General features: G+C 35.3%; 57 protein-coding genes, 4 tRNA genes, 1 rRNA gene and 3 pseudogenes (2 of these 65 only partly in view). 26 read left to right on the forward strand and 39 right to left on the reverse strand.

What is annotated here, in order from left to right; translation table 11 throughout:
* Positions 1-1192: the 3' portion of a monovalent cation:proton antiporter-2 (CPA2) family protein gene (locus R0F62_RS01155; protein ID WP_010963130.1), read on the forward strand. 527 nt of this gene lie to the left of the window's left edge; the window shows 1192 of its 1719 coding nt (coding positions 528-1719); its start codon lies off the left edge, out of view; the stop codon is at positions 1190-1192.
* A gap of 30 nt (positions 1193-1222) precedes the next feature.
* On the opposite strand, the gene R0F62_RS01160 is transcribed toward R0F62_RS01155, so the two are convergent.
* The 4 genes from R0F62_RS01160 to R0F62_RS01175 are packed head-to-tail and all read right to left on the reverse strand — an operon-like array spanning position 1223 to position 3513.
* Positions 1223-1840, reverse strand: a complete 618-nt coding sequence (locus R0F62_RS01160; protein WP_070357010.1) for an SURF1 family protein — start codon at positions 1838-1840, stop codon at positions 1223-1225.
* 1 nt (position 1841) lies between these two features.
* A complete protein-coding gene (gene bfr / locus R0F62_RS01165; protein ID WP_010081932.1) occupies positions 1842-2318 on the reverse strand; it encodes a bacterioferritin in 477 nt (158 codons plus the stop codon).
* Positions 2319-2377: 59 nt separating this feature from the next.
* Positions 2378-2875, reverse strand: coding sequence for an RDD family protein (locus R0F62_RS01170; protein WP_010081931.1), 498 nt, complete (start codon positions 2873-2875; stop codon positions 2378-2380).
* Complete coding sequence (locus tag R0F62_RS01175; RefSeq protein WP_274979210.1) at positions 2875-3513, reverse strand: HAD family hydrolase; 639 nt, start codon at positions 3511-3513, stop codon at positions 2875-2877. Before R0F62_RS01175 ends, R0F62_RS01170 begins: the two co-directional genes overlap by 1 nt.
* Before the next feature lie 167 nt (positions 3514-3680).
* Between R0F62_RS01175 and R0F62_RS01180 the strand changes: the two genes are divergently transcribed.
* Together R0F62_RS01180 and R0F62_RS01185 are read left to right on the forward strand one after the other, a co-directional pair.
* Positions 3681-4139 (forward strand): hypothetical protein, encoded by a 459-nt coding sequence (locus R0F62_RS01180; RefSeq protein ID WP_316659838.1) that lies wholly within the window; start codon positions 3681-3683, stop codon positions 4137-4139.
* Positions 4091-4504 (forward strand): hypothetical protein, encoded by a 414-nt coding sequence (locus R0F62_RS01185; RefSeq protein WP_264339682.1) that lies wholly within the window; start codon positions 4091-4093, stop codon positions 4502-4504. The genes R0F62_RS01180 and R0F62_RS01185 overlap by 49 nt, the downstream gene beginning before the upstream one ends.
* A 185-nt stretch (positions 4505-4689) precedes the next feature.
* Here the strand turns inward: R0F62_RS01185 and R0F62_RS01190 are convergent, their stop codons facing one another.
* Positions 4690-4815 carry a hypothetical protein gene (locus R0F62_RS01190; RefSeq protein ID WP_255511221.1) on the reverse strand — a complete coding sequence of 42 codons (126 nt, stop codon included), beginning with the start codon at positions 4813-4815 and terminating at the stop codon, positions 4690-4692.
* 546 nt (positions 4816-5361) lie between these two features.
* Here R0F62_RS01190 and R0F62_RS01195 point away from each other — a divergent pair.
* Together R0F62_RS01195 and R0F62_RS01200 are read left to right on the forward strand one after the other, a co-directional pair.
* Complete coding sequence (locus R0F62_RS01195; protein ID WP_010963125.1) at positions 5362-5892, forward strand: phospholipase D family nuclease; 531 nt, start codon at positions 5362-5364, stop codon at positions 5890-5892.
* Positions 5893-6001: 109 nt separating this feature from the next.
* Positions 6002-6544: a hypothetical protein gene (locus R0F62_RS01200; RefSeq protein ID WP_274978983.1), complete on the forward strand. Its 543-nt coding sequence runs from the start codon at positions 6002-6004 to the stop codon at positions 6542-6544.
* A gap of 338 nt (positions 6545-6882) precedes the next feature.
* Here R0F62_RS01200 and rnc read toward each other — a convergent pair whose 3' ends face one another.
* From rnc to R0F62_RS01300, 19 genes and pseudogenes are all read right to left on the reverse strand, one after another.
* Positions 6883-7581, reverse strand: coding sequence for a ribonuclease III (gene rnc, locus R0F62_RS01210; RefSeq protein WP_264373631.1), 699 nt, complete (start codon positions 7579-7581; stop codon positions 6883-6885).
* Between the two features lie 90 nt (positions 7582-7671).
* Positions 7672-8739: a quinone-dependent dihydroorotate dehydrogenase gene (locus R0F62_RS01215; protein WP_010082053.1), complete on the reverse strand. Its 1068-nt coding sequence runs from the start codon at positions 8737-8739 to the stop codon at positions 7672-7674.
* Positions 8740-8860: 121 nt separating this feature from the next.
* Positions 8861-8932, reverse strand: a tRNA-Cys gene (locus tag R0F62_RS01220).
* Between the two features lie 5 nt (positions 8933-8937).
* On the reverse strand, positions 8938-9834 hold the full coding sequence (locus R0F62_RS01225) for a class I fructose-bisphosphate aldolase (protein WP_038228077.1): 897 nt from the start codon (positions 9832-9834) through the stop codon (positions 8938-8940).
* Between the two features lie 64 nt (positions 9835-9898).
* Positions 9899-12205, reverse strand: coding sequence for an AAA family ATPase (locus R0F62_RS01230; RefSeq protein ID WP_070357007.1), 2307 nt, complete (start codon positions 12203-12205; stop codon positions 9899-9901).
* Between the two features lie 203 nt (positions 12206-12408).
* On the reverse strand, positions 12409-13635 hold the full coding sequence (locus tag R0F62_RS01235) for a DEAD/DEAH box helicase (protein ID WP_274978984.1): 1227 nt from the start codon (positions 13633-13635) through the stop codon (positions 12409-12411).
* Between the two features lie 35 nt (positions 13636-13670).
* On the reverse strand, positions 13671-13922 hold the full coding sequence (locus R0F62_RS01240) for a cold-shock protein (protein ID WP_006279919.1): 252 nt from the start codon (positions 13920-13922) through the stop codon (positions 13671-13673).
* A gap of 174 nt (positions 13923-14096) precedes the next feature.
* Positions 14097-15431, reverse strand: coding sequence for a TldD/PmbA family protein (locus R0F62_RS01245; RefSeq protein ID WP_317051389.1), 1335 nt, complete (start codon positions 15429-15431; stop codon positions 14097-14099).
* Positions 15432-15449: 18 nt separating this feature from the next.
* Positions 15450-16322, reverse strand: coding sequence for an ATP synthase F1 subunit gamma (atpG, locus tag R0F62_RS01250; protein WP_010081973.1), 873 nt, complete (start codon positions 16320-16322; stop codon positions 15450-15452).
* A 198-nt stretch (positions 16323-16520) separates the two neighbouring features.
* A complete protein-coding gene (locus tag R0F62_RS01255; RefSeq protein WP_007548692.1) occupies positions 16521-17741 on the reverse strand; it encodes a hypothetical protein in 1221 nt (406 codons plus the stop codon).
* Complete coding sequence (locus R0F62_RS01260) at positions 17738-18469, reverse strand: hypothetical protein (RefSeq protein ID WP_038199598.1); 732 nt, start codon at positions 18467-18469, stop codon at positions 17738-17740. The genes R0F62_RS01255 and R0F62_RS01260 overlap by 4 nt, the downstream gene beginning before the upstream one ends.
* A complete protein-coding gene (locus R0F62_RS01265; RefSeq protein WP_070357005.1) occupies positions 18462-19691 on the reverse strand; it encodes a lipoprotein-releasing ABC transporter permease subunit in 1230 nt (409 codons plus the stop codon). The genes R0F62_RS01260 and R0F62_RS01265 overlap by 8 nt, the downstream gene beginning before the upstream one ends.
* Positions 19692-19971: 280 nt before the next feature.
* Entirely contained in the window at positions 19972-20328 is a 357-nt protein-coding gene (locus R0F62_RS01270; RefSeq protein ID WP_274978985.1) for a hypothetical protein, read from the reverse strand.
* A 150-nt stretch (positions 20329-20478) separates the two neighbouring features.
* A protein-coding gene (locus tag R0F62_RS01275) for an IS5-like element ISWpi1 family transposase (protein WP_317051390.1) occupies positions 20479-21311 on the reverse strand; the annotation gives its coding sequence in 2 pieces (ribosomal slippage) (positions 20479-20942 and positions 20942-21311; 834 coding nt in all).
* Between the two features lie 57 nt (positions 21312-21368).
* A pseudogene (locus R0F62_RS01280) lies at positions 21369-21920 on the reverse strand (sugar phosphate nucleotidyltransferase); the annotation flags it as partial.
* A 112-nt stretch (positions 21921-22032) separates the two neighbouring features.
* The gene (locus tag R0F62_RS01285) at positions 22033-23271 is read right to left on the reverse strand and encodes a hypothetical protein (RefSeq protein ID WP_010082038.1); all 1239 of its coding nucleotides are present in this window, start codon (positions 23269-23271) and stop codon (positions 22033-22035) included.
* A gap of 84 nt (positions 23272-23355) precedes the next feature.
* A complete protein-coding gene (gene sdhD, locus R0F62_RS01290) occupies positions 23356-23712 on the reverse strand; it encodes a succinate dehydrogenase, hydrophobic membrane anchor protein (protein WP_010963113.1) in 357 nt (118 codons plus the stop codon).
* On the reverse strand, positions 23709-24086 hold the full coding sequence (gene sdhC / locus R0F62_RS01295; protein WP_010963112.1) for a succinate dehydrogenase, cytochrome b556 subunit: 378 nt from the start codon (positions 24084-24086) through the stop codon (positions 23709-23711). Before sdhC ends, sdhD begins: the two co-directional genes overlap by 4 nt.
* A 100-nt stretch (positions 24087-24186) precedes the next feature.
* Positions 24187-25693: ribosomal RNA gene (locus tag R0F62_RS01300) — 16S ribosomal RNA — on the reverse strand.
* Between the two features lie 153 nt (positions 25694-25846).
* Here R0F62_RS01300 and R0F62_RS01305 point away from each other — a divergent pair.
* Positions 25847-26461, forward strand: coding sequence for a hypothetical protein (locus tag R0F62_RS01305; protein WP_010963111.1), 615 nt, complete (start codon positions 25847-25849; stop codon positions 26459-26461).
* A 560-nt stretch (positions 26462-27021) separates the two neighbouring features.
* Here R0F62_RS01305 and R0F62_RS06720 read toward each other — a convergent pair.
* From R0F62_RS06720 to R0F62_RS01325, 4 genes and pseudogenes are all read right to left on the reverse strand, one after another.
* A pseudogene (locus tag R0F62_RS06720) lies at positions 27022-27105 on the reverse strand (WPE palindromic element domain-containing protein); the annotation flags it as partial.
* A 235-nt stretch (positions 27106-27340) separates the two neighbouring features.
* Positions 27341-28192 (reverse strand): ParB/RepB/Spo0J family partition protein, encoded by an 852-nt coding sequence (locus R0F62_RS01315; RefSeq protein ID WP_006279814.1) that lies wholly within the window; start codon positions 28190-28192, stop codon positions 27341-27343.
* A complete protein-coding gene (locus R0F62_RS01320) occupies positions 28189-29031 on the reverse strand; it encodes a ParA family protein (RefSeq protein ID WP_006280226.1) in 843 nt (280 codons plus the stop codon). The genes R0F62_RS01315 and R0F62_RS01320 overlap by 4 nt, the downstream gene beginning before the upstream one ends.
* 90 nt (positions 29032-29121) lie before the next feature.
* Entirely contained in the window at positions 29122-31602 is a 2481-nt protein-coding gene (locus R0F62_RS01325) for an ATP-binding protein (RefSeq protein ID WP_274979053.1), read from the reverse strand.
* Positions 31603-31762: 160 nt separating this feature from the next.
* On the opposite strand from R0F62_RS01325, the gene hemF reads away from it, so the two are divergent.
* From hemF to sucD, 9 genes are all read left to right on the forward strand, one after another.
* A complete protein-coding gene (gene hemF, locus R0F62_RS01330) occupies positions 31763-32587 on the forward strand; it encodes an oxygen-dependent coproporphyrinogen oxidase (RefSeq protein ID WP_022626154.1) in 825 nt (274 codons plus the stop codon).
* Between the two features lie 81 nt (positions 32588-32668).
* The gene (locus R0F62_RS01335; protein ID WP_274979052.1) at positions 32669-33466 is read left to right on the forward strand and encodes a hypothetical protein; all 798 of its coding nucleotides are present in this window, start codon (positions 32669-32671) and stop codon (positions 33464-33466) included.
* 50 nt (positions 33467-33516) lie between these two features.
* Entirely contained in the window at positions 33517-33879 is a 363-nt protein-coding gene (locus R0F62_RS01340; RefSeq protein WP_223823129.1) for a hypothetical protein, read from the forward strand.
* A 68-nt stretch (positions 33880-33947) separates the two neighbouring features.
* Positions 33948-34019 (forward strand) — tRNA-Glu (locus R0F62_RS01345).
* Positions 34020-34047: 28 nt separating this feature from the next.
* On the forward strand, positions 34048-34734 hold the full coding sequence (locus tag R0F62_RS01350; protein WP_006279818.1) for a 16S rRNA (uracil(1498)-N(3))-methyltransferase: 687 nt from the start codon (positions 34048-34050) through the stop codon (positions 34732-34734).
* Between the two features lie 218 nt (positions 34735-34952).
* A tRNA-Pro gene (locus R0F62_RS01355) sits at positions 34953-35026 on the forward strand.
* Between the two features lie 199 nt (positions 35027-35225).
* The gene (gene rpsU / locus R0F62_RS01360; RefSeq protein ID WP_006279819.1) at positions 35226-35426 is read left to right on the forward strand and encodes a 30S ribosomal protein S21; all 201 of its coding nucleotides are present in this window, start codon (positions 35226-35228) and stop codon (positions 35424-35426) included.
* Positions 35427-35463: 37 nt separating this feature from the next.
* The gene (gene sucC, locus R0F62_RS01365) at positions 35464-36615 is read left to right on the forward strand and encodes an ADP-forming succinate--CoA ligase subunit beta (RefSeq protein ID WP_006279820.1); all 1152 of its coding nucleotides are present in this window, start codon (positions 35464-35466) and stop codon (positions 36613-36615) included.
* Positions 36616-36618: 3 nt separating this feature from the next.
* Positions 36619-37494, forward strand: coding sequence for a succinate--CoA ligase subunit alpha (gene sucD / locus R0F62_RS01370; protein ID WP_010963102.1), 876 nt, complete (start codon positions 36619-36621; stop codon positions 37492-37494).
* 8 nt (positions 37495-37502) lie between these two features.
* On the opposite strand, the gene dapF is transcribed toward sucD, so the two are convergent.
* Together dapF and R0F62_RS01380 are read right to left on the reverse strand one after the other, a co-directional pair.
* Positions 37503-38291, reverse strand: a complete 789-nt coding sequence (gene dapF / locus R0F62_RS01375; RefSeq protein WP_006279822.1) for a diaminopimelate epimerase — start codon at positions 38289-38291, stop codon at positions 37503-37505.
* Complete coding sequence (locus R0F62_RS01380) at positions 38272-38859, reverse strand: nitroreductase family protein (protein ID WP_095742826.1); 588 nt, start codon at positions 38857-38859, stop codon at positions 38272-38274. The genes dapF and R0F62_RS01380 overlap by 20 nt, the downstream gene beginning before the upstream one ends.
* 85 nt (positions 38860-38944) lie before the next feature.
* Between R0F62_RS01380 and R0F62_RS01385 the strand changes: the two genes are divergently transcribed.
* From R0F62_RS01385 to R0F62_RS01395, 3 genes are all read left to right on the forward strand, one after another.
* A complete protein-coding gene (locus tag R0F62_RS01385; protein WP_317051392.1) occupies positions 38945-39472 on the forward strand; it encodes a biotin transporter BioY in 528 nt (175 codons plus the stop codon).
* On the forward strand, positions 39469-39858 hold the full coding sequence (locus R0F62_RS01390; RefSeq protein WP_010082044.1) for a DUF1284 domain-containing protein: 390 nt from the start codon (positions 39469-39471) through the stop codon (positions 39856-39858). The genes R0F62_RS01385 and R0F62_RS01390 overlap by 4 nt, the downstream gene beginning before the upstream one ends.
* Positions 39859-40026: 168 nt before the next feature.
* Entirely contained in the window at positions 40027-40902 is an 876-nt protein-coding gene (locus R0F62_RS01395) for a tetratricopeptide repeat protein (RefSeq protein WP_010082043.1), read from the forward strand.
* 4 nt (positions 40903-40906) lie between these two features.
* Here R0F62_RS01395 and R0F62_RS01400 read toward each other — a convergent pair whose 3' ends face one another.
* The gene (locus tag R0F62_RS01400) at positions 40907-41131 is read right to left on the reverse strand and encodes a hypothetical protein (protein WP_152550491.1); all 225 of its coding nucleotides are present in this window, start codon (positions 41129-41131) and stop codon (positions 40907-40909) included.
* A gap of 61 nt (positions 41132-41192) precedes the next feature.
* On the opposite strand from R0F62_RS01400, the gene R0F62_RS01405 reads away from it, so the two are divergent.
* The 4 genes from R0F62_RS01405 (at position 41193) to petA (ending at position 44927) form a co-directional block, all read left to right on the forward strand.
* Positions 41193-41393 (forward strand): hypothetical protein, encoded by a 201-nt coding sequence (locus R0F62_RS01405; RefSeq protein ID WP_152550490.1) that lies wholly within the window; start codon positions 41193-41195, stop codon positions 41391-41393.
* Positions 41394-41407: 14 nt separating this feature from the next.
* Positions 41408-41480, forward strand: a tRNA-Val gene (locus R0F62_RS01410).
* A 52-nt stretch (positions 41481-41532) separates the two neighbouring features.
* On the forward strand, positions 41533-44235 hold the full coding sequence (gene gyrA / locus R0F62_RS01415) for a DNA topoisomerase (ATP-hydrolyzing) subunit A (protein ID WP_274979051.1): 2703 nt from the start codon (positions 41533-41535) through the stop codon (positions 44233-44235).
* Positions 44236-44327: 92 nt separating this feature from the next.
* Positions 44328-44927 (forward strand): ubiquinol-cytochrome c reductase iron-sulfur subunit, encoded by a 600-nt coding sequence (petA, locus tag R0F62_RS01420; RefSeq protein ID WP_010963095.1) that lies wholly within the window; start codon positions 44328-44330, stop codon positions 44925-44927.
* Positions 44928-44945: 18 nt separating this feature from the next.
* Here the strand turns inward: petA and priA are convergent, their stop codons facing one another.
* The gene (gene priA / locus R0F62_RS01425; RefSeq protein ID WP_274979050.1) at positions 44946-47288 is read right to left on the reverse strand and encodes a replication restart helicase PriA; all 2343 of its coding nucleotides are present in this window, start codon (positions 47286-47288) and stop codon (positions 44946-44948) included.
* A 144-nt stretch (positions 47289-47432) separates the two neighbouring features.
* Here priA and R0F62_RS01430 point away from each other — a divergent pair, with 144 nt between their 5' ends.
* The gene (locus tag R0F62_RS01430) at positions 47433-49217 is read left to right on the forward strand and encodes a hypothetical protein (RefSeq protein ID WP_010963093.1); all 1785 of its coding nucleotides are present in this window, start codon (positions 47433-47435) and stop codon (positions 49215-49217) included.
* Positions 49218-49289: 72 nt separating this feature from the next.
* Here R0F62_RS01430 and thyX read toward each other — a convergent pair whose 3' ends face one another.
* From thyX to R0F62_RS06725, 3 genes and pseudogenes are all read right to left on the reverse strand, one after another.
* Positions 49290-50144: an FAD-dependent thymidylate synthase gene (gene thyX / locus R0F62_RS01435; RefSeq protein ID WP_274979049.1), complete on the reverse strand. Its 855-nt coding sequence runs from the start codon at positions 50142-50144 to the stop codon at positions 49290-49292.
* Positions 50145-50153: 9 nt separating this feature from the next.
* A complete protein-coding gene (gene murA / locus R0F62_RS01440) occupies positions 50154-51431 on the reverse strand; it encodes a UDP-N-acetylglucosamine 1-carboxyvinyltransferase (protein WP_006279833.1) in 1278 nt (425 codons plus the stop codon).
* A 155-nt stretch (positions 51432-51586) separates the two neighbouring features.
* Positions 51587-52360: pseudogene (locus R0F62_RS06725) on the reverse strand (lysostaphin resistance A-like protein).
* On the opposite strand from R0F62_RS06725, the gene R0F62_RS01450 reads away from it, so the two are divergent.
* A complete protein-coding gene (locus tag R0F62_RS01450) occupies positions 52269-52493 on the forward strand; it encodes a hypothetical protein (protein ID WP_010082031.1) in 225 nt (74 codons plus the stop codon). The pseudogene R0F62_RS06725 and the gene R0F62_RS01450 sit on opposite strands and share 92 nt — an antisense overlap.
* A 40-nt stretch (positions 52494-52533) precedes the next feature.
* Here the strand turns inward: R0F62_RS01450 and R0F62_RS01455 are convergent, their stop codons facing one another.
* The 3 genes from R0F62_RS01455 to acpP are packed head-to-tail and all read right to left on the reverse strand — an operon-like array spanning position 52534 to position 54208.
* On the reverse strand, positions 52534-52659 hold the full coding sequence (locus R0F62_RS01455; RefSeq protein ID WP_255322260.1) for a hypothetical protein: 126 nt from the start codon (positions 52657-52659) through the stop codon (positions 52534-52536).
* Between the two features lie 3 nt (positions 52660-52662).
* A complete protein-coding gene (fabF, locus tag R0F62_RS01460; protein ID WP_010082030.1) occupies positions 52663-53934 on the reverse strand; it encodes a beta-ketoacyl-ACP synthase II in 1272 nt (423 codons plus the stop codon).
* A 13-nt stretch (positions 53935-53947) separates the two neighbouring features.
* Entirely contained in the window at positions 53948-54208 is a 261-nt protein-coding gene (gene acpP / locus R0F62_RS01465) for an acyl carrier protein (RefSeq protein ID WP_006279836.1), read from the reverse strand.
* A 145-nt stretch (positions 54209-54353) separates the two neighbouring features.
* On the opposite strand from acpP, the gene R0F62_RS06670 reads away from it, so the two are divergent.
* Together R0F62_RS06670 and R0F62_RS01475 are read left to right on the forward strand one after the other, a co-directional pair.
* Positions 54354-55361 (forward strand): polyprenyl synthetase family protein, encoded by a 1008-nt coding sequence (locus R0F62_RS06670; protein WP_010082029.1) that lies wholly within the window; start codon positions 54354-54356, stop codon positions 55359-55361.
* Positions 55354-56295: an FKBP-type peptidyl-prolyl cis-trans isomerase gene (locus tag R0F62_RS01475; RefSeq protein WP_274979048.1), complete on the forward strand. Its 942-nt coding sequence runs from the start codon at positions 55354-55356 to the stop codon at positions 56293-56295. The genes R0F62_RS06670 and R0F62_RS01475 overlap by 8 nt, the downstream gene beginning before the upstream one ends.
* Before the next feature lie 68 nt (positions 56296-56363).
* On the opposite strand, the gene hslU is transcribed toward R0F62_RS01475, so the two are convergent.
* A protein-coding gene (gene hslU, locus R0F62_RS01480) for an ATP-dependent protease ATPase subunit HslU (RefSeq protein WP_006280200.1) crosses the window boundary here: on the reverse strand, positions 56364-57671 show its 3' portion. Its footprint extends 183 nt past the window's final position; only the last 1308 of its 1491 coding nucleotides appear in the window; its start codon lies off the right edge, out of view — the gene reads right to left on this strand; it ends in the stop codon at positions 56364-56366.

Below are 57671 nucleotides of genomic sequence, written 5' to 3' on the forward strand. Positions count from 1 at the left end.
GCACAGCCTGATAAGCTCATTGGCAGGTTCATTGGTGCAAGCAGCTATTGCATTAGTGCTGATATTTATAACTGGTAGATTATTGCTTAGACCTTTATTTTCGGTTATTGCTAAAATGGAAAGTAATGAGATCTTTATATCAACAACGCTTTTAATAGTATTAGGAGCAGCATTTATTACTGAGCAATTCCATTTATCGTTAGCATTAGGTGCATTTGTTGCTGGATTGTTAGTTGCAGAAACAGAATATAGACACTCAGTAGAACACGCAGTATTGCCATTTAAAGATTTGTTTCTTGGCTTATTTTTCATGACTGTTGGTATGTCCATCAATACCGAACTTTTACTCAATAAGTTACCACTAATTACTTTATTATCGATTATCCTTATCGTTTTAAAAACATCTATTATATATATATTGTGTAGATTTTTTGGGTTTAAGAGTGCACCTGCTATACAAGCTGGGTTACTGCTTTCACAAGGCGGTGAATTTGCGTTTATTTTGTTTCGCTTAGCAGATGAGCTAAATGTGCTACCAAGTGAAATCGCTCAAGTACTTATGATGGTAACTACAGTAACCATGGCTTTCACTCCTCTTTTATCGGGGCTTGGAGATTGGATAGCAAACTCATTTAGCACTGAGAAAACAATATTAGATGATGAAGCTGTTGAAACAGATACACAAGATCTTTATAACCATGTGATAGTTGCTGGATTTGGTAGAGTGGGATATATGGTAACAAAAATGCTTACGGCAGAGCATTTAAGTTACGTTGTTGTAGATATTCAATCGAAAATAGTCAAAGAAGGAAAAAGTGATAGTTTTCCTATATATCTTGGAGATGTTACAAGATGTGAAATTTTAAAATCGGTAGGAATAGAAAGAGCTCAAGCTCTCGTTATTTCAATAAAGAATGAAGTTACTATAAAAAAAGTTGTTTCTTTAGTTGCAGCAAATTTTCCGCATGTAAATATTGTAATACGCTTACCAGATCTGAGTAATGTGGAGGTTTATAGAGATCTAGGAGCTAGTAAAATTATTCCTGAAACATCTGAGATAGGATTGCAGCTAGGTGGAGCTGCACTGAGCCTTAGTGGTATTAGCGAAAGTGGAGTTACGTCTTTAAAAAGTAGATTCAGAAAAGGCAATTACAGTATGTTAAAAGACCTTGGTAGTGATAAAGATGAATAACTACTTCTCTAATTTTATGTACAGAAAGCTTCAAGCTTTATTGAGGTTTTGCCTATAGTAAATTACGCACATAATCAACCAAATTAAGGAAAGTGCAAACCAAGTGATTGCATATTCCAAATGCTTCATTGGCTGTATAGCTACTTTGCTGCCAAAATTGTTCGGCCACAATACACACTTCTCTAGCTTAATACCTAACTCATTGGAAATTTCTTCTGTACTCAGGGTAAACCATGTATTCGAAGCAGTATCGTTCTTGATAAACCAATTTTTACTTTTATTGCTATCGCAATATAAAATTCCATCTGCAACTACTTTTTCAATTTTTACTTTTTTCTCCTTTTTTTCTCCGACTATTCCTTTATTCACCAACATGTAACGTCCAGTGGTGAGCAACATAGGAGACAGCACGTGATAGCCGTGTTGCCCTGCAAAAACATATAGTTCTATGTCACTTAGAATCCCATCAATCTTGACATGCCTATAGTTAAATTTTTCAAGGTCGTTATTGGGCAACAGATGAACAACAGGAAGACTCATATTTTTGATAATATTATTCTTCCAGTTCAATCTGAATACTTGCCATAATCCTAATAAAAAAAGGAGCAAGCAAGGTACAATTAAAATAAATACTATTTTTTTTAACACTCTATATTTGTGTTCTTAAATAGTTTTCAACACCCATTAGTTCAATAAGGTCAATCTGTTTTTCAATCCAATGGAAGTGCTCTTCTTCATTTTTTAACATCTCTTCTAATAACATTACACTAACAAAATCTTTTTCTTTCTCAGCGATAGAGATCGTTTCTTTGATATCCTTAATACCTTTTCCCTCTAATTTCAAATTAGCTTCTAAGATTTTCCGTATTGTGTCTTTTGTAAACTTTCCATCATGCTTTGATATTTCGTTTGTATCCTGAAAATTTGGAACTCCTTTGAATAACAAAATTCTTTCTGCCAACTTGTTTGCATGTTCAAGTTCTTCGTTAAGCTCATTTTTTACCTTTTCTGCAAATCTATTAATTCCATTGTTTTTGAGAATCGCAAAATGCAAAAGATACTGGCGTACAGAAGTTAGCTCATTGGTCAATAATTTGTTCAAATGTTTTACTATCTCTTCATTCATAATCTTCCCTTAGTTCAATTCATCAGCATAATTTATATGATAACGATAGTTATAGCAACTCATTTAATATTTCCTTTGATAACAACCGTATTAAATAGCATGTCGTGGTATGTCTGTTTTTTCTTAGAGAAGCAAGCAACTAGATACCAGCAAAGAGTGAGCAGCACCGTTAATATAGTGAGTAGCACTATTAATATATCGAAAGCGTTTATTAACACGTCCTGTTCTTGGAAAAGCTCGATGAGGATAACTATTATGTTATATAATAGAGAAAGAAAAAACTGAGAAATGCTTCTATCAAATGCTAAACTCAAATCTATTTTAGAACCGTCCAAGCTTATGGTATGTATGTTCATTAATTGCTGACCAGGAGTTGCTTGGGCTTTTGAAGATATAAAATATGTGAAGTAACTGCAATCTATACACATAGATGAAATTAACGGAAAATTCTTTAACAATAGCCTGATTAATAAGTTTGGAATTAATAAAATTGCTCTATCTATCAAATATGCGCAAAAGCGTCTTATTATACTGGCAATCTCTGTAACAGTGGTCATTACCTATCTTCTAAATACTTTATTATAAAATCTGTAAGTCTATCAAAATGTTGAAAACATAACAAATCTTCATAACCGCTTATTGATTGACCGTATATAATAGGTAAACAATTGGCATTTTGTGCACACAGAACATCTGTGATGCTATCACCAACGAAAAACACATTTTCTCTATTTATAGGCAACGTACTCTCTTCTAGTGCAAATAGCAGTGGGGTTGCAGATGGTTTATCTTCTGCAGTATCGCATGACCCAACCACTCTTTCAAAGTAGGAATCTAGTTTAAAATAGGCAACTTCTTTACGTAAATTAGTATTTTTCTTATTACTTACTATTGCTAGATAAATATTGTGGCTTTTCAGTGTCTGCAACATTTTCTCTACTCCTTGATTCAAAGCAATGTTTTGCAATAGTGCATCATCTAAATATTGTTGATATATCTGATTCGCTTTTTTCCACTGATCGCCAAATAAATTGACCATATAACTCTTTCTCGACTCATGGGAATTTCTATCAGCAGCTTTATTACTATACCCCATTGAGTTTATGGTATGCTTAATAGCATTAAAAATATTATCTTGAGTGTCAACTAAGGTATTATCCCAATCGAATACTACTGCTAATGAGCTATCTTTCATCTCTTATATAATTATACATTTTAACTTAATAAGTAAATAGCATTTTAATGCAAAAGATATAAATAGGACGCCCTTGATAAACACTTTTTACCACAAGTTATGTTAACTGTTTTTTATATAATTAGCTAATATACTGATTATATGATATGTTTTAATAGGTAACAGGTATGGCCCAGACATCTAAAGAAAGTGTTGAAAAAAAGTTTAAAGATGTTTTTGAACGTTCTCCAGGTGCTTTTCCAGAAGGTACCTCATTAGAAAAGAAGGTTAATTATATCGCAAAAGGAACAGAGGCTCTAAAAGCTGTGAAAAGTAAGGAGCTTGAGAACAAAATGAAAAACGTTGCAGAATTGAGTCAGAAATTTGAAAGTCAAAAAGGACGTGCAGATGAAAAAGTACGTCAAGATTTTGAAAGAATTGCTGAGCTTGACCAACAATATAAAGGGAAGGGCATCTTCACAAGTGAAAAAGTTGCAGAGCCAAAAAGTGACAAAAAACTCCAAGACACTCCGAGAAAAACTACAACACAGTTAAAGACCTTGAACATAATACACAAAAAAAGACTACTGAAGCTTCTGTGCAAACAGCATCAGAGCACGATTCACAAACCGTTAATCCCTCAGTAAGCAAGAGTTCTGTAAAAGAGAAGCTCAACACTGAGCCGGACAAAAAAGATAACACGCCTCAACCACAAGAAAATCAAAAAGAAGAAGGGTTTTTGAGTCTTCTGAAGCGCTTTGTTAAGAAAATATTAGAAAAATTTTTAGGTGAAGGTGAAAAGGATGTAGAGAATGCTCGTGGCATGAAAGAAGATGCTCAAAGAGATACGTCAAATAACGAAGAGCAACAAAAGAGTAAGCAGCTTGATGAAATTTTAAAGGACAAAAGTGTAAGCGAGGGTTTGAAGCAGGCAACAAAGCTTGAAAACCCGGCAATAACGCCTGTTAATACTCCTAAAGTGAATGAAGTAAACACGGGTCGTGAAAGGTGATCCGCTTTCAAGCTTCATTATACCGCCACAAACCGTCATACCGCCGCGGTATCTCATCCGCTAACAAGTAGCGGGATGACGATTGTCAGGGTGTCATCCCAGTGTCCCTATGATGTCATCCCAGTGCCCTGACTACTTGGATCTAGCAAGCTTTGCTTGCAAATAAGTCTAATACGCGTCGCGTTTTATGCCAAAACACAATTGGAGTTACATGCAAAATAGATCCCAGTGTCAGCTACTCGGATGACAAAAAAAGGAGCACTGGGATGACACCATTTGTTGTATTTAACAAAGTTCGTACTTAGCTTCATGTTAGCTATAAACATTAAGAAATTTACCAAGCGAAAAAAAAGGCAAAAGAAGCCCCAGCTAATATCTATTTTAGAACATTGGCGTTTTTTAAGTCTTAAACACTGCAATTTAGCTGCTTTTAAATGCAACTCACCTTAGTTTAAATGTTTAAGAAATTTACTAAGCAGAAAAAAAGGCAAAAGAAACCCCGTGTTAGCTAGTTGTCACTCCCTAATCCTGCAAATTGGCGTACTATACTGTCTTAAACGACTTATAAGCGCGTTTCAGCTTGTGTAGGTAAAAACCTAGAAATATTGTGAAGACATAAGGTGCACATAGTGCAAAAAATTAAAAATAAGACGCCAACTACGTTGTTTTCTTGCTGTTTAATCTGCACAGATGAAGATAACTGAATACCTTCAGTTTCATGATAAGGGGGCTGGCGGAGTTTGTCAAGTAAGTTTTTTCGTTTCTAACGGTTGTTGCCAAAAACTATGCAAGAAGTCTATTGACAGGTGATTAAATTATAATGTAGCCTATCGCCGTATATCCGGGGGTGGGTTGTTGTGAGGCTTTTTCACTTTTTATTCTTGTTAATGTGTTTTTCTCTGTATTACTATGCGGGTTTTATATTTTCGCCCTGCCCAAAAGCTACGGTTTGCTTTTCACCTGGAGAAGATTGTGCTGTACCGATAATCAACGTAATAGATCAGTCTAAAAAATCTATCTTAGTTCAAGAATATACATTTACTCTTGGAACAGTTGCAAAATCTTTGATTAATGCTAAAGAACGCGGTGTTGATGTTAAAGTCATCTTAGATAAATCGCAACTCTACTCAAAATATAGTGTTATAAATGAATTATTTTCAGGTGGAGTACCAATTTGGATCGATGATAAGCCAAAGATTGCTCATAATAAGATAATGATTGCTGACAATCAAAAAGTCATCACAGGGTCATTTAACCTTAGTAAGACAGCTAAAAAAGGAAATGCTGAAAATTTATTAATTATTACAGATTATCCTGAATTGATTCAGCAGTATGTGAAAAACTGGGAGGCACGAATGTCACAATCTTACAAATACGCTCCCAACTAATCGAGAGCGCTTGCTCAAAATCAGTTTTAAAAACAGCAAGGGAGAGCTTTTTTGATTGATTGGCATAATGATTATGATATAATGAACTAAAAATTTAAGGAATAAAGTAATGGATTATATAAATGATGCTGCCGGTCGCTACACTGCTATTCATGATTTTTTTCAAAACAACGGTGTTGGAGATTACAAAGTTCAATGCAATTATGGTGGGGTGCCGTATGCTACTGATGAGTACGTGCATTCTGGCGATAAATTTTGGAGTAATAATTTCATAGACTCACATTTTGGCAGGGAAATAAAAATGTATCCTCAAAGTGAACTTTTAGCTAAAGAATATGCTGGAAATACGTTGCCAGTTTCAATATCACTAGATAAGGATTTAATAAAAATGAAGGAATGTCAGAAAAAAACGAAATTTGTGGAACTAGAAAGGGAGTCAGGTGATTTAGTGCATGATAAGCAAAAGTATGTAAAGTGTTACACAACAAAGCTATCATATGATGATGTACATATTTACAATAACGATAAAGTTTCAACATTTAGCATAAAATACGACGTGCCAAATGATCCGAAATACAGTTTAAATATAACATTTACAAAGGTTAATGATAATAAACCAGGATTTTGGCAGAAATTTAAAAATATGTTTTAACGTGACCATTCACTGGTTTTTACTCAATCAACCAACAACAGTTAATATCAAATTTTTATAATTAAAAAATATGCTATTTTTTAAAACTTTCATTCTCATTGACTCTGTCAACTTCACAAAACAACTCTTGGACCAAATGTATCTGGCATAACACCTTTTGGTAACTTGCTACTTCTTTTTTTCCGCATCTCCGACAACAGCCATTGATATTCCACTACATAAGGCTTGATTTTTGGTAAATCAACTTTTTTATGAATAATACTATGCTTCTCCTTAAATTGACCATTTACCCTAAACGCTATTAGCTTCCTTAAAATTTACATTAATGCCTATTTTGCCTAAACTGAAGCGTCTTTTCCAATTTTTTCTAGCATCAACTCAGCAGCTTTTTGTTCAGCAATCTTTTTACTAGAAGCGCATGCAGAAACTTTACCATAATCTTCTATGCAAACTGATATAGTAAATTCAGGATTGTGCGCTGGTCCAGTTTGTTTTACAAGCTCATACTCTGGTAAAGGCAATTTGTTTTTCTGAGTCCACTCTTGCAGTGAGGTTTTAGGATCTTGAGGGGGGGCAAGCATGCCTTTAGCTAGCTTTTCCCAATATTGGATAATAAATTTTTCAACATTTTCAAGCCCGCCATCAATATAAATTGCACCTATTAGTGCTTCAAGCGAGTTTTCTAAATTTTTTAAGTTACATCTCCCTCCATTGCAGCGTTCACTATTATTCATGATGATAAAGCTGCCTAATTTTATTTCTTTAGCAACATTAGCAATGGTGTTGCCACAAACTAAATCCGTCTTTCTTTTTGCCAATGCTCCTTCTTTTTCTTCAGGAAATAGTTTAAACAGTGTGGCAGATACAACCATATTCAAAACACTATCGCCCAAAAACTCTAGTCTTTCGTAGCTTACAATCTGGTTTTTGCTATTCCTTTTATTTACGCTTGGGTGAGTTAGTGCCTCTTCTAATATTGCATAATTTGTAAATTTATAATCAATGATCTTAGATATTGCATCATTCAAACTCTTCATACCCATTATTTAAAAGAAAAGCACTTTCTACCACCTTTATACCAGAGAATTAGTTTTATTTTATTAAAATAATACCACCAACTTTCAAAATTAATGTATACAACCCACCACCTCATTAATGTTACTAAATCCATCTCTCCTTATTAGTTCTGCAAGTTCTAGATTAATTTTGTTTACAACTTGAGGTCCGTGGTATATGAGAGCAGTGTACAACTGCACCAAAGAAGCTCCTGCCTTTATTTTTTTATATGCATCAGCACCACTTGAGATTCCTCCGCACCCTATCAATAATATTTTGCCCTTAGTAAATTTGTACATATCGCCCAATAACTCGGTTGAAAGTTTAAACAGCGGTTTGCCACTCAACCCACCACTCTCATTATGGTGAGAATGCAGATTATCTCTACTTACCGTAGTGTTGCTTACTGTTAATCCGTCAATCTTATATTCCAACGCAAGCTCAGCGATATTTTCTTTCGTTTGCTGATCTACATCTGGTGAGATTTTTAATATTATTGGTATGGATTTAGAATTATCAATTGATTTTCGGGTTAGAGTTACGGATTTCAACAATTCCGATAATTCTTGCTTATTGTGCAGATTGCGTAAATTAGGCGTGTTTGGGGATGAGATGTTCAGCACTATATAATTGCTCTTTCCATATACTATCTTTATTAAGTCAACATAATCGCTGATTTGGTCCTTTGATGTACTGTTTTTTCCTATGTTGATGCCAAAAATGCAGTCATCAAGCTTGGTTTCACCTATTTGTTTAAGAAAATAGTCTATTCCTTTATTGTTAAATCCCAATCTGTTAATTACCCCTTGATCTTTAATTAACCGAAAAATTCTTGGCTTTTTGTTTCCATATTGTGGATTACGAGTTACAGTACCAGTTTCAATAAACCCAAAACCAAATGAGAGCATAGGCCTTATAACTTCTGCATTCTTGTCAAAACCTGCAGCCAGACCTACGGGGCTTCTGAGCTTATTACCAAAAAAATTCACACTCAAAGATTCTGGTAGCTCTATAGGATTCTTATAAGGCATTTTCTTTAATGCCATAATTGCCAAAGAGTGAGCAACTTCGGGCGGTAGTAAAAATAGTAAATTACGTTTGTAAAACACTTTGCTTATTTTTAGTTTATTTTTTACCATGAAACGCTATAAGAGTATAACCATAACTTGAAAAGAAATTGATTTTACTATGGACAAGCTTTCTCTATAGGTTACACACTTAAAGCTACTGTTAACTTTTACAAGATATAGAGAATGAAAGAGGCCGGGACCGGAATTGAACCGGTATAAAAGGATTTGCAGTCCTCCGCATAAGCCATTCTGCCACCCAGCCGTTTTTTATGTGTAGATATCCATTATATCTTTTAGCATAGATAAAGCCTCCTCCCTTTTGCGTTGAAAAGTGTTACGTCCAATGATTGAACCATTACCGCCACCCTGCTTAATTTCTTTCGCTTCATTGTATATGTTATCTACTTCCTTCGATTCACCACCAGAAAAAACTACTATTCTTTTCCCTGCAAAACAAGACCTTTTAACATATTCAATTCTTTTAGATAATGATTCAATATTTTCTGTTTCTATTTTCTCCCTTTCCAAATATTTAGTTGGAAGTTTTACTTTTATTATATTAGCGCCAAGCAAAGCTGCCATGTGCGCAGCATAGGCAATAACATCAACTGCTGTTTCACCTTCTTTGGAAATCCCTTCACCGCGTGGATAAGACCATAGCACTACTGCAAGTCCATAAGATTTGGCTTCAGCTATGATTCCACGGGCTTCCTCCATCATATCGAAACACTTAGCAGAACCAGGATATATAGTAAATCCGACAGCTAAGCATCCCAAACGCAGCGCATCTTTCACAGAAGAGGTTATTGCCTGATCAGAGGTTAGATCCTTTGAATGTAAAGAGTTGGAACTATTAAGTTTCAAAATAAGTGGGAGCATTCCAGCATAAGTTGCAGCACCAGCTTCAATCATACCAAGTGGAGCAGCATATGCACTTACTCCCGAATCAACCGCAAGCTGAAAATGATAATGTGGGTCATAAGCATCAGGGTTAACTTCAAAACTTTTAATTGGACCATGCTCAAATCCTTGATCTACTGGCAGAATCACTAACTTGCCAGTGCCGCCAAGCTTTCCATGCATGAGAATACGAGTAAGATTTGCTTTTACCCCAGGGTTTTCACTTTCGTAGTAGCTTAGGACTTGTTTTACTTTATCACTTATCACTATAATTCAAATTGAATTTAAGTTATAGATTGTAACAAAGATGAAGTTCAATACAAGGATTTTAAACTATATCAAAAGCAATTTTATTTTCTACTTTATTCATATAGATTCTTAATTTCTTTCCTTTTATTAATTTACGATTCAGTATTTCTTCCGCTAAGTAACTTTTTATCTCTTTTTCAATAAGTCTCTCTATCGGACGTGCTCCCATTTCCTTACTATAACCTGTTTGTGCAAGATAAGATTTCACTTCATCTTCTACCAAGCAGTTTATGCCTTTTTGCGTCAGCTGCTTTTTCAGTTCCTGAATAAATTTATCTACAATATGCAGAATTATATCCGCATTTAAGTCAGAAAAAGAAATAATCGCATCAAGACGATTACGAAATTCAGGGCTAAAAACCTGTTCTATCGCTTTTTCACTATCACCAGTGTTAAATTTTTTATGCCCAAAGCCAACAAAACTTTTGCTGCGTTCAGCTGCTCCTGCATTAGTTGTCATAATTAAGATTATATTGGAAAAGTTAACTTTACGTCCGTAAGTGTCTGTAACGCAACCATAATCCATAATTTGTAGCAATATATTATAGATATCGCTATGAGCCTTTTCAATTTCATCAAGCAGCACAACACTATATTGATTATTAGATACAGACTCTGTGAGTAATCCACCCTGATCATAACCTACATATCCAGGAGGAGAACCAATCATCCTTGATATCGTATGAGACTCAATATATTCGGACATATCAAAGCGTATAAGATTCATGCCCATGCTTTCTGCTAATTGTTTTGCTAGCTCGGTTTTACCAACACCGGTTGGCCCTGCAAAAAGATAATTTGCTAAAGGCTTATTGTAATTTCTCAACCCAGATTTAGCAATTTTAATAGAATTAACAAGAGATTCTATTGCCTGCTCTTGGCCAAAAATCACCTTCTCTAGATTAGCTTTTAAAGACTTTACTTTCTGCAAATCATCAGATTCAGATCCGCAAGGCACATTTGTAATTCTAGTAATGGTATTCTTAATATCTCTACTATTTACAATTTTACCCCTGTTTCTTAGCAATTTACAATATGCCCCTGCCTCATCAATAACATCAACCGCTTTATCAGGTAATATTCGCCCAGTAATATACTTATGCGAAAGTTCAGCCGCAGACCTAATGGCATTCTTTGTATAATATACTCCATGATACCCTTCATAGTAGTGCTTTATACCATCTAGTATCTTTATCGTTTCGTTAACAGAAGATTCCTTAACATTAATTTTTTGAAACCTCCTCGCTAATGCTTTATCTTTTTCAAAACTATTGCTGTATTCTCTATATGTAGTTGCACCTATACAACGCAGTGTACCTCTTGCAAGCGCAGGTTTGAGTAGGTTACCTGCATCAAGAAAGCTACCACTTGTAGAACCTGCTCCAATGATAGTGTGTATTTCGTCAATAAAAAGGATAGCACCTGGTTTTGCCTCAATCGCTTTTATTATAGATTTTATTCTCTCTTCAAAATCACCTCTATAGCGTGTCCCTGCAAGGAGTGACCCTAAATCCAAAGCATAAATTATACTGGACCTGAGCGCACTTGGAACACTGTTTTCAATGATTTTGAGTACCAAACCCTCAACTATTGTGGTTTTGCCAACACCTGGATCTCCAACATATAAAGGGTTGTTTTTTCTACGCCTCAATAATATTTCTATAGTGCGATTTAATTCATAATCACGACCAATAACATAATCTATTTTTTTGCTTCTTGCATAGTCATTTAAATTTTTACAATAACTTTGTAGAATTTCCTCATCTTTTAGTAGCTCACCTTTATTTACTGTAGTAGGAGCATCATTATTTTTATCAAGTTTTACTTTATGATTAGTGGTGTATTCATCTATATCGTTAGAGTATTTCATGTTAGATATGTGGTAAATCAAATTGGAATCTTTCGCACTTTGTTTCTGCAATAGATCTTCAACGTATAAATCTTGCCCAGACAAAATTTCTACTAGAACACTTGCTCCATTTATTTCTTTTTTCCCCAAGCTATGAGCCCGTATTATTGCTCTGTGTATTATGCATTGAAACATTGAGCTAGGTTTAACTCCACTGATAATCAATTCAGAACTGCTTTGTAAAAACCCTTTTATATTATTATTATAATCATTAGCCTTAATATTGCATCTTGATAGAATGTTATCCATACTGATGATTTCATCAGCTCTGATATTACATCTTGATAAAACGTAATTTACATCCACGTCTTTAGTTAACGCCAGCAATAAATGTTCTACTTTCGCATATTTAAGATTAAAATTAGAAGCAATGAATAGTGCTCTATTCAAACTTGCCTCTAAGTTTTTGGAAATCATCTCCTATTCTCTTTAAAAGTGGGAACTCATATATAATGAATAGCACACAATTATTAAAAAAATTGAAATCCAGCAGTTCGCTGTAGCCAATTTGAATCCCACTCTGGATCTACGTCATAGCACCGCAATATCTCAGCATAGATTCCGCTAATGAGTAGCGGAATGACGAGTTTTACGCTTATCAAATTGTAGGTAAATCCTATTTAATACGCTTTTTCTAGTACTCTGCTTTTCTTCTTAAATGCATTGATCTTTTTTCTACCGTATTTAGTCTTTAACGTACTTGGCCTTTTAAAGACCTTTTTGCTGTTACGTTTTTTAAATTGCACACTACAATCAAAATTTAGCTCTCCTTCTTTGTCTGCCAGTGCAGGCAGTCTTCTCTTATCTTGAGGTGTAACAAAAGATAGCGCATACCCTTCAGCTCCAGCGCGTGCAGTTCTACCTATACGATGAATATAGTCAGCTTGCGATTGTGGTGCATCATAATTGATAACATGTTGAATGTGGGGAATATCAAGGCCGCGAGAAGCAACATCTGTTGCAACCATGATTTGATTACGGCCACGACGAAAAGAATTAATGACCCTTTCGCGCTTGTGCTGCCTTAAATCACCATGAATTGCTAAAGCGCTATAGTCATCTTTGTCCAATCTGTTAGCTAGCTGATCCGCTCCTCGCTTTGTTTTGACAAAGATAATGATTGATCCTTCGCGCTGACATAGTTGTGTAACAAGCTTTTCATATTTTTCTGATTCTGATGCATAAACAATTTCTTGCTTAATTTTTACAGAAGTTGTAACCTCACAATCAACAGAAATACGTTCTGGTCGATTAAGGTACTTCTCAGCAAGTTTTACTATATCTCCAGGAAGAGTTGCAGAAAACATAAGAGTTTGCCTTATTTTAGGCAAATGCTTCATAATTTCTTCAATCTGAACTCCAAAGCCCATATCAAACATACGATCCGTTTCATCAAGCACAAGAACGCTAACATTGCGAGTAATCAAAGTTTTACGCTCAATATGGTCTATAATACGACCAGGAGTACCTATTACAATTTGTGGTTTTTTCTGAAGCTGATTTAGCTGCCTAAAAATAGGCTCACCACCAATCAACAAAGCGACCCTTAGTGCAGAATTTTGAGATAAGAGTTTTCTTATCTCATTTGTTACCTGATGCGCAAGCTCTCTGGTTGGCACGATGACTAAAGCTGAACCAGTGTTAGGCTCATTCAGCAACTTAGCAACCAACGGAATAGCAAATGCTAAAGTTTTTCCAGTCCCCGTTTGAGCAGATCCGAGAATATCTTTACCTTGTAGCGCTAAGGGAATCGCTTGTATTTGAATCGGAGTTGGGACGAAAAGATTATTTTTATCTAGAGCTTGTCTAAGCGAAGCTGGGAGACCCATCTCATGAAAATTATTCACAATACGTTAATCCTGTTAAAAGACTTCATAATAGATTAATCTTCCAATCTTAAATTTATTGCAGATTTTTTATCTTCTCCGTTTCTACCGCGCTCCTCTTTCACCTCATAACTCACCCTTTCTCCTTTTATTCCCTTCTCTTTATTCTCTCCTTTAAGTGCCTCAGGTCTTATTCCCGAACGTTCCAATGTGCTAATATGTACAAAAACGTCACCCCCTTTACCTTCTGGCTTGATGAAACCATAGCCTTTTTCGGCATTAAACCATTTTACATTACCAAATTCCATTTAAACAACTCCTAAATTATTAACTAACATTACTAATGTGATGAAAAACTTTGAAATTACGATTGAGAATGCTTTAAGCTTAGCTATTGAAACTAAACCTTTATACTCCATAGTCTATTCTTAACATTACATGACAATAATACACAATTGTTGTACTTGATGCAAATAAATTTTTTAATCGTTAAGCGAACCTGCAACCGTCATTTCGCTAACTTTAATCGTTGGTGAATTAAATTGCCCACAAAAAGTTAGATCATCTGCAACGACTAAATTGCTAAACATATCCTTCAAATTGCTAGCAATGGTAATCTCATGTATTGGATACGTTATTTTTCCATTTTCTATAAAAAATCCGGAAGCGCCTTGGCTGTAATCGCCATTGATTAAATTGACACCAAAACCAAATAAATCAGTTACATATATTCCCTCTTTCACTTCCTGAATTAATTCTTCAAACGATACATCACCTTTCTCAATGTAGAGGTTACTAGCTGCAGGAATAACTGCAGCATTACTTGCACGAGTTGCACTTCCGGTTGTTTCTGAGTCTAATTTTCTAGCCGAGTATAAGTCTAAAATCCAATTTTGTAATATTCCGTTTTTTACAAATATATTTTTCTTGCTAGTTATCCCTTCTCCATCAAATGGTCTCGATGCTATGCCTCTTGGCAACAATGGATCATCGATAATATTAATTCTATCGTTGAAAATCTGAGCGTTTAAACTACCCCTCAAGAAAGAACTGTTGCTTATAATACTGCTCCCATTTATAGCAGAAGCAAAACTTTTTACTAGCCCTTTTGCTGCTCTTTTTTCAAAAATAACTGGAAATTTACCAGTTTTCATTGTACGTGAATTCAATTGATCAACTGCTCTTTTTGCTGCTTCTTTTCCCATTAACTCTGGCAACTTTAAATCACTAAAATTACATGCTATATCATAATCGTAACCAACCTTCATTTCACTTTCTCTTCCAGCAACAACAGAGACCTGATTAGCAAAGGTTGATTTACTAAACGAGCCAATAAAACCAGAAACAGTCGATAATACTGTATTCACTAAAGCGTATGAAGAAGAGGCTCCTTCAGAATTAGTGATACTCTTATGTGCAAGGGCTGAATTTTCTGCAGCTTCAGCAATTTCTTTTAGGTTATCAACGGTTACAACATTATTATCTGAGATACTTAAATCTGCAGAAGAGATATAATTACTACCATTTACAGCAAAATTAATGCAAGGATCTTCTGGCGCATTCTTTGCCATTTCTACCACTTGGCTTACTGTATCACTCAGATTATTCAAATCGTTTGTAGAAATATACGCAGCTTTGTTTTTACCTGCTATAGCTCTGATTCCTACAGTGCAATTTTTAGATTGTGATATTTGCTCAATTTTTGATAGACGCTGAGAAACTGAAGTCTTATTAGTTTCATATATTGTAACTTCCGCATCTTGATTTTGCTTTTTTATTAGTTTAGTAATATCTGCTGCAATATTTAATATATTCATTTTCTATTCCTTAGATTTCTATAAAGATTCTGCACCACCTATAACTTCAATTAAATCAGTCGTAATCGCTGCTTGACGAGAACGATTATAAAGCAATGCTAATTTGTTCAGTATCTCTTTAGTGTTTCTGTTTGCTGATTCCATAGCAACCATTCTAGCACTATTCTCACTCGTTGCACTTTCAAGTAAAGCAGAGTAAAGAGCAATTACAACGTAATCTTGAACCAAAGATTTTAAAATAAATTCAATATTTTGTGGTTCATACTCATAGCCGTAATCTGTTGTTGGACCAGCCAGAGAGCTATCAATCAAGGATGAGTCTTTACTCCATGGTTTTATTGTTTCCAACATTGGTTTTTGCGTGAAGGTATTATAGAATTTACTATAAAAAACTTTAACTTTATCGTATTTACTTAAATCTATACCATCAACCAAAGCTTCTACGTGCTTTAGCGTGATTCCCTTACTATTTTCAATTTTTAAGATACTTTTAGAGTCAAATCTATTTTTACCTACATCAAAAGCTTTTTTACCAAGAAATACAATATCTACTTTTTTGCCATTTGCGATTGACTTATTTACACGCTCTTGACTAAATTTGACAATAGAAGAGTTAAAGTTGCCGCACAAGCCACGATCAGACGCAATAATGAATACTAGGTAAGAACCGTCGTTACTGACATTTAGAATTTTTGCCAGTAATTCTTGATCAACTGATAGCATTAATGAAAAAATAATGTTATGCAGCTTAGATACATATAATTTTGAATTTAATAACTTCTTTTGGCTTTGTAACAACTTTGCTGCAGAAACCATTTGCATTATTTTCGTGGTTTTCTGTACAGACCTAATATTCTTAATTCTTAAGGATAATTCCTTTAAGCTCTTCATTTTGTATACAACCCTGATTTATTAAAATATATAACTGTTAGTGTCTAAAAGCAAGTTTTTTTGACATTAAAACCAAGTCTAGCTAAGAAACTTGCAGGTTTATTGTTTGGAGATAAGGATTATATTAAGAAAGTGCTCTAACTTCAGCAATATCAATGTGAAAGTAGCCTAATGGTAATTTCTACACTTTGTGGAATTTTATAATATATAATAAACACAATTAAAACTATTACAACTTGAACACTTATGATCCCATTGTTCTAGTTCCCTGTTACAATTTTTACATTTCCAGCCTGGATCAGGCAAAGCTTCTGAGCCCATCTTGTTTAGCCAATAAATTACCTTGTCGTGTTCTTGCAATGTAACCTTGAGTTGTATTACAATAAAGTAGATTGACATGTAATTAGCTTTTTTCATAGCAGTATCTAAATATTGACTTGCAAGATCATATTTACCTGAACTCATTGAGGACAAAGCAAGTAAACAGTAACTAAAATAATAATCAGGGCGTAAGTTGTATAGTCTTTCAGCACCTTTACTATTTAAATTGATGTACATTTTAGCTGACTGAGGAGTAGGATTTACTGTATACTCTGCCTCTAGCACTGCAGAAGCTTTTCTGATTTTTCCAAGTTTAATATATAATTCTGCCTTCAAATAATTGATGGGCTGAAAAATTGCACTATAACGTTGTGCTCTAAATAAAGACTTTATAGCCTCCTTAAAATTTCCTTTACTTTCATATTGCTTTGCTAAAGCGCAATAAAACACTGCAAACATTTCTTTATGATCAAAGGGGAGAAAAATATTGGACTTAACTGCTTCCTTCAACCTCAAAATTGCATTAATCCAATCTTCTTTCAATATGCAATGCTCTATTTGAAAGGGAATAGATAGCATTTTATCGTTAATTGAACTAGAGCAATATTCTATAAATTTTTGAAAGACTACTTTTTCTTGTTTGAGGTGGACAATCAGCTTATTGGCTAGAAGTAGAGCTAAGTTACGATTTTTATTTGCAATATTTGTTAAACCGTTACTGAAAAAGCTGTAATTTCCCGTCTTACCTGAGTTAAAGAGCTTTATTAAAGACAACCTATCGCTCTCCTCACTCAGACTTTTAACTAGCTTTTGGGCATTCTCTATATTGTCTAAGTCTATGCTAAAGAAAGCTTCAAAGAGAAGCAATTCTTCCCTATCCCTTCTTCTATTTCTTATGTTGGCAAATGTTGATGAAATGGAGGAAAAAAAGCGTACAAGTGTAATTAATAAAAATAATAAAACTACACAAGTAAAAATAATGAAATATAGATCAATACTTATAGTGTAATTGCCTAATTCCAATTTTATTACTTCACCACTTACCTTGACCCATATACCAAATAAAAACGAAAAAGCGAAAATTATAAAATAAATCATGAGATATATTGTAATAAGTGATGATATATTGTTGAAATATTCTTAGAAGCTACAATAAAACCATTCAATTTATTCAGCCATAGCTTGAATTCTGAATGCGTTAAATTGCTTACTGTAACAGTTATATTTTGCCAATCATTATCATTTATTGACTCCTCAATTTCTGCGAATTTTACTCTTAATGGATCATTTCGGTCGTCTACCTTTATCCAGTTTGAAATGATTTTTTTAGACAATGTACTTTTGTTGTAATCGATAGTATCAATAGTTTTTTCAAAAGATAACTTCAATTCGTGTAAGGTATTTATCTCTTTCAAATTTTCTAATTCATCTACTGCATTTTCTATCTCTGGATCGTCAAGCTCTGATATCAAAGGCTTTATTGAATTTATATGGTTATCAAATTTTGCTTCTCGCAATAACGAATTCTTCATTTTAACCACAAGTAATAGCAATTTTGCAAGGTTCTTACATCTTGAGTTATTATCACCTTGCTCACATTGAGTATGCTGACTTCTCTTGAGGTCAAATATCTTTTTTTCTATTCTAGATTGATTAACTTCAAGCAACATTCTAAATTCATCCATGTTTTCCGTTAAAGCTTTCACATTGTTTTCACTCTCTTGCTGATTTATTTTTAAAAAGATTATGTTATTTATTGTGATGTAACCGGTAAATAACAATACAATTAAGAACCAACCTATGTACTTTTGCTGAGTATCATTCATAACGTAGTATCTCCGCAGGATCTTGTGCAGCTGCCTGCAACGCAGGAGCAATTGTCGCTAAAAATGATAAGAGTAACGCAAGTGCAGAAATATTTACTACGTCTTGGGGTACTAATATCACTGGCAAACTTGAAAAAAAGTATATCATAGGATCAAACAGCTTGACGTTAGTAATGTTTTCTAAAAACACTCTAATGCTTTCGATATTGAGAGAAAAAACGACACCTATAATACAGCCAAGACAAGTTCCCGTAAAACCGATTAATAGACCACAAGCGCAAAATATACGCATAATGCTTCCACTTGTTGCACCAAATGTACGCATAATTGCAATCGCGGATTTCTTTTCTTGCACTATCATCATTAAATTTGAGATAATATTAAACGCTGCTACAACTATAATCAAAGTGAGAATTAAAAACATCACATTTCTTTCAGTTTTTAAAGCACTAAAATAATGGCTTTGCTGTGATTGCCAACTTTCAGCTTCCATTCCTATTTCTTTTTCTATAGCATCTGCCAGCTTATCAGCTCTAGTAACGTCGTCTACAAGTACTTCTATATTTTTTATGCTATTTTTATAATTAAAAAAGGCTTGTGCTGATTTTAGAGGCATATATATCAAGGTATTATCATACTCAAACATACCCATATCAAATATTGCTATAACTTTATATTTTTTCATTCGCGGCATTTCACCAAGTAATGCATCAAATTCTTCAGATGATATAAACGTAATTTCGTCGCCATAGTCAATGTTCAAAACTTCCGCTAAGCGTGCTCCTATTATTATCCCTTCATCAAATTTTTTTACATCACCTATAATTACATTATTTGTAACGGCAGTACTATCAAGCAAATCTTTAGTTGACACACCTCGCACTACGCTACCTGCAATTTTACCATTTGCTACAATAATAACTTGATCATTGGTCATAGGAGTAGCTTTTAATATACCAGGAATTCTCTCAATAGATTTTGAAACTGCGTAGTAATCTGAATTTATGTTCCTATCAAAATAAACGTTAATATGGCCATCAATGCCAAGTATTGAGTCAAGCAACTTTGCTCTGAATCCGTTCATCACAGACATCACCACTATTAGTGTTGCAACTCCAAGGGCAATGCCGATAATAGAGAACAAAGTCATTATAGAGCAAAATCTGGCATTTCTTGCTCGCAAATAGCAAGCAGCCATAGTAATTTCAAAGGCAATGGACATTACAAAATATTTTGAGGTTAGACATTATATTTTTGAAACTTCGTATAATTGTAGACTTTTCTTTATTTAAAAACTAGAGATTTTTGCTTCCTTAAATTTAGCAGACTTATAGAGTATCTTTAACATTAGAATTTCAAAATCTTCCATATACATCATCCAACCTCACTATATCATTATCAGATAAATGCTCTCCTATCTGAAATTCAACTATTTCAAGTGGAGAGCTTGTGCTTTTATAACATAGAAAAAATCAAGAATATTATTGGGTTTATTCAATAAGTTATAATTCTTTCCTTCCATAATTTTCAAATTGTACAACTAGTTGCTTTACATTTACATCTGTGAGAAGAGCATTTTTGCTAACATGAGGTCTCGGATCAGATTTTGCTGATAAGGGATTCATCTGAGATATTTCATCCCTCATTGGAAATAAGCGAGATTGGGAAGCAACTTTTGGTGATGGCCTAGTTTTTTTCTCCACATCTATATTCACTTGTGCAACAGGAGGGGTCCTGCTTTCAATAGTTTGCGCATTAGGACTTTCTTTTGCTTGATTTTGTTTGAATTTTTTTCTTATCTCTTGTACTTTAATATCGATATTATAATTAATTTCTTTTTCCATAGAAGATACTACCATTTCTAGCTTTGTGCTTGATTTTTGATCAGTATGACCTAACTTTTTAAGTTTTAGTGGTAATTCAGGTTTATCTTTAGTTGATTTAGGAACAGTTCCTACTACTTTTGGTTTTTGTCTAACTTCTTAGAGGTTGTCCGGAAACTAGTAAATTCAAGCATATTCCCTCTTTAACATAACCCTACTCATAGCTAGGTATATGAAATTCTCAGCGGATGTTGTGAGTAAATCATACTCCTTCGATAGCCTTCTATTCCTATTAACCCAAGCAAAAGTCCTTTCTACAACCCATCTTCTTGGCTGTACTTTAAACCCTTGTTCTCTTGTTGGTAGTAGCTCAGGTGGCGTATCTTTGTGCACCCAAAATCTACATGGAGGCCTTTTAACAATTTCAATATCTATGTCATATTCTTCCTTTATGTGATTCTTTAAATTTCTTCCTTGGTATCCCATGTCAGCCCACATTTTTTTAACTTTAGTATATTTTGTTCTCATATTGTTTAATGCTATTTTCATACCATCTCTATCATTTTCGTTAGCAGCGCCTACGTAACAACCTAGTATAAAACCCTGAGTGTCTGTAATTATATGCCTTTTTCTACCCTTTACTTTTTTACTTCCATCATAGCCTTTGATCCCCCCTTTTCTGTAGTCTTTACAGATTGACTATCTACTATACAGGCACTCGGCTGCTCATTCCTTCCTATTTTTCTTCTACTATATTTTGTAATTTCATAATTCATTTTCTCAAAAATTCCCTGCTTCTTCCATTGCCTGAACTGCTCATACACAGTCTTCCATAGCGGAAAATCATTTGGTAAATACCACCATTGACACCCTGTACGCAATACATAGAAAATTGCTTCTAATATTTCTCTTTTGCTATACTTTGGCGGCCTTCCTCCTTTCTTGTATGATACTCTGAAGTGTTTTTCTATTCTTGCCCATTCCCTTTCGCTTAGATCTGTTGGATACTTTTTTCTCATCTTTACCCCGTACTAAAATTTCAGATATTATAGCCTTTTACTTGTTTCCGGACAACCTCTAAACACAAATATTCCAGAGTTCCAATAATGATCGTTACTTAACTTACACTCGGGCTTTTCTGTAAAATCTTTCACTATATGACATTTTTCTTTCTGATCATATACTGCATTTATATAGCCGTATTCAGAATTGAATTCATGAGGCTTAACCCCAAAAGTGACTATAGAGTTAGTTTCAGAGGCTAACTTAGACGCTTTTTGAGCAGAAGCATAAAAACTATTCAAATCACCTATAAAATGGTCTGAAGGCAGAATTAACATTGTCTCGTTTTCATTGCAGAGAAGTGCAGCAATTAATATTGCCGCTGCTGTTCCAATTTTCACTGGTTCGAAAATCACTTTATATTCTTGCAGTACATGCAATTCCTCCATCACTAATGACTCGTACTGTATATTTGTAGCAATTATGGGCGGCATATAATCGCTTTTTAGCCTCAACAAAGTGTTGTGAAACATAGTGTTCTGACTAAATATTTTCTGAAATTGCTTTGGCTTAGATAAAGGCCAAAGTCTGCTACCACTACCACCACACAATATTACAGGGCGCATTTAGTTAAGATATTAATTAAATAATTAATATCTTATACTGAGGGCAAAATACATGCAAGTTTTTGTTGTGGAATAGTTAATAAAGAAAGTAAATGTTGATTTAAAGTAATTGCTAATGAGAGTGATCATGTGTAGCGCCTTGCCCTTGCTGTGAATTTCTTCTATTTTGTAATTCCTCAACATGACCTTTTCTTTTATCACTTAATATTTCATTACCCTTATTTTGTTCTTCCTCAGGACTCTTTAGTATTTCATTACTCTTGCTAACTTCTTTATCATCCCCTTGTTTCTTTGGCCTTCTAGCGTTAAGCTCATCCCATGTGCCCACTAGTGAATCACGATTCCCATGATCCGGCTTTAGCCTTTCTTCACCTTTAATAACATTAAAGTCACTTTTTGCTTCTTCCAAACATCCTTTCAGTTGGTGTTTCCACATGGTGTAGTAAGCATCACCATATTTTTTCTCATTTGCTACAAACAATAAAATTGGAGCCTTAAGTATGGTAGCTCCCATATCCACTAAATTTTTTACTGCCATTGCAGGAGTAAATAAAAGATAACCAAAAGACTTTGCAATTGGGTTTTGTTCGCTTATTAAATGCTCCCCTAACTTTATAGGAAGAGAAGTCAACAATTTAGTACAAACTTTAGCTAAACTTGTAGCAAAAACGATAGGAACAGATATAAGACTTTTATCTAGCTCTAGATTACCATTCTGATCTCTAATTTCTGAAAAATGGGTGCTTAGCTTCTTGTAATCACTAGTGTATAATAATTCTCCATTTCTTCCTTTTTCATCAACAACTTCCTGAACTTTACCTTCTTTATTTTTTACCTCTTTAGTTAGCACAGAAGAATTAGTTAATTCAAATGGATATTGAGGATCCTTAGTTTTTTCAGCTTCAAAAATTGGCACGTGTTTTTTCAAATCCATTCTCGAAAAGCCTAATGGCTCAAAATATGACTTATGCAACTCATTTATCGGAATTTGCTTACCCTGATTGTCTATATAATTGATAGTAAAATAAGATCTATCATTATCTTTATCTTTGGTAACTAAAGATAATCTGAAACTTGGTTGTTCTCCATTCTCATCTTTTTGACCATACAAAAGTTTATAGGTTGGATTTTTATCTTTATCTAGTATAGCATTTCCATGCATATCCCTGTTTTCTATGATTTTAGCAGACTGTACAATTTGATCATAATTTTTTGGATACTGGCATTTCCTTCCATCATACATCATTACCTTTCTAAGGTCTTCGACGTAAACTTGAGATTCAGGTGAAGTAAGCAGACCTTTTGCTTTAAGTGTAAGATCTATTGCTCCCTTTTTTAATGCTTCAAACATATTGTCAAACCAAAATCGCTATAATGCTATAGTTCAATAATAAAACTAGTACACTAATAATATATTAACACAGCACCGGTGATTTTACAAGAAAATATGCCTGTAGAAGATAAAGATTGTAAAAGCGAGGGTTATATAAGTAATGCTTGATAAGTACTTTATGCATGTAATTGTAAAAATCCTCAAAGGTACGCTGTGTATATAATCTTCGCATACTACCTGCATTCCAAGAACTGCGTGCCAAAAAATGCAAAACAACAATACAACAAAAAATAAAAGCTCTAGAGGGTGATTAATAAATTTTTCACTAAAAGACAAAGAGCTATCAGTATAAAATGTGCAAGAAAATGAATAGATAAACCAAGGAAACAGGAACAGTAAAATTACCGCAGAAACACGCTGAACCCACCAATGATGTACTGAATTTCCAGACTGACTCATATAAACATAAATAAAAAAGCCATAGTAGAAAGAAGTAGCGTTACTGTCAGCAGTATAGCACTCCTTGAAACGCCAGTAATTTCTAAATTAAGCCCAACATCCCACAATAAATGACGAATACCATTAAGAAAATGATATACAAAACTTATAAAACATAAGACATAAGCTAATTTAGCAACAGGAGTGAATAATAATGCATTTAAGTACCTTACTATAAGTAACTCAGGAAAGTAAACATGTAATATGAAATACCAAGAAAGTATCATTAATAAAAGGAATAGCAAGATACCAGTCAATCTATGCATAATAGAGAAAAAACTAGTAACTTGTACTTTATATATTTGTAAATGTGGAGAAAGAGGTCTATCACTCATAAAATTCCGTTATCGGGAAATTAAAATAAAGTAGAAGTAAAGACAGCAGTATAGCACATAACAACACCATCATTAAAAATGGTAAATTATGTGCAAAGCCTAAGGAGGTAATCCAGCTGCAGATTCCCCTACTGCTACCTTGTTACGACTTCACCCCAGTCACCGATCCCACTTTAAATAACTCCCTCCTTGCGGTTAGGTCGTTAGCTTCGAGTGAAACCAATTCCCATGGTGTGACGGGCGGTGTGTACAAGACCCGGGAACGTATTCACCGTGGCATGCTGATCCACGATTACTAGCGATTCCAACTTCATGCAGGCGAGTTGCAGCCTGCAATCCGAACTGAGAACGGCTTTAAGAGATTAGCTTGACCTCGCGGTTTCGCAACTCGTTGTACCGTCCATTGTAGCACGTGTGTAGCCCAGGTCATAAGGGGCATGAGGACTTGACGTCATCCCCACCTTCCTCCGGTTTGTCACCGGCAGTCTCATTAGAGTGCCCAACTTAACATGCTGGCAACTAAAGATAAGGGTTGCGCTCGTTGCGGGACTTAACCCAACATCTCACGACACGAGCTGACGACAGCCATGCAGCACCTGTGTGAAACCCGGCCGAACCGACCCTATCCCTTCGAATAGGTATAATTTCCATGTCAAGGAGTGGTAAGGTTCTTCGCGTTGCATCGAATTAAACCACATGCTCCACCGCTTGTGCGGGTCCCCGTCAATTCCTTTGAGTTTCAACCTTGCGGCCGTACTCCCCAGGCGGAGTGCTTAACGCGTTAGCTGCGACACTGAAAGTAAAACTTACCCAACATCTAGCACTCATCGTTTACAGCGTGGACTACCAGGGTATCTAATCCTGTTTGCTCCCCACGCTTTCGCGCCTCAGCGTCAGTTATGAACCAGATAGCCGCCTTCGCCACTGGTGTTCCTCCCAATATCTACGAATTTCACCTCTACACTGAGAATTCCACAACCCTCTTTCAATCTCTAGATTAGCAGTTTTAAAAGCAATTCCAAGGTTGAGCCTTGGGATTTCACTTTTAACTTACTAATCCGCCTACGCGCCCTTTACGCCCAGTAATTCCGAATAACGCTAGCCCCCTCCGTATTACCGCGGCTGCTGGCACGGAGTTAGCCGGGGCTTCTTCTGCGGGTACCGTCATTATCTTCCTCACTAAAAGAGCTTTACAACCCAAAGGCCTTCTTCACTCACGCGGCATTGCTGGATCAGGGTTTCCCCCATTGTCCAATATTCCCCACTGCTGCCTCCCGTAGGAGTCTGGGCCGTATCTCAGTCCCAGTGTGGCTGATCATCCTCTCAGATCAGCTATAGATCATTGCCTTGGTAGGCCTTTACTCCACCAACTAGCTAATCTAATATAGGCTCATCTAATAGCAATAAATTTTTCCCCCGTAGGGCGTATACGGTATTAGTTGCCGTTTCCAACAATTATTCCGTACTACTAGGTAGATTCCTATACATTACTCACCCGTCTGCCACTAAGTTATACCATAGCAAGCTACAATATAACTCCGTTCGACTTGCATGTGTTAGGCCTGCCGCCAGCGTTCATTCTGAGCTAGGATCAAACTCTCAAATTTAGACTTCAACCTATAAAAGGTTGAGGGTACATCGGATAAATCCGACAAAAAATAATTTAGCTTAATACTGCTGTCTTTATTTCTACTTTAGAAATATTTTAATCTCCAACTATTCAAACAACTTTAAGAATATTATTATGTGATATAATCACTATGTCAATATGTTTTTGCAAATCAAAAGCATTAATGTATAAATATATAACTATTCAGAATATTACCATGAAAAAATACATCTTTCTGCTTGCACTCGCGCCAATGTTAGTTGGCATCACATTATACTTATTGCGCAACATTGATAACACAAAACAATCTATAACTGCAGGTGACAAGTTTTACGAAGTATTATTCTTAAAAAAAGATAATAAGCCGCTGCTAGAAGAAATAGATTCAAATTGGGAGTATTTAGCAAATTTTGAACGCGCATTCAATCATATCTCAGATTCAATGCCAACAGACACAGCATCTATTTATAATGATTTGGCAGATGATAAAGATGCTCCTAATGTTTTGCGTGAGTTAGCACAATATTTAGAAGTAATGAGCTTACTTCACTCCAACGGTGAAAAAATAAATAAAGACAAAATTGATAATTTAGAATCAAGCACAGTGTATCCTTATTCAAGCCAAGAAGCTATCGCTGTAGTAAAGATACATAATAACGACATTAAAGGTGCAACTGAAATATTGCGTTCCCTATTAAATGATAGAAAATGCCCTATCCTAATCAAAGCTAATGCACAAGAATTACTCAGGATATATGGGAGTTAACTCATTGGACTTTTTGCATAGCTTTTGGCAGCGCATCGGATGAAACGAAAAAACTTACTTGACACCCTTCGCCAGCGCCCTTATCATGATAGTGAAGCTATTGTATTTGCTTTCGCCAATCTGCAGATTAAAAGGTAAGGATTACTTAATGTATCGGCGTCTTATGTTCAATTTTTTGCAGTATATAGATACTGTATGTCTTGACAAAACTTCATCTACATCTAGATTTTTATCTAAATAAGCTGAACGCGCTTATAAAGCGTTACAAGACATCAAAAAATGCCAATACTCGACAGAGATAGTAAAAGACTAGCTAACTCGGGGGTTCTTTGTCTTTTTTTCTGCTTAGTAAACTTCTTAAACATTTGCAGCGTAAGTTAGTTGCAATTAAAAGCAGCTTAATCTTGCTTTTCAAGCGTTTAAAACATAAAAAACGCCAATATTTTAAAGCGGATAATAACCCCAGGGCTTCTTTTGCCTTTTTTTTCATTTGGTAAATTTCTTAATATTTATGGCTAAAGATTGCACGAATGTTGCAATTACAAAAACGATTTCTACTAGGGTGTCATCCCAGTGCGTGACACTGGAATCCAGCCTTTATTATGCAGCCACTTGGTTGAAATTAAGTCTTCTGGATCCCAGTGTCAGCCACTTGGATGACACCATTCTTTTTCCTGGATCCAAGTAGTCAGGGCACTGGGATGACAGCTACCCTGACAATCGTCATCCCGCTGCTTGTTAGCGGATACCGCGGCGGTATGACGTAGAAGTTATACTTTTATGCTTACCAACTTAATAAAATTCCTGGATTCCAGTGTCAGCTACTTTCATGACACCAACAGTTGATATTGGTTTGTTGCTTTGCTAGCCAACTACTAGCTATGCCTCAAGTTTCCTATTCAAAATTTTCAATATCAAATCCAATTCATTTGGATTATCATACCGTATCATAACTTTACCCTTAGAATTGTTGTCATTAATTTTGATCTTTAAACCAAGTTGAGAAGATATAGCGCCTTCTATTACTGTCATATCTTGATTTCTAGTATATCTCTGCTCTTTTTGATTGTTGTTTTGATGTAGGTCCTTTATCAGTTTTTCAGTTTGTCTAACGCTTAAGCCCTGAGAAACTATTTTTTCTGCAATACTTTCCGCATTTTCAACATTAATCAACGCTCTTGCATGACCCATAGACAATTTTTTCTCATTGATCATTGTTTTCACCCTATCAGGGAGCAACAACATCCGAATCATATTGGTTATGTGGCTGCGGCTTTTGCCTATAGCTGAAGCTAATTCCTCATGTGTATAGAAAAACTCATCTATCAGTTTTCTGTAAGCTTCACCTTCCTCTATTGGATTAATATCTTGCCTTTGTATGTTTTCAATAATGGATACTTCCAAGCATTCCTTGTCGCTCAGATCTTTTATGATAACCGGTGCACTATCAAGATTTGCAATCTTGCTTGCTCGCCAACGACGTTCTCCAGCTATTATTTCATAACCATCATCATTTGAATCTTTGCGTACCACGATAGGCTGTATAATGCCACTTTTCTTTATCGAATTTGCAAGTTCTCTTAATGACTCCTCGTCAAAATGTTTCCTCGGTTGAAATTTGCTTGGGTGCAGTAATGAAATAGGCAAATGCTCTTGTCGATCTTCTTTATTATCATAATTATCGCCTATGAGGCCGGCAAGACCTCTGCCGAGGCGTCTATCATCCTTCATACTACGCCCTCGCTTACTAGTTTCTTCTCCTTACAACTGCTCGCGTGCTTTTTTAAAATTTCCCTTGCCAAACTTATATATGCTTGTGCACCAGGACACTTAAGATCATACACAATAGCGGGTTTTCCATGAGAAGGCGCTTCTGATAACCGTACGTTACGTGGAATAACAGTCTCATACAATGGGATGATAGTTTTGTATACTTTATCATTTAAATACTGGCAAATATCGTTTTTAATCTGTTCACTGAGTTTGTTGCGCCTGTCATACATTGTTAACACTATCCCTTCTATTGCCAAAAAAGGGTTTAGGTTATTCCTTTTTATTAGCTCCACAGTTTTAACTAAATGGCTTAATCCTTCCAGAGCAAAAAATTCACACTGAAGAGGAACAATAATAGAATTAGCAGCAGTCAAAGCATTTATGGTCAGAAGCCCAAGTGATGGAGGGCAATCGATGATTATATACTCATAATTATCGCGTATCTTCTCCAATGCGCTTTTTAGTACGAATTTTCCTCGCTCAAGTTGCGATAATTCAATTTCTGCAGCTGACAAATCAACTACTGACGAAATTAGCGATAAATTCGGAATTTCCTTTATATTGAAAATTGCCGATTCTATCAATTTATTTTCGCTGCTTAGTAGTATTTTGTATATGTTTTTTTCTTCCCTACTACGATAAGAAATCCCGAGTCCGGTGCTAGCATTTCCTTGAGGATCAAGATCTACCAATAAAGTGCTTTTTCCCACAGCAGCAAAGGCTGTCGACAAATTTATACTAGTTGTGGTTTTGCCAACTCCACCCTTTTGATTTACTATTGCAATAATCTTGCTCACGCCTTTTATCTTATGTATAAAATAATTCTATTGTATATATGCAAGAAACTTTTGCATTAGAAAATTTTTTTGTTGCTAACCACACTAAAATTAGACTGTCTTTTTTGCTTTGTGTAACACACTTTGAACCTTGTTTCCTAATTCATTCAGAGTGAATGGTTTTGGCAAAAAGTGAAAATCTTCTATATTGATGTCATCACTCTTTAAAAAAGCATCTTCTGCATACCCAGAAATAAAAATAACGTTGATATTTGGCCTATGGATCAATGCTTCTTTAACTATTTCTGGGCCGCTCACCTCTGGCATGATTACATCAGTGATTATAAGATCTATATGTTGACTTTTTTTACTGATTATTTCTGGCGCCTCGCTGCCTATGCTTGCTTCTATTACATCAAATCCTTTTCTTTTGAGTGCTTTAGAGATGAATTCCCTTACTGAATCTTCATCTTCGATTAATAAAATTATACCATTACCTTTAGTTTCACTTACTACCGGTTTTTCTGTTTCTTCACTATCTTCCTCTCTATCATTTTCATCTGATATGTAAACCATGGGCAAAAATATGCTAAATTTAGTTCCATGATTTACTTTGCTAGCAACATAGATGTATCCTTCAGTTTGTTTAATAATGCCATATACAGTAGAGAGGCCAAGACCTGTACCAGAGGTAATATCTTTGGTAGAAAAAAATGGATCAAAGATCTTTTCAGTTGTATCACTCGTCATTCCACATCCAGTATCAATTACTTCAATCACAACATAATTTCCATGTTCAATCGCTTCCTTGTCTGGAGAAAACATATCCTGAGGTGTAGAATTTAATGAGTCAATCTTTTGATTAAAGGTTCGTATAGTTAATTCTCCGCCCTTTTCCATAGCAGCACTAGCATTGACTGCTAAGTTAAGTATAACTTGCTCTAATTGCCCTTGATCAGCCCTAACAGCACCCAAGTCTCTACCATAATAAATATTAAATTTTATATTTTCACCTATTAATCTTTTTATCATTTCATAAAGATTAGCTATAGTATTATTTACATCAATAATTTTTGGCTGCAAGGTCTGTCTTCTTGAGAAAGCAAGCAATTGTCTTACTAAATTTGATCCACGCTTTGCATTTTGCTGTATCTGTATTATATCTCCAAAAGATGGGTCACCAGCTGAGTGTTGGAGTAAAAGCAAATCGCAAAATCCTATTATCCCAGTCAATATATTGTTGAAATCATGCGCAATACCACCTGCTAACTGCCCTATAGCTTGCATCTTTTGATAATGCTCAAGCTTTATCTCTAGGTTTTTGTGTTCAGTATTGTCAATAAAATAACAAAGTATGAAGATCATTTTATTATGAAGAAACTTATTGAAATATATTTTTATGTTATTACCGCCGTTGAGCTGTACATCAAAAGACGCATTATTTATTCTATTACTCGAAAAATATTCACGTATTTTCACATGATAACTATCCAATATCAACGTAAAGATTGAATTATTATCTGACCCTGCAAGCTTTATTAGTGCCGTATTTTTCTTTACAAAGTTGCCGTTTATGTCACATTGTGCAATAGCAATTGATGAATTTGCAAAACAAGGGTGTAATTGATAATCAACAATATTTGATTCGGTTGGTGTTATAAAGCCATATATATAGCTATGGTTGTATTTATCACAAAATATAGCAGTGCTCATATAAGCCTTGAATGGAATACCACTTATAGTAAAAAACAAAATTTCATTATCGGTTGTTGTATTGTTATATTTAGATTGAGATATAAAATCACTGATTGAGCTACCTTTTTCCAGTTTTTTTAGTTCAAATATGTCTAAAAATCTTTTATTTACAGATAAAATCACCCCTTTGGCATTTGCAATGTAAGTTCCTATGCTGTGTTTTTCTATTAACTCTTCATATATCTGCTCCTTGTTTATCTGTGTTGCTTTTAATACAAAATACCCATCTGGCCTTGCTATTGGCACTAATGATAAATTTAAAATCTTATTACGATTTATAGCAATTTGGGGATTATCTGGTATCGGCTCAAAGAGCAAAAGAAAGTTAGATACTCTATTCTTCTTGTTTAAGGAAATGCATACCTGTACAGAAGAGTTATTTTTTAGTGCATGATAGAGTACTTTTTTGTCTGCTTCTGAAACATCTCCTATTTCAAGAATCTTGTCTAACGTAATGTCATCATCTATATGATCTTTAAACCTTTCGTAGAACCTTGCATCAGCATAAATAATACCTTCATCTTTATGTAAAATAAGGCAAAATTCTGTATTATGATTTAGTGCATTTGCAAATATTGCATTTTGAAATTCTATAGTATTAAGTAGGTATCTGTAGCGTTTTACATTATACATCATAAAGAGAGTTGTTAGAATGCTAACTAATAAATTAATCTCTATATTAATATGCTGACTATATATATCAAAAAAGTAGAGTATCGATATTGCTACTGGAGGTAAGAGAATAATAACTGCCATCACAACAATTGACATTCCATAATTTCTTAGTATGAAGTCAACCCTGTTCTCTTTTTTGTTATCTATGTATCTTTTATTCATTATTGTTACTTGGCATTGTTGTACATACGAAAATGTTCTATTATATTGATTTAATTATTATAGATTTATTAACGTCTTTGATAGATAATTATCATCCAAATCTAATTAAGTTCCTTAAATATCAGATATAACAATGTTAATAAGCTAGCAAGAGGATATTATGGAAAAACAAAAAACACAAGCATTTAAATGGTTCTGTGCACTAAGAGATAAGATTATAGAATCTTTCTTATTAATTGAAAAACAATCATCCGCAGAGCCAAAAATCGAAAAGAGAAAGTGGGATCGCCCAGGTGGTGGAGGTGGTGAATCTACAATTATTTTTGGTAATGTTTTTGAAAAAGTTGGAGTAAACGTTTCAAAAGTACACGGAAAATTTGCAGATTCAGCCATTAATGAAATTCCTGGTGCAAGTGAAAGTAACGGAGAGTTCTGGGCAAGCGGTATATCTTTAGTGTCTCATATGCAATCGCCCCTTATCCCTGCAGCACATATGAACACAAGGCTGATATATACTTCAAAACAATGGTTTGGTGGAGGAATGGATTTTACGCCAATATATAAAAATGAAGAAGATTGCAAGTATATTCATGAATCAATCAAAATGACATGTGATAGATTTGACACCGGATATTATCCAAAATTTAAAGAGCAATGTGACAACTATTTTTTCTTACAACACAGAAAAGAGCCGCGTGGTATTGGTGGCATTTTCTATGATAATCTGAGTTCTAGCAACTGGGAAAACGATTTTGAGTTCACAAAAGCAGTAGGTGAAGCCTTTTTGGAAATTTATTTGCACATCATACGTAAACATATACAAAAATCTTGGACAAAAGAACAACGAGAAAATCAATTAATAAAACGTGGCAGATATGTAGAATTCAATCTGTTATACGATCGTGGCACAAGGTTTGGTTTAATGACTGACGGCAATCCAGATGCAATTATGATGTCAATGCCACCACTTGTTAAGTGGTTATAGAGAGCTGCTATTAGTAGAAAATAAATCATCATAGTTTAAAATTGTACCATGGTAGTGAGCTTTTATATAGGGGGTATAATCATGGGCATAATAGATAATTTTTTAATTAAATCTGTCAAAAACAATGACATAAAAGGTGTTAAACTGACTCTAATTCTCTATGATGCATTAAATAGTTTTAGAAAATTCTTTTCAAAGACTATGTCTCTCAAGAATACAGGATCATTTGATATAAATAATAATCAAGCTTTAAATCAGGGTTTAGGACATGCTACAGATCACAAAATAATGGAATTGCTGATTAATCGTGGAGCTGATATCCACTCAATAGATGAGAATGGAAAGAATGTTATAATTCGTGTTATTGAGAGTTTAGCAGAATCAAAAAATCTAAAATTGGATAGTGAGAAAAACTTACCAGCAGAGATAATTCTTCACCCCACAGTTTCCTTTTTACTAGGAAAAGGCGCAGAGTATTATTCTACAGATGATTTGAATGTTGAAGCTATACAACAAAAACCTCCTAGAACCTCTGAATATGAGCCAATAACTATGTACGCTGAGGTGAACAACAATGTAATACCACCTCAAAAACCTTCTAGAACTTTTGAGTATAAGCCAAAGAGCACTAATTATGATGCTTTGCCTTCAAAAGAGCCAATTTACGCTGAGGTGTATGATGCTAAGGTTAGTAACTCATTAGGGGAGAATGGTTATTTGAGTGTATCAGAAGAATCTATTTATGCTGAAATATATGATTCACATAAAAAATCCACTGAAAATTTATCATTGGAAGATAGTGGTTATTTGAGTATATCAGAAGAACCTATTTATTGCACTATAGATGATCTTTCAGAACAAAAAAGCCTACTAGCCTAAAATAGAAAGAGCCAGAACAGTCGTCAGAACCTATTTATGCTAGGGTAGATTTGTCCAAGAAAAGAGCAGAAAGAAAAGCAAAAGACATAAAAGCTAATTCTGGAACTTGCCATGGGTTAGTGCAAGATAAAGTGAATGATTGGCAAGTGAAGCTAAATGAGCTAAGTGCTAATAAGTCGATAAGTCAGCAACAGACTAATGATCAAAAAATTAAGACCAAGGCTGGCTTTAGTGTAGAAGAAATAAGGCAGAAATATGAGCGTAGAGATTCTGGCTACGATTCTGGCTATGATTCCGATACAAAAGTTGAACAACAATTAGAATTAGCTCCTAAATCTGAGATAGGTTCAGTGAGTATTGAGCATGGAGTAATAGGAGGCTGTCGATATAAGATTACTGATATATCCCTCTAACTATGTGATTCAAAATAATTGAATTGACTTTATATATGTAATCGATATAACCTAGTTAGATTCAAGTTGACTCTTTCGTCTAGTGGTTAGGACACCACCCTTTCACGGTGGTAACACGGGTTCAAATCCCGTAAGAGTCACTCAAGTAGAATATAATTAAAGTTTTGAATGGGAAAAATTAGGCTCTATGTTGAAGAAGCTTTATCACAAGGCGTGAGTTTAGCACTTAATCCACAACAAAGTCACTATATTTGCAATGTAATGCGGCTTAAGAAGTATGATAATCTCTCTCTTTTTAATGGAAAAGATGGAGAATGGTTAGGAGAAGTAGTTAATATATCGCGTAAATTGACAGAAGTTACACCCAAAGAATGCACTAAACAACAGCAATATGAGGAAAATTTATACCTGTATTGTGCCATGGTAAAAAGTGCTGCTTTGAACAACATAGTAAGACAGGCAACTGAAATGGGAGTAATCTGCATTCAATTTATTTCAACGGAACGTACAGTGGTAAAAAATATTAACCTAAGTAGAGCAAAATTACAAGCAATCGAAGCAGCGGAACAATCAGGTAGGATAAGTATACCAGAGATTTTGCCTCCTATTAACTTTTGTGAGTTACCTGATTCCCAGAGTAAAAATTTTGTTTTGTGTGATGAAACAGGTAAAGCTGACAAAGTGCTGAAAGGCAAAAAAAATGTTGCTATTATTGTTGGCCCTGAAGGTGGTTTTTCATCTTATGAACTTGATCTTGCCGATAAGTTTTGTCAAAAATTGAGTCTAGGAAAAAGAATTTTAAGGGTCGATACTGCTGTAGTTGCTGCACTCACTTTCACCAATTGGTGTAGCTAGATTTTTAAATATGACTAAGGTTTGGGTCATAAAGAAATCTGGTTCAGTGTTGCGCGCACAAAAACCCTGTAGACTTTCTACGAAGCAGTCTGTTGTTAAAGAGGAGCTAATAAAAAACATATTCTAAGATAATATTAAATCTCATATTATATTTTTTCTAAAGTAAACAAATGAATCTTGCATTTTGCCTGAGTTATTGATACTCTGAGTAAAGAAGTCGGGGCGTAGCGCAGCCTGGTAGCGCATTTGGTTTGGGACCAAAGGGTCGGGAGTTCAAATCTCTCCGCCCCGATGTTAGTATAATTGTAAGAACGCTGTAACATAAGAGCAATCTCCATCAGTAAGCAAGTAGCTGACACTGGAATGACATTATTTACCATGTAAATTATGGCATATTACATTTTAACGCTCAAGTTTATAAAATAATTGACAATGTTAATTTTCTAATTTATAAATAGATTTTGAAATGATTACCGAAGGAGGTATAGAGTTTGATAGAAGTATCAGTCCATTATGGTGATGTAGACAGAGCTCTTCCAGTATTGAAAAAAACAATTCAAAAGGAAGGAAGAGGGTTGAAAATGAAAAAACAATATCATGAAAAAAAATCAGAAAAAAGAGCTAAAAAGAAAGCTGAAGCTAAAAAAAAGAGGTACCAACAAGAGTGCAGAAGGCAACGTTATGGTTGGTAGTTTGTACTCAAGTTAATAGTTTATCATTGGTTATTTTATGAATATTCACGAATATCAAGCGAAAGAAGTTTTGCATAAATTTAATGTCCCAGTGCCAAAAGGTTTTGTTGCTACATCTGCAGAAGAAGTAAAGACTCAAGTAAGTCAATTAAAATCTGACGTGTTTGTAGTTAAAGCTCAAATTCATGCAGGTGGTAGGGGTAAAGCCGGTGGCGTAAAGCTAGCAAAGTCAGTTGAAGAAGCTCAACAGTTTGTAAAGGACATGATTGGTATGACTTTAGTTACTCATCAAACAGGGCCAAGCGGGCAGCAAGTAAGAAAAGTGTACGTTGAAGAAGGCTCAAGCATTAAGAAAGAGTATTATTTAAGCCTGGTAATCGACCCGAAGCTCAGTAGGCCAATATTCATATTTTCCTCAGAAGGTGGAATGGACATCGAAGAAGTGGCAAAAAATTCTCCTGCAAAAATTGTGAAATTTGATATTGATCCTGCTACAAGTTTTGATAGCAGCAAGTTAAGCAGCAGTTTTCATTTGAGTCCAGAACAAATAGAAAAGATATCGAACATTGCAAAAAAAATATATGATGCGTTTATTGCAACTGATGCGAGCCAAATTGAAATTAATCCACTGGTTGAAACAAATTCTGGAGATTTTATTGCGCTCGATGCAAAAATTAATTTCGATGATAATGCTTTATATCGTCACCCAGAAATTATGGAACTTCGTGATTATGATGAGGAAGTGAAAGAAGAGATAGAGGCTTCAAAGTATGGGCTCAGTTACATCAAAATGGATGGCAGTATTGGTTGCATGGTAAATGGTGCAGGTCTTGCTATGGCAACAATGGATATAATAAAATACTACGGAGCAGAGCCTGCTAACTTTTTGGATGTTGGTGGTGGAGCGAGTAAAGAAACTGTAACTGAAGCATTTAAAATCATATTGTCTGATAGCAACGTAAAAGGAATTCTGGTTAACATATTTGGTGGTATAATGCGTTGCGATATTATCGCAAGTGGAATTGTTGCGGCTGCAAAAGAAATGAGCATTAAAGTTCCTCTAGTGGTTAGATTATCAGGTACTAATTTTGAAGAAGGAAAAAAAATTTTAGAAGAGTCAGGATTAAATATTATTGCTGCAGATGAGCTAGATGAAGCTGCGCAAAAGATAGTAAAAGAGGTAAAATAAAGCATGTCCGTTTTAGTAAACAAAGATACAAGATTAATATGCCAGGGTTTTACTGGCGCACAAGGCACATTTCATTCAGAGCAAGCAATTGATTACGGAACGAAAATGGTGGGAGGTGTAACTCCTGGAAAGGGTGGGAGCACTCACCTTAATTTACCGGTTTTTAATACTGTAGCAGAAGCCAAAGAAAAAACCGGTGCAAATGCTACAGTTATATATGTACCTGCTAAATTTGCTGCTGCTGCAATACTTGAAGCAATAGATGCAAAAATAGAATTGATAATTTGTATTACAGAGGGCATTCCTATACTTGATATGGTGAAAGTTAAGCGTGCGCTTATCGGCTCAAAAAGTCGATTGATTGGTCCCAACTGCCCGGGAATTATTACCCCTGAAGAATGCAAAATAGGAATTATGCCTGGCCATATCCATAAGCGTGGACACATAGGAATTATGTCTCGCTCCGGAACTTTAACTTACGAGGCAGTAGCACAAACAACCGCTGTTGGTCTTGGTCAATCCACGTGTATCGGAATTGGGGGGGATCCAGTTCATGGTATAACATTTGTCGACTGTATGGAGCTCTTTTTAAAAGATAACGATACTCATGGTATTGTAGTTATTGGTGAAATAGGTGGAAACGAAGAAGAAGATGTATCACATTTTGTGAAAACAGAAAAAACTAAAAAGCCAATCGTTGGTTTTGTAGCAGGCCAAACGGCACCTCCAGGAAGACGTATGGGACACGCTGGAGCAATCATCTCTTCCAGCGGTGGAAGTGCTGGTGCAAAACTAGAAGTTATGCGGAGCGCTGGAATTGCAATTGCTGAAACCCCTGCAGTAATTGGTAAGAAGGTATTGGAAGTAATGCATCACTAGAATTAGGGTCACAAAAACCCTATATCACCGGTCATGAATACGTTATTTGCCCATTCGATTAATAACTTGCCTCCTGGTAAATTTACTGAAGTCTGTTGGGCAACCAGATATCCACGTAGTGTGGATGCAACAAGTGCTGCACAGGCTGCACTACCGCATGATGCAGTAATGCCTGTACCTCTTTCCCAAACTCTTAAAGCTATTTCTCCAGACTTTTCAACTTGTGCAATACTAACATTAATTTTCCGAGGAAATAATGCGTGATTTTCTAGCTTTGGTCCTAAATTTCGCAATGGTATTTCACTTATGTTATCAACAAAAAAAACTATGTGAGGATTGCCAATATTTACTGCAACAGGATCTTTTAGCATTTCAAGCTCTATAGGTAAGTGAAGAGTGTCACACTCAGTAGATAAGGGAATTTCATGCCATTTTAGCAAAGGTTTACCCATGTTAACCTTTATGGATTTATCACCCACTTTAAAACACTCTAAAATGCGTTTGCTTGTTAGCTCAATAATGGAGTATTCAGCACCTTTTTCTGACATTATCAAATATCCAACACAGCGTGCTGCGTTTCCGCACATTTCAGCTCGACTGCCATCAGCATTATAGATATGCATAAAACAGTCTGCAGCATTAGACATTGTTATAATTATCACTTGATCACAACTGCTTTGATCAGCAATTTGTCTATGGTTCCAGTCTAAATTGTTTGTTGAACGTGAGTCTATGATAACGAAATTGTTACCAGTGCCGTGCATTTTGATAAAATTTTCAGAATTTTGGCCACTCATCATAAAAAAATATTTCTTCTATTGGTCTTCTTTTCTTCTTACTTGTTTCAGCACCCTCTTCTTCGTAACCAACCGCTATCACTGACATTACGTTAAAGTCATTGGGTATATTGAACTCTTTCACTATTTTATCTCTATCAAATCCACCCATTTGATGGGCCATTAAGTTCATAACTGCAGCTTGTAACATAAGTCCATAATTCGCTGCACCAGTATCGTGATTAGCCCAAAAATTTTCACCTTTATCAGATTTGCGGAAATTCTTAGCGCTTAAAGATATGATTAACACTTGTGCATCTTTTGCCCATTTTTGATTAGATTCATCAAGGCAATTTAGCAGCTTTTCCCATGCGCTTTGATTGTTCTGTTTGTTGCATATTACGTATCTCCAGGGTTCATCACCAAAACATGAGGGAGTCAGCCTTACAGCTTCCATTAAAATATCCATGTCTTCCTGAGATATTGCTCTTGTAGGATCGTATGAACGTCCGCTGTGTCTTGCTTTCATCAACGATAATAGATCTTGTTTACTCATCATTTTTAATTTAATAGTGCATAAATAATTCATTGTAGCACAATATAAGCAAAATTTAAATTGCAAAACCTCTCATACACATATATTACATTTAATAAGTTATTTTTATTGGGAAGGTATGTTTATAACACAATCTAGCAGCAGATCAACACTGGCTGAAATATTGTCTTGCGTTTTACTTTTATTCTTGATGGCTCAAATAAGTATACCATTGCAGCCTGTGCCTATCACATTGCAAACTTTAGGAGTAATGCTTATTGGGCTTAAATTTAACCGCAGAACAGCATTCTATTCTGTGCTTACATATCTATCACTTGGTGCAGCAGGATTGCCTGTTCTTGCAAATTTTTCTGGTGGTTATCACGCTCTCCTTGGACCAACAGGTGGATATTTAATTGGCTGTTTAGCTGCTGTTATGGTAATGAGCAAAGTAAATGAATTACTGAACTCTAAATATAAATCATTTGTGTGTAATTCTTTAAGTTGTCTGGCTGGTACAGTTGTAATCTTTATTTGTGGTGTTAGTTGGCTTGCTGTTTACTTGGGTCTGGGACAAGCAATAATGGTGGGTGTTTTACCATTTATCCTTCCTGATTTGATAAAAATTTTTCTACTTGTAGCAGCTTTGCAATATTTGAAAAAATGATAAAATTTCGCCCTCATCATTTTATGTGCACCCTCGCGTTTCGGGGATATGGGTATTCTCAGGGTTTTGTAGAAAATTATAGGAAGATAGCAAGTGAAGTGGTTAGTACTCAAATCGAAGTAGTTGGTAACCTTGATAGTATTTGTAGTGCTTGCCCAAACCAGACTAAACAAGGTAAATGCACCGAACAAGCTAAAGTTTTAGAGCTAGATAGAAGGCATATGGAAATTTTAGGAATTAAAATTGGCGAGACTTTGACCTGGAGTGAAGCGGTAGAAAAGATTAGGGAGAAAATGTCTTTAGAGAAATTCGAGTACGCATGTGAGGGGTGCAACTGGCAGCCATATGGAATATGTAAAAATGCCCTTTTAAATCTACAAAGGTAGTTGACAAAATGTTAAGATAAATTGAAGCATTTTTGTGGAAATAAAGCGAAATATGGAAGACAAAAGATAAATGCATTCTGAAAGGCTACACAGCATGTTCGTCCCGCTAATTAATAATATCTTTATTATTGTATGAGATAGGTAATTTAGCATTTATGAATTTGTAATGTGTTGCATATAGCTCAAAGAAATAAGGTTTACTGGTTACACGCTGCAGCCAATGCCACAACACTAGGACCTATGTTTATCTGCATGTTAATTTGCGTTGTGATTTTATGGAGGTCTTCTGTTACCTATGCTAGTGAAAATTTGGAGATACAGAAGGCCTTTGATAGTGTTGTCAAGCATATAAAAGCTGATAAAAAATATAAAGATCTTGATGTTATTGAGAGAAAAAGTGATAAATTTAACATCAAAATTGCGCAGAATTCTGGCAAGAGTTTTGACATATACTCTACTTTAAAAAAAGCAAAAGATTCCTTTGAATCAGGAGATAATGAAACAGCTATTTCTCTCCTTAATCAGATCATTGCAAAGTTTCCTTATCATAAAAATGCTTTAATTGGATTGGGAAATATTTATTACGCTAATAAAGAATACAAAAAAGCTGTAGAGATTTACACAAGACTGTTAAAAGAACACCCTAGTAACCCTTACATATTAAAAAATTTTCTGACGATAATCTCACAATATAATCCTGATCTGGCGTTGAGTGAAATGTTAAAATTGTATGATATACATAAAAATTATGCTCCTTTATTAGCAAATTTAGGTATGATCTATATGAAAAAGGAGGATTATGTAAAAGGTAAAGAGTATATGATAACTGCTATTTCCCTCGATGAAAACAATATTTTTTATACTTATAATTTAGCTGTTATTCTAGATAAACTTTCAGATTTTCAAAACGCTACAATATTCTACTTAAAATTGTTGAACATGGCTACAACTTCGAAAGATGTGAGTGAAAAAATACCTTTATACAAAGTGACAGCAAGACTAAAATTTATAAAACTTCACAGCACGCACTCAAAGATTTCATAAAAGCTTATAGCTCACCTAAATCTAATTTATCGTATCTGTTCAAGGGAGTGGCTAATGTGCAAATATTGAAGCAAAGTGTGTGAAACACAGATGTACGAACATTTGTTTGCAAAGGTAATTTACACAACAAATGCATAACTGTACGAACATTGTGATTTTGGCCCATCAGGAGGGTGTCATCCCAGTGCTTGACACTGGGATCCAGGAATTTTATTAAGTTGGCGAGCATAAAAATAGCTGTTTTATGTAAAAATACAACGTTTTAATGATTATGAAAAAGCTGGATTCCAGTGTCAAGCACTGGAATGACACCATTCTTTTTTCTGGATCCCAGTGTCGGCTACTTGGATGACACCATTTATTGTAAGGACTTACCTCACATTTACTCTATGATTATCTTTTTAGATCACCTTGTCTACCTATTTTGCCACTCTGCTGAACGGATACAATTTATTGCTATTTTTGTTTACAATAATAATATTGAGCTATAGAATTAGATCTAAAGGGGCAATTAGCTCAGCTGGTAGAGCATCTCGTTTACACCGAGGAGGTCGGCAGTTCAAGTCTGTCATTGCCCATTTGCTTAACTGAATGTTAGTATTATTAATTACTTCAATTAAAGTATAGAAAATGCAGGATAATATAGTACCAATCTCAATAGTAAAAGAGCTGGAAGATTCTTATCTTTCCTACGCAATGAGCGTTATCATAAGCCGGGCTATACCTGACGTGCGGGATGGATTTAAACCTGTTCACAGGCGCATATTATACGCAATGTCAAGAGCTGGATTCGATGCCGGTAAGCCATATAAAAAGGCAGCTCGTATAGTTGGGGATGTAATGGGGAAATATCACCCACATGGTGATGCAGCTATTTACGATTCCTTGGTTAGAATGGCCCAAGATTTCTCTCTTCTTTTACCACTTGTTGATGGGCAAGGTAACTTTGGTTCGATAGATGGAGATCCACCAGCTTCAATGCGATACACAGAAGCAAGACTTCAAAAAGTGTCGCACTTTTTACTGAATGATATTGATGAAGATACAGTTAATTTTAGGCCAAACTACGATGGAAATGAAACAGAACCAGTTGTGCTGCCTGCAGAGTTTCCGAATCTATTGGTAAACGGTGCAAGTGGTGTTGCAGTTGGTATGGCAACCAATATTCCTTCTCATAATCTTGGAGAAATAATAGATGCTTGTATATTATATGTAAATAATCCTGAAGTTACTTTGGATGAGTTACTTGAAGTGATGCCAGGGCCGGATTTTCCAACTGGGGGAACAATTCTTGGAAGGTCTGGAATAAGATCAGCATTTGCAACTGGTCGTGGATCAATTGTTGTGCAAGGCAAGACTCATATAGAAGATCTGCCACAAGATAGGCAAGCAATAGTGATTGATGAAATACCTTACCAGGTAAATAAAGTAAAATTAATTGAGAAGATAGGTGAGCTTGTAAAAGAAAAAAGAATTGATGGTATAACAGAAATTAGGGATGAGTCCGATAAGTCTGGTATTAGAGTAGTAATTGACCTCAAAAGAAATGCTGAAGCAAGTTTTATACTTAATCAAATATTGGGGCTAACTCCACTAAGAAGTAGTTTTAGTGTTAACACTTTAGTGCTCAATAACAACAGGCCTGCTTTGATGTCATTGAAAGAAATCATAACTGCTTTTGTTGATTTTAGAAAAGAAGTATTAATCAGGAGAACAGAATTTCGTCTAAGAAAAACGAGGGAAAAAGCTCATATATATATAGGGCTCTACATTGCGGTCCTCAGCATAGATGAAGTGATAAAAATCATCCGCGGTGCAAAAGATCCTGCGGAAGCAAGTAGAGAACTTTTAAATAAAGAATGGAAAACTTCGAATGAAATCAATACTATTATCGAGTTGATTTCAGATAGCGCAAGCTTTTTGAAAGATGGAGTGTATAGATTAACTGAACTACAAATTAAAGCTATCCTTGATATGAAACTGCAGCGTTTAACAGGCCTTGAAAAAGACAAATTAGAAGCTGAGCTAAGTTCAATGATCAACCTGATAAAAGAATATATCGCTTTTCTTGGCTCAGGAGAGAAGTTGATGAAAGAAATAAAAAACAATCTACAAGAAATAAAGAACAGATTTGCTGTGCCGCGAAAAACTTCAATAGAAGAGTCAGACGCGGACATTGAAGCTGAAGATCTAATTCCACAAGAGGATATGGTGATAACCGTAACTATGAATGGTTATATCAAGCGTGTAAAACTTTCTCACTACAGAACTCAGCGTCGTGGTGGAAAAGGAAAGCTAGGACAGGGATTAAAAGAAGAGGATGTAATCACAGAATTATTTGTTGGAAATACCCATACTAGCTTTTTATTCTTTTCTAACATTGGTCGAGTTTATAGATTAAAAGTTTATAAGTTACCTCTTGCAGAGCCAACCGCACGTGGAAGAGCACTTGTTAACATATTTCCGCTTAGCGATGGTGAAACTATAACTAATATCATGCCATTGCCAAGTGAAAATGACGAAAATCAAAACATAGTTTTTGCTACTGCCTATGGAAACATAAGGCGTAACTCCTTAGCGGACTTTCACTATATTCCAAGCAATGGAAAAATAGCAATAAAGCTCGATGAAGGAGACAAATTAGTATCGGTTAAGGTATGTAATGAAATTGACCATGTTTTACTTTCAACAACGCTTGGAAAAAGTATCAGATTTGTTGTAAGTGATGTGCGTCAATTTAAGAGTCGCAATTCAGATGGCGTAAGAGGTATCAAACTTGTAAAGAATGACAGCGTGATATCCATGACCATATTAAATGGGATAGGTGTAGCAACAGAAACAAAAGAACTTTACTTAAAAGTTCCACTTGCAAAAAGACTGGGGACTGCAATTAATAACTCCATTGATTCTAAATTGGAAAAGACTTTGAATGATTTAGGAATAGATAACGAATTATTCTTAAAACTTGCAGTGAATGAGGAGTTTATATTAACTATTACTGAAAATGGCTTTGGTAAAAGAACTTCTGCGTATGAGTATAGAGTAACTAACAGGGGTGGTGTTGGTATCACCAATATTCTTACTACTAGCAGAAACGGTAATGTTGTTGCTAGTTTTCCAGTTGAGCAGGTTGATAATATAATGCTTATTACAGATAAAGGAAAGTTAATTCGCATTTCGGTCAATGAGATTAGAATTGCAGGACGCAGCACTCAAGGAGTCACTCTGTTTAAAACAGAAAGTAGAGAAAAAGTGGTGTCAGTAGCGAAAATTGAAGATCCTGATTCCACTGAAGATAGTATTTTTGAAGTTGAAAACTCTATCGCTTCTTAACCGTAGTATAGGTTAAACAAAAAGCGCAAGTTTTTGTTGATTAATACGCAGTATTTAAATTAAAATATATACTTATGGCTAAGTAAAGATCAATGGACAAAAAATTAACTAAAAATAAAAAACCACTGGCAGACAAAGAGGATAAAAAAACACCTCCTGTTAAAGATCTTACTAAAAATAAGAGTAGGAGAGATTTTATAACATTAACTACATGCGCTATGGCAGGTATAGGAGCTGCAAGCGGACTTTGGCCACTGGTTAAATCTATGAATCCTTCTGCTGAAGTTCTAGCAACTTCCACAGTGGAGGTGAATTTGTCTGGAATTCAGGAAGGACACGGAGTAAAAGTAAAGTGGCAAGGTAAACCAGTATTCATTCGTAGACGCACAAAGCAAGAAATTGAGGCTGCAAGAGCTGTGAATGTGAAGAGCTTGAGGGATCCTCAATTAGATGAGCAGAGAGTATACGAAGGAAAAGACGAATGGTTAATTATGCTTGGAATATGTACACATCTTGGGTGTGTACCGGTTGACCACGCTACAAGAGATGGTAATGGTTGGTTCTGTCCTTGCCACGGTTCATATTATGATACATCAGGTCGAGTAATTGGGGGTCCTGCACCGAAAAATATGGCTGTACCTGATTATTTTTTTCCCAGTGAGAATGTTGTGGTAATTGGCAAGAAGGCTTAACGAATATAAATAAACTCGTTAAAAAAAACTCACAGGATCAACATCTATTATCACTGCAATACTCGAATTCAAGTTACAATTTTTAATCCAATATTTCAGCTTTTTTTGTATGGATAGACTATGCTTATTGTGTATTTTTAATAATACCCTATACCGATACTTATTATTTAAAAAATTTATCGCTGCTGGTGATGGGCCAAGAATTTCAAATTCCTTTTTGTCTACACCTACATTTTTTTCCTGGATACAAATAGTTGAGCTACTTGAATGACAGAGAAGAGATTTTACTATTTCATTCGCTGCTTTTTGTGTTGCAATCTGATTCTTACCACAGATTATAAGCGCTATTAATCTGCTAAATGGTGGCATTTTGGCTTCGCGTCTTGACTTAAGTTCGATTTCATAAAATGAGTCTCTTTTTTGATGCAGCAATGCTTTTATTATTGAACTTTCAGGATTATTGGTTTGCACTATTACCATTCCTTTTTCATTAAACCTTCCTGATCTGCCTGCAACTTGGTGCAATAATTGATACGTCTTTTCCGCTGCTCTCAAATCAGAATTTTCGAGACTCAAATCTGCATTCATTACTCCAACCAAAGTTAATTTGGGAAAATTGTGCCCTTTAGCAATTATTTGTGTGCCGATTATAATGTTCACCTCTTCTTTCAATATCAAGTCAATTACGTTACTAACCGACTTCTGATCGCTGCTTATCATCGCAGTTTTTGCGTTTGGTATTAATTTCACCATTTCTTCAAGCAACCTTTCAATTCCTATGCCGTAGAGGGACAATGGCTGTTCACTTTGGCAATTAGAGCATTTCTCTGGAAGTTTTAATTGATAAGAGCAATGATGGCACAAAAGAGCATTTTTTTTCTTGTGATATGTAAGCCAAACAGCACAATTTAAGCAGGAAATTTTATATCCACACTTTTTACAAATTGCCAGTTGTGCATACCCTCTGCGGTTTAGAAAAAGCATAACCTGCTGTTTTTTCTCTATGGTTTGTTTGATGCTTTCAAAAAGCTCAGAGGAGATCGATTGCTTGTTGTTCCTCATATCTACTACTTTAATGAGTGGCAATTCTGCACCACCAAATCGTTTAGTTAGCTTTACATGATTGTAATTCCCGTTTTTAACATGATGAATCGTTTCAAGCAGTGGAGTAGCTGATGATAAAATAATCGGAATATTTTCAAATTTGGCTAAGATTATCGCCATATCTCGAGCATTATATATAATTCCCTGTTCTTGTTTAAAAGATGAGTCGTGCTCTTCATCAACGATAATCAATTTTAGGTTTTTATAAGGCAAAAAAAGTGCTGATCGTGCACCAATAATTATCTGCGCATTTCCACTTGCTATATTGAGCCAATTATTCCGGCGAGTTTTTGGAGTGAGTCCTGAGTGCCATTCAACTAAGTTTTTTGATATCTGACCGCGAACACGATTTACCAATTGTGAAGTTAAAACAATTTCAGGTAGGAGGATTAAAATTTGTGTATTACCTTCTCCTGATGTCATTTCAACATATTCTGGTGTCATACTAGTACGTGGCAAAGACGGTATGCTAAATGTTACAGTGGGTTTTGCCTTGAGTATAAAGGTGTCATTCCAGCGCTTGACACTGGAATCCAGGAATTTTGATTGTAAATTAGGTATTGGTTTTAAGTTAAAATAAACATTTGTAATGAGGTTATATGAAAAACTGGATCCCAGTGTCAGGCTACTCGGATAACACCCTCTTGGTAGACCCAAATCACAATGTTCGTACAGTTGTGTCTCTGGGCACTGGGATGGTAAAGTCTGAGCAGCATTTGGAACGGCAGTGTAATTCTTAATCAATTGTGCAATCACAGAGAGATAAACTTCCGTTTTTCCAGATCCTGTCTCACCATCAAGCAAAGTCACTGAATACTCATTCAAACTGCTGATTATTTTATCACTAGCTACCTGCTGTTCAGGGCTTAATTGGCAACTTATTTCACTTATTTCCTGCTTCTGCTTAGCACAAACCAATTTATCTATGTGATTTACTTTTAACACTCCTCCCATTATCACTTTGGCAAGCATACCAACAGGTATTAAGTTATACTGCGCAACCCACTCTGCAAATGCGATCAATTTTGGTCTAATATTTGGTAAATCAATTTTTTGCTCAATAAATTTTAATTCTCGGTTACTTTTATCACTGTATTTCCAAACTATTCCGATTAAGCGTTTTTTGCCAAATGGCACCACTACGTAATCTCCAAGTAAAATCTCAGTATTTTCCTCAATTGCATATGAAAATAACTGATCAATTGGAAGTGGTAGTAATACGTCAACTGTTTTTGCCATAGTGATTGAGTTTAACATTGTTTTAAAGAGCTTGTAACTTTATTAAGCTTGGCAATATAGATGAATCGGTACAGAGAAAATCTTAACGTTTAACACATTTTTCATAGTACAGACCGTATGATTGATAAATAAAATGATTTATAGAATTTGTGGAGGCTACCAATGGTCAACGACAAGATTACTTTGAACTTTGAAATAGAAAAAGGCGAACCTATAGATCGATACTACTTTTCTGCACATATAAAGCTTACAGATGAAAGCAAAAATCTTTTGCGCGAGAAGCTTGGCAGTACAATTCAATTCGATAATCTAGATGATCACTTCAATCTTAACCATGAGAATTTTTATATCTACTACAACAAATATAGTGAGCACAATGGTAGAAGTGAGCTACACGTTAGGGATGATAACGGTAAATATTTAACCTCCAATCTTCCACTTAATTACTATGGATTCTCAATGGAACTATCACCTGACGGAGCGTCAATTGCAGATTATGGTTTTTATCCTCTGTATGCAATCTATAACCCAAATCACTATGATAAAGCAAAGGAAAAAGTATTTGATGATCACGGTGAATTGTCACCAATTGCATCAAATGTGTTAGATAATTTTTTAAGCAACACAAATAGCTTAACCACACAAGATATATTACAAAATGTATTCTCACAACTGCAGAAGAAAGCTGATGAAGAAGCAGAAAGATTGGCAAGAGAGAGAGAAGCAGAAAGACAAAGGGAGGAAGAGTTAAATGAAAAGAACGAGGAGTTAAAAGAACTTGTAGAAAAGGATGAGATTAAAATATTCAAAGTGGTAAAAGGTAATGATTTAGGTAATGGGCATTCAGCAGTAGTTTTACAACTTGATGGGGAAGAAGGTGACAAGATACCTCTCGACTCTAGTAAATACTACATAGCAGAGTATAGACACCACCCAGAATGGGAAGGCGATGAATATTTAAATTTTGTTAGCCCTGATAGTGATATGCTGGTTAATTATGAAAACTTATTTTTTGTGCTCAATCAAAGCTCCTACTCAGACTTTGAAAGTGGGTTTTATTCAGAAAACAGAACCGATCCCCATAATTATGCTAAATATTCAAAGGAACCATATTTGAGTGGTGACCAGCTATCTGAAAAATTATCTAATGAATTGGAGGAAGATAGCAATCAGATAGGTACTGAATTTACAATTGATGATGAGCAAGTAGACGAAGAAGTTGTGGTAGAGAGTGAAGCCAAGTCTGGGGAGAAAGGAACGGTTGGTGAGGATAACGCAAAAAATACTATACAGGAAGAAGAATCTAACTATATAGATCAAATGCAAGCGGATGATAGCAGCAGTTATAAACCAGCTTTGCAAAGCAATCGTGATGATTATGCTGATACGAAAAAAGCTCTGCAGGAAAAATTGCATGGAGATGAAATACACAAGCAAAGTAATGAGAAAGCTCAAAAAGATATAGAAGTAAAAAAAGTAACTGTGGAAACTGACAGTAGCAGTAATAAGACTGAAAAACAAACAAAACCAACAGAAGATGAACAAGAAACTGTTATGGCAAGTGTGATAGAAAATATGGATAAAAATTCTGATATTGAAGCAGAAACTTCTAACAGTGTTGCAAATTCACAACATCCCTTAAAAATAAAGACAGGAAGTCCTCTTGAAGTGGGAAAGTATAAGGTGGAGCTGCAAGTGACATATGATGATGTAAAGAATTTTTATGATACCGTACGTGGTAAATATCATGCTGGCGATGGATATAACTACGAACAAGTAATGGTTTTATATAATGAAATTGTTAGGCCCGCTCACAATCACCATTACGAGCTGTTTACTCTTGATGAAGCACATGTTGCTAATGATCACCTGTTTATCAAGGGTCAGGATTTTGGAACTCTAAATGATTTTAATGAGATGTTCTATAAAAGTGATGAGTTAATGTGATGTAAAAAGCAAGATTCAATCTGGTGAACGAGAGTTAACTGACAGAGGAGATTGACACGTATGCCTTTATCTTTAAGATTGTTTCTCAAGTATAGACATCAGCTCGCCCCATTCTCTTTTACCAATATTACTTTCTTCTCTAGTAACGTTTTCCCCTTTAATTAATTTGCGAATTATTTCTAGACCAGTTCTTGAAATACAGGCTGATTCTAGGCAATATTCAACAAAGGCATTGTAGGCCAGTGGAACCCATTTTTTTATTATATCCAGCATAACTTCTGCATAAACTCTGATTTCATATTGGGCATGCTTATCAGCTCTAAGCTTCAAAAAATGAAGGAGATTATGCAGATCTATTTTCCAATAAAATTGCGTGTAGTAATTAAGCATTAGGTTAGTTCTGGCAATTTCTCTTGCAAGCCCCTGCTCAATAAATTTTTCATAATGAGAATATACTAAATTAGAGTCATTTATTAGAGAATCTATTATTTCCTTTGAGGTATCTGGATCAAAAGCTTCCCCGCTACCTTGTTTATTATTGTCAGATTGTTTTGCAACTTGTTCTGGTTTAGGTGTATAAAATTCATTATCAAGTATTGAATACCTTGCTGAATATTCATTCACATTTGCAGTTCTATGCCTTATCCATTGCCTTGCAACAAAAATTGGAAGTTTCACGTGAAACTTAATTTCACACATTTCAAATGGAGTTGTATGATGATGTCTCATTAAATACTTTATAAGTGCTTCATCCTGACTTATCTGTTTTGTTCCCTTGCCATAAGAAACACGAGCAGCTTGAACTATAGCGCTATCAGAGCCCATATAATCCACTACTCGAATAAATCCATGGTCTAATACCTTATGTTCTTCATATAAGATTGCATCTATTTCTTTTACTATAGTTCGTTTGGTTGCTTCATTCATAAAATATCCTCAAGACGAAATGGAGATATCAGCTCCACATGAATTGAGTTTTTCATGCATTGCTTCATATCCTCTCCATAAATGATGTGAATTGTTTATTATAGTTTCTCCACCGGCTACCAAAGAAGCAAGCACCAAAGCTGCTGTTGATCTTAAGTCAGTAGCATATAGATTAGCTCCAGATAAGCTTTTTATTCCACTTATAGTAGCTTTGCTTTTCTCGATGCTGATATTAGCACCTAACTTTCTCAATTCATCTGCATGTGTAAATCTGTTTTCAAAAATGTTCTCTTCAATTACTGATATCCCATCAGCGATGCACATTGCAGACATCAGTTGTGGTTGCATATCACTGGGAAAATTGGGATATGGATCTGTCGCAACGTTAGCAGACTTAATAGAGCCATTTTTTCTGGAAATAACAATGCCTCCATCATACAGTTCAACCATAGCTCCTATAGTCTCCAACTCATTTGTAATACACCTTATATCAGATAGATTTATTCCTTCCAACTCCAACTTACCACCGGTTATTATAGCAGCTAGTGCATAGGTGCCTGCTTCTATGCGATCTGGTATTATTTTATGAACACATCCATTTAGTGCTTCAACTCCTGTTATTATGACCTTTGTATTATCAATTTCAATATCAGCACCCATTTTCTTCAGAAAATCTATTAAATCAAGAACTTCCGGCTCAGTTGCAGCATTGTTTATTGTTGTCACTCCTTCTGCAAATGTTGCTGCCATTATTACATTTTCTGTTGCGCCAACACTTATTTTCTCAAATGTGATTTCTTTTCCTTGTAGCTTTCCTTTCACTGTTGCAATTATATTATAGCCGTCAATTTCAATTTTAGCTCCCATTTCTTCTAATGCTTTAATATGCATATCAACGGGACGCTTTCCAATGTTGCATCCACCAGGAAATGCTGTTCTCGCTTTGCCAAATCTGCTAAGCATTGGACCCAATATTAGAAAAGAAGTTCTTAGCTTACTTGCGGTTTTATATGGCATCACGTGATTGTTGATATTGCTGCAGTCAATTTTCAAAGTATGGTTCGCTTTATAATTTTTATTGTGCATAAAGTTCACTTCTGCTCCAAGACTTTCAAGCAACTTAGACATTAGATGCACATCAATTAAATCAGGTACATTATGCAAAATTACCGGGGAGCTACTTAATAGACTTGCTGCCATTATTGGTAAAACAGCATTTTTTGAGCCATTAATCTTGATTTTTCCGACCAAAGGTTTGTAGTTATTTCTTATTAATATCTTGTGCATTTAATTAGATATAAAGTATAATTCATTAGTTTATTGAAGTCTTACTAAGTATAATAGATTGACCGTAAAAGGCAAAATTTGCTTTTTCTTCCTCATCATCCCAGTGTCATGCTACCTGCATGACACCTGATGCGAATTGCCCCCGAAATTTTATACTATGAATTACTCAAATGACGCTCTCGAGCTTTATCAAACCAAATAACACCAATTGCAACAATGAAATAACCAGCTGCTCCTCATGTAAGGCGAATTACTGCATCGAAAGTTGACAGAGGAGGAGACGGCATTAGAATGCTCAAAACACTATACACAAGATTATTTGTTGCATGAGCAATAGTTACTGGCCAAATCGAGTTGTCTTTTTCAAACAACCAGGTAAACATTATAGACATTGCACAAATATAAAGGGTATAAGCACAAATAGTCGGGAATGTAAAGCCATCCTTCCACAAAGCTGAGCCAGCAACCACATAAGTTGGTATGTGCCATACTGACCAAATAATACCGACAATAATTGCTCTGATATAAAAATTTGATATTTTGCTTTTAAGATTTTTCAAAAGATAGCCACGCCAACCGATCTCTTCACCAAGAGACATAATGATCCACATCACAAAGGTTGATAATAAAACAAATAACATCACTAATGGACTCAAAACTGCACTCAAATCCTTTACACGGTCTAACGTAAAAGACTCTCGGAAAAATGAAAAACCGCAATAAATTGACAAAAGACCATTGGAAATTAGCATACTTACCAGAATAAGTATAAACCCTAATAGACAGTTTTTTGGCGAACTAAGTTTAAAAAGATCCCTTACCTTCTGTTTATTATAAATGGTTAGCAAAATTGCAACTGAAGCCGGAACAAATGTTGTTAATAATGTTATGTCTTTGAAAGGTAAGCACCAAGCTATAATGCACGTCAAAAAATATGTAATTACAACAAATAATGTACAATTAATAGTGGTTAAATTCATGCATACGCCCATCAATTCCTTTTCTGCATTATTGATCTTTATTCATAAATTGTCAATAAAATACTTCTTCAGGGATGAATAGAATATTTTTTCTTTTTGAATTGCTATTGATAGTTTAATTTTTATATGTATTCCCTTTCACAACCGTTTGTCATCCCAGTGTCACGTGCTGGGATGACAGTAGGAGAGCTGCTTGCATGACAAGAGGAGGGTACTGGAATGACAAGAGGAAGACACTGGGGTGACATCAACTAAACTTGTCCAAATATGAGCGATGCATTAGTGCCACCAAAACCAAACGAATTAGAAAGTGCATATTGAATTTTATGCTCCTGAGCTTTAAACGGTACAAAATTTAAATCACATCCTTCTGAAGGCTTGTGTAAATTTAAGGTTGGCGGAATAATTCCATTATTTAACGCAAGAATACTGAATATTGCTTCGACGCTCCCTGCAGCACCAAGTAAATGTCCTATAGAAGATTTAGTTGAAGAAACAGGTATTTTATAAACGTAGTCACCGAATAACTGTTTCATTGCTATTACTTCAATTTTATCTCCAAGTGGCGTTGAAGTTCCATGTGCATTGATATACCCTACTTGATTGGGATTAATTTGTGCGCTCTTTAAAGCAAGCTGCATTGCCTTAAATGCGCCTCTTCCTTCTGGATGTGGTGCTGTAATGTGGTGCGCATCTCCTGTGAGTCCGTACCCAACCAGTTCAGCATGTATTTTTGCCCCCCTTTTTTTCGCATGTTCGTATTCCTCCAGCACCAATATACCTGCTCCTTCACCCATAACAAAACCATCGCGTTCTTCATCCCATGGCCTTGAAGCTTCTTCCGGTTTATCGTTAAATTTAGTTGATAACGCCTTCATAGATGCAAAACCTGCAATTCCAACTCTACACAGTGCACTTTCTGCTCCACCTGCAATCATAACATCCGCTTCACCAAGTTTTATAGTTCTTGCTGAGTTTATGATTGCATGCGCACCTGTTGCACATGCGGTTACTGCTGAATCGTTTGGACCTGTAAATTCGTATTTAATAGAAATATGGCCAGATATCAAATTTATTAGACTTGCAGGGACAAAAAATGGACTGACACGTCTGGGCCCTTTTTCCTGCATGGTAATAACATTTTCCTGAATTGACGGAAGACCACCTATACCAGAGCCAATAGTCACACCAACACGTTCCCGATTGATATTTTGGCTTTCCAAAATTAATGAATCATCTACTGCCTGAATAGCTGCTGCAATACCGTAATGGATAAAACGATCTGTCCTTTTTGAGTCTTTCTCAGAAATATAATCTAGTGGATTGAAATGGTGCTCAATGTTGTCTGATTGCAACGGCACCTGCCCTGCAATTTTGCAAGCAAGATCAGAAGAGTCAAATCTATCCGTATTGATTGCTTTTATGCCAGACTCACTTTTTATTAGCCTTGACCAAGTGTTGTCAACATCTGCCGCTAGTGGAGTGATTAAACCAACACCAGTGACTACTACTCTTCTGCTCATTTAACACTAACTATTAGCCTTTTTTATTATTAATGTACTCAACTATTTGCTCCATAGTTTCCATTTTTTGTGCGTCTTCATCTGGAATTTCTATTCCAAACTCTTCTTCTGCTGCCATGATGATTTCAACTGCATCTAAGCTGTCTGTACCATGCTCCGAAAGCTTTGAAGAGCTGTTGAATTTCTCTACATCCTTACTAATATGCTCTAGTATAATCTTTTTCACTTTTTCTTCTATGTCTTCTCTAGTGCTCTTTGCTAGTTCGCTATTCACATTTCTTACCAAAAAAATAACCTATTCTTTGATGTTATAAAAAATTTTTATGTTTGCAATATCTTTTATAACTGGTAAACTACAGTAAAGTTTTCTACTGCCCTAGCTGGCTAGCGTTACGTGCTAAACAATTAACAATTCAAAAATGCTAGACGAAACAACAAAAAATTTGCTTATTGTAGAAGTAAATAAACTCTTACCCGAAAATAGCGAGAATAAGCTTATATCAGCTATGCGTTATATACTCCTTGCTCCTGCAAAACATATACGCTCCTTTTTAGTCGTAGCTTCATCGCGAGTGTTTAACGCGGAAGCTAAAAAAGTAATATCAGTTGCTGCAGCAATTGAATTTGTTCATGCTTACTCTCTAATTCACGATGATTTACCGTGCATGGACAACAGTGATACTCGCAGAAGCCAGCTAAGCTGCCATAAAAAATTTGATGAAGCAACAGCAGTGCTTGCCGGAGATGCACTACTTACTCTGGCTTTTGAGGTATTATCTTCGTTAAATGAGAAACGCTGTGAGATCATAAAAGTTCTTTCTCAGGCAATAGGAATTAGGGGAATGGTGGGAGGACAGGCTTTAGATATTAACAGTGAGCATATAGATTTTAGCCCCCAACCCTCTGTCATTCAAGTAGCGGACACTGGGATCCAGAAGGCTTTGCCTACAAGCATTTCGTGCAAAAAGCCATGCGATAGTGGAGCTGAACATGAAATGGATTCCAGTGTCAGCTACTTGCATGACACCCTTTCTACCTTAAAACTACAACATTCGTACGGCTGTATGTATGACGCTGGAATGACGTCGGGCCAAGCTGATAAAATAAAAGAAATTCATTTGATGAAAACCGCAAAACTATTTGCAGCTTCATGTGAAATAGGTGCTATAATAGGGGGTGCTACAGACAAGCAACGTAAAGCGTTATATAACTATGGAATAAATCTAGGGCTTATCTTTCAAGCTAAGGATGATATTGAAGACTACGAACAAGATAAAACAAATAATCTTATGTCTGTGCTTGGTAAAAGTGAAGTAGAGGACTATATAGACGGCCTCTTTAAACAAGGCTTGGATAATTTGAGTGCGCTTTCAGGGGATACTAATTATTTATATGATTTATTGAATCAAGTAAAGAAAGATGGTTAGAAAAATTATATTACAAATACTTATTTCCGTAGTAATGATTCTCACTTTAACTTCTGCTTTTGTGTTTACTATTGTCTATATAAACAAAGGTAAACCGGAAAAAAAGGACAAGCTTTATGAGATAAATGCCACGCATGGTGGTTTGATACAGACGATAGCACATTACCTAGTGAAGCCAATACTTGAATCAGCACTTGACCGCTATATTGAAAAGCATGGGCTGACAGAATATTTAGAAGAAATAACGCAGCAAAAGGAAGAAGATTCAATAAATTTTTATGAAATTACTGAAGGCAGTGGCAGCAAGGCTTTTTGTGGCCTGGAAGTCCTATTGCAAATATATAAAATTTCTAATAATAACTCAGCAACACTCCCTAGCAAAGTTTCTGATGTTACTTTGAAAATAGGTCAAGATGACCTAAAAGAAGTGAGTTTAGGGGTAATAGGTATGAAAGAAGGCGGAGAGCGTGTAGTTACTATTGCCAATGAGAACAAAATGAATTTTAATTCTTATTACGTCAAACTGATCGAAGTAAAGGATAAATATCCCGACTCAGTAAATAATCTGATGGTTTTTAATGACTTAATTAACAAGACTGGAAAACAAGTAAGGTGCGGTGATGAGATATCGGTTAAATATAGCGTAAAGGAGCATAATGGGGAATATATAGTCAAAGATCAAACAGTGCAATTTAGGGTTGGCGATAAAAAAATACCACTTGCTATAGAGCTTGGAGTTGTGGGAATGAGAGCTGGTAATAAAAGAACTATTCTTTCTCCGCCTGACCTTTTGACTATTACTGACGATATGTTAATAAAAGACATAGATTATGATGAAGAAAATATCTCAATAATTGACTTAAGCTTAGATGTTAAGCAAGAGGTCGCAGCACACCATTCTACTGTTGAAAAACAGCCTAAAGAATATAGCTGAAATTTTAGGTCTACTGGCTAATCTTCTGAACACTCTCTATACTACTTAAAGTAGGCTTTTCGTTTTTCCTAAAGTATAAACTTAGATAAATCAAGCTGCTTCGAAATTGACTCAAGTTTATCTTTTACATACTTGCTGTCTATAATGAATTTTTCGCTATTTTTCTCAGAAGCAATGAAACTTATTTCATCTAAAAGCTTCTCCATGACAGTGTGAAGCCTTCTTGCGCCTATATTTTCCACTTGCCTATTAACTGTAAACGCTATTTCAGCTATGGTTTTTATACCATCATCAGTGAACTCAAGTGTCACATTTTCTGTTTTCATTAAAGCTATGTACTGCTTTAACAAACTAGATTCTGGTTCCTTTAATATTCTTATTAAATCCTCTTGAGTAAGTGCCTTAAGTTCTACCCTGATCGGTAATCTGCCCTGCAATTCCGGTAAGAGGTCAGATGGTTTAGACTGATGAAAAGCACCAGATGCAATAAATAATATATAGTCTGTTTTTACATGGCCATACTTAGTTGTAACAGTTGTTCCTTCAAGTAATGGTAACAGATCGCGTTGCACTCCTTCTCTGTTTACTTCACCTTTTACTTCTGTACGCGCTGCAATTTTGTCTATTTCATCCAAAAATACTATACCGTCATTACTAACAAGATCAATGGCTTCTTTGATTATCTTATCTTCATCCATTAGCCTTTCACTTTCTTCATTAATTAATATTTCACGCGCTTCTTTTACCTTCACCGTAATAGTTTTTGTTTTTTTGCTCCCGTTAAACATCTTGCCCATTATTTCTGTTACATTCATCACACCAACTTGCCCACCTGGCATGCCTGGTATATCGAAAGTAGGTAACATACTCTTGCTCTCTCTGACGTTAATAGAAACTTCTCCGTCCTCAAACTCTTTATTCCTCAACCTTTCTCTAAAAATTTTTTTACTCTCTTCGGTTGCATTTTCGCCTACCATAGAGTTTACTATTGTTTTCTCAGCTAAAATTAAAGCCTTTTTAGCTAAGGCTTTACGGGCTTTCTCTTTAACTAAAACTATTGCTGCATCAACTAAATCGCGTATTATCGAATCAACGTCACGTCCAACGTACCCTATTTCAGTAAACTTCGTTGCCTCAATTTTTATGAACGGTGCACCGGCAAGTTTTGCTAAGCGACGAGCTATTTCAGTTTTACCAACCCCTGTATGACCGATCATCAATATATTCTTAGGTATGATTTCATCACGCAATGGAAATGGAACCTGATTGCGACGCCAACGATTTCTGAGCGCAATAGCAACAGCACGCTTTGCATCATCCTGTCCGATTATGAATCTGTCCAATTCTTTAACTATCTTCTGTGGTGGCAGGTCATC

The organism is Wolbachia endosymbiont of Drosophila aff. chauvacae BK-2020 (assembly GCF_032848195.1).
GTDB lineage: Bacteria > Pseudomonadota > Alphaproteobacteria > Rickettsiales > Anaplasmataceae > Wolbachia > Wolbachia pipientis.

Coding starts and splice junctions, on each gene's coding strand:
- bfr (WP_010081932.1), bottom strand. CDS start 2,318: ATGAATGAAGAGATAGTAAAACATTTGAACAAATTATTGACCAATGAG.
- R0F62_RS01170 (WP_010081931.1), bottom strand. CDS start 2,875: ATGACCACTGTTACAGAGATTGCCAGTATAATAAGACGCTTTTGCGCA.
- R0F62_RS01175 (WP_274979210.1), bottom strand. CDS start 3,513: ATGAAAGATAGCTCATTAGCAGTAGTATTCGATTGGGATAATACCTTA.
- R0F62_RS01180 (WP_316659838.1), top strand. CDS start 3,681: ATGGCCCAGACATCTAAAGAAAGTGTTGAAAAAAAGTTTAAAGATGTT.
- R0F62_RS01190 (WP_255511221.1), bottom strand. CDS start 4,815: ATGAAGCTAAGTACGAACTTTGTTAAATACAACAAATGGTGTCATCCC.
- R0F62_RS01200 (WP_274978983.1), top strand. CDS start 6,002: ATGGATTATATAAATGATGCTGCCGGTCGCTACACTGCTATTCATGAT.
- rnc (WP_264373631.1), bottom strand. CDS start 7,581: ATGAAGAGTTTGAATGATGCAATATCTAAGATCATTGATTATAAATTT.
- R0F62_RS01215 (WP_010082053.1), bottom strand. CDS start 8,739: ATGGTAAAAAATAAACTAAAAATAAGCAAAGTGTTTTACAAACGTAAT.
- R0F62_RS01230 (WP_070357007.1), bottom strand. CDS start 12,205: ATGATTTCCAAAAACTTAGAGGCAAGTTTGAATAGAGCACTATTCATT.
- R0F62_RS01240 (WP_006279919.1), bottom strand. CDS start 13,922: ATGGAATTTGGTAATGTAAAATGGTTTAATGCCGAAAAAGGCTATGGT.
- R0F62_RS01245 (WP_317051389.1), bottom strand. CDS start 15,431: ATGAATATATTAAATATTGCAGCAGATATTACTAAACTAATAAAAAAG.
- atpG (WP_010081973.1), bottom strand. CDS start 16,322: ATGAAGAGCTTAAAGGAATTATCCTTAAGAATTAAGAATATTAGGTCT.
- R0F62_RS01255 (WP_007548692.1), bottom strand. CDS start 17,741: ATGATTTATTTTATAATTTTCGCTTTTTCGTTTTTATTTGGTATATGG.
- R0F62_RS01260 (WP_038199598.1), bottom strand. CDS start 18,469: ATGAATGATACTCAGCAAAAGTACATAGGTTGGTTCTTAATTGTATTG.
- R0F62_RS01265 (WP_070357005.1), bottom strand. CDS start 19,691: ATGTCCATTGCCTTTGAAATTACTATGGCTGCTTGCTATTTGCGAGCA.
- R0F62_RS01270 (WP_274978985.1), bottom strand. CDS start 20,328: ATGGTAGTATCTTCTATGGAAAAAGAAATTAATTATAATATCGATATT.
- R0F62_RS01285 (WP_010082038.1), bottom strand. CDS start 23,271: ATGTTTGAAGCATTAAAAAAGGGAGCAATAGATCTTACACTTAAAGCA.
- sdhD (WP_010963113.1), bottom strand. CDS start 23,712: ATGAGTCAGTCTGGAAATTCAGTACATCATTGGTGGGTTCAGCGTGTT.
- sdhC (WP_010963112.1), bottom strand. CDS start 24,086: ATGAGTGATAGACCTCTTTCTCCACATTTACAAATATATAAAGTACAA.
- R0F62_RS01305 (WP_010963111.1), top strand. CDS start 25,847: ATGTCAATATGTTTTTGCAAATCAAAAGCATTAATGTATAAATATATA.
- R0F62_RS01315 (WP_006279814.1), bottom strand. CDS start 28,192: ATGAAGGATGATAGACGCCTCGGCAGAGGTCTTGCCGGCCTCATAGGC.
- R0F62_RS01325 (WP_274979053.1), bottom strand. CDS start 31,602: ATGAATAAAAGATACATAGATAACAAAAAAGAGAACAGGGTTGACTTC.
- hemF (WP_022626154.1), top strand. CDS start 31,763: ATGGAAAAACAAAAAACACAAGCATTTAAATGGTTCTGTGCACTAAGA.
- R0F62_RS01335 (WP_274979052.1), top strand. CDS start 32,669: ATGGGCATAATAGATAATTTTTTAATTAAATCTGTCAAAAACAATGAC.
- R0F62_RS01350 (WP_006279818.1), top strand. CDS start 34,048: ATGGGAAAAATTAGGCTCTATGTTGAAGAAGCTTTATCACAAGGCGTG.
- sucC (WP_006279820.1), top strand. CDS start 35,464: ATGAATATTCACGAATATCAAGCGAAAGAAGTTTTGCATAAATTTAAT.
- sucD (WP_010963102.1), top strand. CDS start 36,619: ATGTCCGTTTTAGTAAACAAAGATACAAGATTAATATGCCAGGGTTTT.
- dapF (WP_006279822.1), bottom strand. CDS start 38,291: ATGAGTGGCCAAAATTCTGAAAATTTTATCAAAATGCACGGCACTGGT.
- R0F62_RS01380 (WP_095742826.1), bottom strand. CDS start 38,859: ATGAATTATTTATGCACTATTAAATTAAAAATGATGAGTAAACAAGAT.
- R0F62_RS01385 (WP_317051392.1), top strand. CDS start 38,945: ATGTTTATAACACAATCTAGCAGCAGATCAACACTGGCTGAAATATTG.
- R0F62_RS01390 (WP_010082044.1), top strand. CDS start 39,469: ATGATAAAATTTCGCCCTCATCATTTTATGTGCACCCTCGCGTTTCGG.
- R0F62_RS01400 (WP_152550491.1), bottom strand. CDS start 41,131: ATGCTCGCCAACTTAATAAAATTCCTGGATCCCAGTGTCAAGCACTGG.
- gyrA (WP_274979051.1), top strand. CDS start 41,533: ATGCAGGATAATATAGTACCAATCTCAATAGTAAAAGAGCTGGAAGAT.
- petA (WP_010963095.1), top strand. CDS start 44,328: ATGGACAAAAAATTAACTAAAAATAAAAAACCACTGGCAGACAAAGAG.
- priA (WP_274979050.1), bottom strand. CDS start 47,288: ATGTTAAACTCAATCACTATGGCAAAAACAGTTGACGTATTACTACCA.
- R0F62_RS01430 (WP_010963093.1), top strand. CDS start 47,433: ATGGTCAACGACAAGATTACTTTGAACTTTGAAATAGAAAAAGGCGAA.
- thyX (WP_274979049.1), bottom strand. CDS start 50,144: ATGAATGAAGCAACCAAACGAACTATAGTAAAAGAAATAGATGCAATC.
- murA (WP_006279833.1), bottom strand. CDS start 51,431: ATGCACAAGATATTAATAAGAAATAACTACAAACCTTTGGTCGGAAAA.
- R0F62_RS01450 (WP_010082031.1), top strand. CDS start 52,269: ATGGTTAGCAAAATTGCAACTGAAGCCGGAACAAATGTTGTTAATAAT.
- R0F62_RS01455 (WP_255322260.1), bottom strand. CDS start 52,659: ATGTCACCCCAGTGTCTTCCTCTTGTCATTCCAGTACCCTCCTCTTGT.
- fabF (WP_010082030.1), bottom strand. CDS start 53,934: ATGAGCAGAAGAGTAGTAGTCACTGGTGTTGGTTTAATCACTCCACTA.
- R0F62_RS06670 (WP_010082029.1), top strand. CDS start 54,354: ATGCTAGACGAAACAACAAAAAATTTGCTTATTGTAGAAGTAAATAAA.
- R0F62_RS01475 (WP_274979048.1), top strand. CDS start 55,354: ATGGTTAGAAAAATTATATTACAAATACTTATTTCCGTAGTAATGATT.